Source organism: Haloarcula japonica DSM 6131, from assembly GCF_000336635.1.
Taxonomy (GTDB): domain Archaea; phylum Halobacteriota; class Halobacteria; order Halobacteriales; family Haloarculaceae; genus Haloarcula; species Haloarcula japonica.
On the sequence record NZ_AOLY01000006.1, the window covers coordinates 1 to 54,545 of the forward strand.

Below are 54,545 nucleotides of genomic sequence, written 5' to 3' on the forward strand. Positions count from 1 at the left end.
GGACGCCCGCAGCGATTGCCGCCACCAGCACCATCGCGATGAACACGATCAGGGTGCCGATACCGACCTGCCCGCGGTCGTCGTCGTTCGTTAGTTCCGTTAGCATTGTTGATCCGGGTCTGTCTGACCCTATGCAACCGTTCTTTTCGCCAGTAATAATACCTCCCCCCAAATTATATCACTTGATAATAGGAGGTTGAATGGATGAGGAAGCGTTTTGCCAGAAGAACGCCTATAGTTTGGCCTGAAGAAAACAACCGAGCTACGTCACATCTAAGAATCAGAATTAATTGCGTCTGTAGGTCGCTATCAGCGATAGAAATAACCGATCTGGTGTGTGGCCGAGGGTATCGTGTTGCGTGCGAGCTGGTAGGTGGTGCGGTCTAAACGAAAATAGACATTGAAATCAGAATTGGCAGATAGATGATAGGGGAGAGAAGTCTACTCCAGACAGGAGGTCAGCTGATTCAGTCGAGAAACACACTCACTCGTACGTAACGAGGCTGTACATCACGAACAGGTAACCGAAAGTCGTCAACCCACTGTTGACTAGCAACAACGACCGTACGCCCTCGAAGTCGTTGATGAACGCACTAATCATCGTCGCGGCCGCGCCCGCGATTGCGAGCGAGAATCCCACCGAGAGGTGAAGCATCGCCTGTCGGGATGTCTGGATGTATGCCCGCATGGCCATCCCCACCATTGTCAGTCCAGCGACGACGAACACCAGCGTCGATATGGCATAGAGAAGTTCTATCATCAGCACTGTACAGTGCTACAGCGAACCCGTTATTAAATCCACGCTCGAAAATATCTTTCGTGATAACGCCGAGAAGAGGCGTTCTATCGTTCGGATAGGGTCCGCCACGCCTCGTCGAGTTTGTTAGTCACTTCCGACCGTTCCTCAATGTGAACCGTCAGTTCGTCGTCGAAGTCGACCCTGACTTCGTCCACGTTCCGCCGGTACACCTTGATACGTCGGCGGTCGTCAGAGAGGATATTGTCGTGTAGTTCCAAGAGGTCGTGTTCAGTCAGCTCATCGATCCGTCGGTAACACGTCGCGATGGGGATTCCGAGTTCGTCGCTGAGTTCCTGAGCGGAGACCGGTTCGTCCGTCGCGTCGAGGATTTCGGCACTGTATTTATTGCCAAGCGTCTGAAGAATCTCCCCTGAATCCATCGTTATCAAATCATAAATTCAGTCGATAATAAAGCTATCGCCTGTGATATCGACTGAAAGGAGACAAACACGTACTACAGGACAGTCGTACGAAAACAGCGGCCTGTGCCGCTGTATCCGCTGTTCTACCGAGTAATAATGGCCCTATTGTCTCGTTAAATTGGTGATTCTTCTTCGCTCATCATCGAGAAGGCACTGGCGTTCTGGTGGACATCGATACCGCCGTGGTCGATCTCTATCGGATAGATATCCGTCTCGATATTCTGCTTTCGCATCTTGGCGACCCAGACATATCTGTTCACACCGGTATCAGTCGGTGTCTGGATAAGGTAGATGTTGCCGTCGGTCAGATAGTTCTCCAGTCCGATCTCGGTGTCCGGGAAGACGGCCCCCTGTTCGTTAGTCATCAGCGTCGTGAGGCCGCTGTCGCTGAGGATGTCGGTGAACTTCAGGAGATACGTCCGTTTCTCCTTCTCGTTTTCGAAGAACAGTTCGAACATGGCAAGCGAGTCAAGCACCAGTCGGTCGTAGTCGCCGTCTTCGAGTTCTTCAAGCAGAATATCCAGCGAGGACGTGAAGTCGTTCTCGCGCAGGAGGACCTGCTTGTCGTACACCTTGATATCGCCGTTGTCGACGTGGTCCTGCCAGTTTTCGAAACCGATGGATTCGGCGGCCTCCCGGAGGTCCGACTCGTCTTCCTCGAAGGAGAGATAGATGCCCTTCTCGTCGTACTTTTCGACGCCGTTGTAGATGTACTGGAGACAGAGGATCGATTTCCCGGCACCGGGGTTGCCGCTCACCAGTGTCGTCGAGTTCTTCACAATGCCGCCGTTCAGAATGTCGTCGAGGCCCTCGATCCCCGTTTTGGTTTGCTCAATCATAGTTTCGGAAGGAACTGGAAGTTGATTAGATACTTCTCTGTCGGGAATGTTAAAAAGTCTTGCTGGTGTGTCGCTAAATAAACCGGAATCAGTCACCAGCGTGGACGATCGCGGGGTCCACCCAGATAACAAAACTGTCATCTCGCTTGATGACGCCCCGAATCGAGCCGGCGTCGTTCGCGGGGGACTGGTCGACCTGCTCCGGCGTGACCTGCACGACCTGATACACCTCGTCGACGAGCCAGCCGGCCGCGCCCTGTTCCTCGACGATCTCCGGGTCGAAAACGATAATTCGCTTCTCCGCACCCTCGTCTTCGATACCGAAGACGACCTTTGGGTCGACGATAGACGTCGTACGCCCGCGAAGGTCCATGACGCCGCGGACGTGCGGCGGGGCGTTCGGGACGGACGTGAGTTCACCGATGTCGACGATCTCAGTCACGTAGTCGATACTCACGCAGTACGTTTCCGAGCCGAGCTGGAACTCGAGTACCTGGCCGGTGGTGGCTGACTGTGCTGCCATTGCGGTTCTTATCCAAACTGTCGCGGATAGTGGCGCATAAAGGTGCCTGCTGGGCTATCAACTTTGATTACGTGGGCGGAGTATTTATTTCGGGGCCGGACGGGATTTGGAAGTAGGTATGAGGATGTCTCGTTCGCCGATGTCTCCTGTCCGACGGGAGCGTTGGTGATATGGCAGATGGTGTCCGCGCCGTGGTCGCAGACGACTCTCACTTCATGCGGAGTGTCATCTCTGATATCCTCAGTGATGGCGGTATCACTGTCGTCGCGCAGGCGCGTGACGGCGAGGAGGCAGTGTCAGCCGTTATCGAACACCAACCCGATGTTGTGACAATGGACGTCGAGATGCCGGTAATGAACGGCATCGAGGCAACGGAGCGCATCATGGTCGAGTCTCCGACGCCGGTGTTGATGCTGTCGGCCCACACCGACGAGAACGCCGATGTGACGTTCGAAGCGCTCGATAAGGGTGCGGTCGACTTCTTCACCAAGCCCGGTGGTGAGGTGTCAATGGAGATGTCACGCCTGAAAGACCAGCTGGTCGAGATGGTCAGCTCCGTCGCGGCGGTCGACGTCGGGGCGACGCGCAGCCGCGGCGGGACAAGTAGCGACAGTGGAGCAGTAGCAACGACGGCCGGCGGCTCAGCTACTGGCGGGAGGGAAACGGGGGGCTCGTCAAGTCAGGTGAGCTACGTTGCGAACCCGACGCTCGTCATCGGCTCTTCGACCGGCGGCCCGAAGATGGTAGAACAGGTAATGGAGAATCTCCCAATCGAGGCCGACCTCCGAGTGCTCATCATCCAGCATATGCCGGAGGGGTTCACCGGCCGGTTCGCTGAGCGGATCAATACACGAAGCGATTACGAGGTCCGGGAGGCCACAGACGGGGCACGCATCGGCGGCGGCGAGGGCCTCGTCGCTGCCGGTGACCAACACATGGAGGTCAAGAACTACCGGAACGGGCGACTGCGGACGAAGCTGACACAGGACGAACCGGTCAACAGTGTCCGGCCGGCGGTCGACGTGACGATGCGGACAGCCGCGGAGACGATCGACGACCCGCTCATCGGGCTCATCCTCACCGGGATGGGCGAGGACGGCGCGGACGGGATTCGGCGGATCAAGCAGGCCGGTGGCAAGACCATCGCACAGGACGAGGCCACGTCCGCGGTGTATGGCATGCCAAAGCGCGCCGTCGAGACGGGCTGTGTGGACGCTGTCTTGCCTATCGACGACATTGCGGACGGCATTATCGACACGATTACCACTGAGGTGACCTGACAATGGACGACCAGTATCTAGACGCATTCATCCGTGAAAGCGAAGAAGCGATTACCGAACTCAACAACTCACTGCTCGAACTCGAATCCGACCCCTCCAACACGGAGGCGATGGATTCGATCTTCCGGACAGCCCACACGCTGAAGGGCAACTTCGGCGCGATGGGCTTTGACAACGCAGCAAACCTCGCGCACGCGATGGAGGATCTGCTCGATGAGATGCGCCAGGGCGAGATGGAGGTCACACCGGACCTGATGGACCTCGTCTTCGCCGGCGTCGACCAGATAGAGGTCATCGTCGGGGAGATCGAAGAACACGGCGAATCGGAGACGGAGACCGACGAGGTGGTCGAAGAGCTCCGCGCCGTCCTCGAAGAAGGAGCCGCCGCCGCGGGCGGCAGCGAAACGGTAGACGACGGCGACTCGTCGGACAGCGACGAATCGTTCACCACGGATGCCAGCGTTAGTGATGCCGATATCGACGGTGACACTGTCGACGAGCGGGTCCTGCAGGCCGAAATCAGCGTCGGGGAGTCGGATATGCTCGGGGTCGACTCGATGCTGGCCGTCGAGTCCATCGAGGGGCGGTTCGACATTCTCGATTCGAGTCCGAGCCGTGCCGATATCGAGGACGGCGAGTTCGAGGACACGTTCGTCCTGTATCTCGACGGTCCCGATGCAGCGACCGTCGACGCCGAGCTCGGAACGACAGGAAAGGTCGACAGCTTCGACGTGACCGACGTGACCGATGAACTGGTAAGCGACACAGACTTAGGCTCCGATGCTGCCGAGGATACTGACACGGGTTCGGACACAGGTTCGGAACCCGACCCAGGTGCTGAAGAAGAACACAGCGTCGACGAGATCAAGTCCGTCCGCGTCGATGTGGACCAGCTCGACGACCTCCACGGGCTCGTCGAGCAACTGGTCACGAGCCGAATCAAGCTCCGGCGTGGCGTCGAGAAAGACGACCTCGACTCCACCGGCGAGACGCTGAACGAACTGGACAAGATCACGGCGAACCTCCAGAACACGGTGATGGATATGCGGCTCATCCCGCTGAAGAAGGTCGTCGGGAAGTTCCCGCGGCTCGTCCGGGACCTCGCACGCGAACTCGACAAGGACATCGAGTTCGAGATCGAGGGCGAAGACATCGAACTCGACCGAACCATCCTCACCGAGATTTCGGACCCGCTGATGCACATCCTGCGGAACTCAGTCGACCACGGTATCGAACCGCCCGAGGAGCGCGAACAGGCGGGCAAGCCACGTACCGGCCACATCACGCTCCGGGCCTCCCGCGAGCGCGATCACGTCATCATCGAGGTCGAGGACGACGGGGCCGGGCTCGACGTGGAGGGGATCAGAGAGAAGGCAATCGAGAAGGGCGTCCGCTCACCCGAGGAACTGGACGCGATGGACGACTCCGCGGTGTATGACCTCGTGTTCCATCCCGGCTTCTCGACGGCCGACGAAGTGACCGATACTAGCGGGCGCGGCGTCGGGATGGACGTCGTCCACGACACGGTCTCCCAGCTCGACGGGTCGGTCAGCGTTGACTCCGAACCGGGTGAAGGAACGACTGTTTCACTGCGCCTGCCGGTGACGATGGCTATCGTCAAGGTGCTGTTCGTCAAGGTCGGCGGCGAGGAGTACGGCGTCCCCATCAAGAACGTCGACGAGATTACCGGGACGGAGGAGGCAAAGCAGGTCAACGGCCAAGAGGTCATCAAGCACAACGACGAAATCTACCCGGTCATCCACCTCGACGACACCTTCGACATCGAGGGTGAGACGGCCAACGGCGATGGGATGCTCGTCCGCATCCGCGAGTCCGAGCGCCAGGTCGCGCTCCACTGTGACTCGGTCAACAGCCAGGAAGAGGTCGTCGTCAAGCCCCTGGAAGGTATCCTCTCGGGAACACCTGGTCTCTCGGGTACGGCCGTATTGGGCGACGGGAACATCGTCCACATCCTCGACGTGGTGACCCTATGAACAAAGGCAGCGAGCGCACCTTCGAGGACCTCGTAGAGTTCATCGGCGACGAGATGGACTTCGAATCGGGCTTTTACAACGACTCGTATCTCGACCGTCGCATCACCGCTCGGATGCGTCGGACCGACACTGAGGACTACCAGACCTACCAGCGACTGCTGGAACGCGACGACGGCGAGCGCGAGGAACTGCTCGATTCGCTGTCGATCAACGTCACCGGCTTCTTCCGGAACCCGGACGCGTGGGAGCGACTGCGGCCGGTCCTCCGTGACCTCACGGAGAACAACCGTCGCGTCAGGCTCTGGTCGGCCCCGAGTGCCGACGGCCGCGAGCCGTACTCGGCGGCGATGCTTGCGCTCGACGACCCCGATATCGACGCCCGCCGGGTCGAAATCACGGCGACAGACATCAACGCCGACATCCTCGAAGAGGCTCGCAAGGGGACCTACGCGACCTCCCAGACGACCGACATCGCTGATGAACTGGAGCCGCTGGACGATTACACGAAGTACATCGAGCAGGACGGCAACACGTTTCAGGTGCGAGAGCAGGTCAAAGAGATGGTCACGTTCGAGCAACACGACCTCATCCGGGGCGACCCCAAGCGTGATTTCGATCTGGTGTTCTGCCGGAACCTCCTCATCTACATCGATTCGGAGTTCAAGGTCCCCATCTTCGAGACGATCCGCGGGTCCCTCCGCGAGGGCGGCTACCTGATGATCGGCATGACCGAGACGCTGCCTGCGGAGTGTCGGGATTCCTTCGAAGCGGTCGACAAACGACACCGCATCTACCGGCGTGTGTAGCGACCAATGAGCCTCTACGAACTGGAACGGGACGGCAAGGCACAGGAACTCATCCGCCTCCTCAGAGAGAGCGACAACGAGCGGGTCAAGACCCGTGCCGCGGAGCTCCTGGGGAACTTCGACGACCACGACGACCGGCGCGATGTGGTCAACGCGCTCGTGGACGCGGCACAGAGCGACAGCGACGCGATCACCGGCGCGGCTATCGACTCGCTGGACGAACTCGGCGACGACGCCATCACACAGCTCATCGGGAGTATGGCCGGCGTCGACCTCGAAGACGACGCCGCCGACTGGGTGAAGGCGAAGGCGTACATGCAGGTGCTCGATTCGGACGTGACGGAGCTCCGGATGGCGGCCGCGAACGGCCTCGGCAACTTGGACCAGGCCGACGCGGTCCCGAAGCTTGCAGAGCGCTTCCAGGACCCCGACCCACGGGTGCGGGCACGGGCGGCCCGGTCGGCCGGAAAGATCGGTGACTCGCGAGCGACGAACCCGCTCGAAAACGTCCTGACGGACCCCAAAGCCGCCGTCAGGCGCGAGGCCGCGGACGCGCTGGGAAACATCGGGAACCGGCAGGCGCTCCAGGCGCTGCTCCCGCTGTACGAGGACGACGACGAGCGGGTCCGTCGCATCGCCGTCGGCGCGTTCGGAAACTTCGGCAACGACCGGCCGGTGGACTATCTCATCGAGGCGCTTTCCGATGATTCGGCCGCCGTCCGCCGGACGGCCGTCTACTCGCTCATCGAACTCCTGTCGAACGTCCCGACCGACCAGAGCCACCAGATACGCGATACCGTCGTCGAGAAGCTCTCGAACACGGACGACCGGAGCGTCGTCGTACCGCTGGTCGAGATTCTCGAAGAGAGCACGCAGGCCGCCCAGCGGCGCAACACCGCCTGGATGCTCGGCCGAGTCACCAGCGAGGAGGAGCGTGACCGGGTCATCGAATCGCTCGTCGACGCGCTCGGCGAGGACGACCGGATGCTCCGGCAGTTCGCCGCCACCAGTCTCGCCGAACTCGGCGACGACGACAACATGGTGGAGCGGCGGCTACTCAAAATCGTGCAGGACGACAATGTCGACCCCGAGGTCCGTGGACAGGCAATCTTCACCCTCGGGAAGGTCGGCGGCGAGCGGTCCCGGAAGACGCTGGACAAGCTCATCGACGAAACCGAACACGATGTGGTCAGGAAGAAGGCCTTCTCGGCCATCTCGAAGCTCGGAGGCCGCGGATGAATCGTCCGAGTGGATTAAGACCGGGCGGAGCGTACACGGGAACGATAGCTGGCTAACCGATGAGCGACGGAGAACACCCACTGGTCGATACGAAAGGGAAGTTCGTCCAGGTCGTCTCGGACGGGCGCAAGCGAAACGACATCGAGTGGCTACCCGGCCGGATTCTCCTCTCGAACAAGCGTCTCGTCCTCGCGACCAACGACGGCAAGCGGACCATCCCGCTGTCGAAGGTCAGCAGCGTCACGGCCAGCCAGATGAACCAGCCCCTCGCGCAGGTCGACAACTACATGAAGATACAGGCGGGCCGGGACGTGACACTCATCTCGGCGAAGCAGGCCGAGGAGTTCCAGGAGAAGCTCTACGGCACGCTGCTCGACCAGACCGTCGTCCTCGTCAACCATCCCGCTGTCAAGGGCGGCGTCGTCCAAGACGGCGGCTGGGAGAAGGCACGGCTCAAACTCGACGGGGACTGCATCAATCTGGCCATCACCAGCGGCACGTTCGTCGAACTGGACATCGACGACGTGGGGACGGTCGAATCCAAGGAGAAGACCATCCGCGGGGACGAGCGGCCCCTGTTAGAGGTCGAGCACACCATCGAGGGGACCAGCGTCGAGACCCACATCTCGGGGGCGCCCCGACACGTCTCGCTGATCGAGGGGCTCGTCCGGCAGGGCGAGCAGCGCAACATCGCCGACGACGTGGACCTCTCGGATAAAGAGACGCAGGTGCTGATGGCGCTGTACTCCGGTATCTCGCCGTTCAAGATCCCGGAGTTCGTCGACATGGACATCGAAGAGGTCGAGGACGTGTACGACCGGCTGATGGCGGCCGACATCCTCGAACCGGTCCGGACCCGCCGCGAGGTCCAACTGGAGGCCCGCGGACGATCTATCGCGAGTGACGCGATGGCAGACCAGTAACGAGCCGCTCGGCCCCTGAACTATCGTGGTCTGATAAATAGTTCACCGCAAGAGAGACATACCCCCATCTTGTTAGGGGATGGCATGGAAGGGCCCGATAGCTCCCGGATCTCGGTGCTGCACGTCGACGACGAACCGGGGCTCGCGGAGACGGCAGCCGGGTTTCTCCGGCACGAGAACGAGGGTTTCAGCGTCGCGACGGTGACGAGCGCCAGCGAGGGGCTGGAGCGACTCGCCGAAGCGGCGTTCGATTGTGTCGTTTCCGACTACAACATGCCGGAAATGAACGGCATCGATTTTCTCAGAGCCGTCCGTGCTACGTATCCGGAGCTCCCGTTCGTGCTGTTCACCGGGAAGGGGAGTGAGGACATCGCAAGCGACGCGATTTCGGCGGGCGTGAGCGACTACCTCCAGAAGCGAGGCGGGGCGGAGCGGTACACGCTGCTTGCGAACCGCATCGAGAACCTCGTCGCACAGCACCGCGCCGAGGAGGGGCTCCGAACTCGGGTGCGACAGCAAGCGGCCGTGGCAGACCTGGGCCAGTACGCGCTGAGAGGGTGTGGCCTCGACGCGTTGTTCGAGCGGGCGGTCGAGTCGGTTTCGGAGGGCCTCGACACGGAGTACAGCAAGGTGCTGGAGTACCGGCCGACGAGCGACGACCTGCTGTTGCGGACCGGTGTCGGCTGGCAGCCGGGACTGGTCGGCGAGGCGGCGGTCGGGGCCGGCGACGAGTCACAGGCCGGCTACACGCTCAAGACCGCGGAGCCGGTCGTCGTCGAGGACCTGCGGACGGAAACGCGGTTCAGCGGGCCGCCGTTGCTGGTGGACCACGACGTCGTCAGCGGCATCAGCGTCATCATCGGGACACCCGAGGACCCCTGGGGCGTTCTGGGGACACACACGACGGCACAGCGGCGCTTCACCGAGGACGACATCACGTTCGTCAGAAGCGTCGCGAACGTCCTCACGGACGCCATCGAGCGGGAGCAGCTCGAACAGGACCTGCAACAGGCGGAGCAGCGGTACCGGACGCTACTTGAGAACTTCCCGGCGGGCAGCGTGTTCATGTACGACGACGAACTGCGATATCTCATCGCCCGCGGCGAGCAGTTGAGCGTCCTGGGACTGACGCCTGCCGACATCGAGGGGAAGACCATGGACGAGGTGTTCCCGCCGGACGTGGTCACGGAACAGACGCCCAGGTACCGCGCCGCATTGGAGGGCGAGGAACAGGTCTGGATACAGCAGTACGAGGGCACGTACTACCGGCTGCACGCGCTCCCCGTCGAAACAGATAACGAGAAACATGTCGGCATGGTCGTGTCCTAGGACATCAGTGACCTGTATCCGGCCGAGTGAGTCGAGTGGCGACGGGACGCACACGGGACGACCGGTTCGACGCGTTTTTGAAGCGCGGTTGATTGAGAACATGTATGGCAGAATTCACGGTTGCCGTCTCCGATCCGGAGGACGGCCACACCTACCAGATTGACGTGGACGGACAGGACGCAAACCGCTTTATCGGCCGCGAACTCGGCGACGAGGTCGACGGCAGCGCTGTCGGCCTCGACGGCTACACGCTCGAACTGACGGGCGGTTCGGACACCTCCGGCCGACCGATGCGACCCGACGTTCGCGGCGTCACGACGAAAGAGATCATGTCCGACGGCGGCGTCGGCTTCAAGCCGACCACCGACGGCGAGCGCAAGCGCATCACCGTCCGCGGCCGTGAGGTCAGCGACGACACACGTCAGATCAACGCGAAGATCACGGCCCGCGGCAGCGACGACGTGGCCGACCTCCTCGGCGACGACGACGAGTAAGTCACGTGCCGGACCGCGTTCCCAGTGACCACGAAACCGTCGAGACGCATCGCGTTCCCGTCGAGTCGGTCGGCCGAACAGACCGACCGCGGGTCGTGCTCCCGGATGAACTCGATTTCGACGATGGCGACACCGTCCGCCTCGCGCTGGACGGCGACTGGTACCACGCCGTCGTCGAGACGAATCTCGACGGCGAGCCGGTGATCTCACACGTCGCCGACAACCGCCGACTGGCCCGCGAACGGGACGGAACGAACCGCCTCGCGGAGTGGGTCGCCGACAGCGATGTTTCGCTCGGCGGGTCAGCACATCTCGACGTGGTCACCGACGGAACCGAGTACGGCCTCCGAACGCCGGGCAAGCGTGTCGTTTACACGGCGACCGGCGGACCGGACTCCTCGCTGTCTGATATCGCGAGAAATCTCGATAGCTGACGCCGATAGCCCTTGTTTTCCCGAATAAAGCCGATTTTTGCTGCTGATACTCGCGCGAAACGCTCAATATCAGGGCTGCTGTACAGCAGGTAACGGACGAATGTCGGAATCAGTGATCGCGGATTTCGTCGGCAAATTCAACTCCGAAGTGGCTGGTCGGGGCGACCCTATCAGAGGTCGGATTGTCCTCTCGGAAAAGCGGCTGGTACTGGCCGCGAGCGAGGACGACAAGCTGACGATTCCGCTGGATTCGATTTTCGACATCGCCATCGGGCAGGTCCCGCCCGACCTGGGCGATTTTTTCGACTCGACAGTCACCATTGCCTTCGAACGCAAGGGGAAGCGGCTCGTCGCGGCCATCGAGGCCGGCGACGAAAAGATCGAGAAGTTCGGCACGGTACTGTTCAAAGCGGTTATCAACGGCACCGAAACGACGGTCAAGGAACGCGCCCGCGTCGGTGGTCGCGTCACCGACGAGTCGTTCAAGACTGCAAAGCTGTTTCTCACGCCCGGTAACGTCGAGTTCCGGCGCAGCGACGGATCGTTCAACATCGACCTCAAGACGGTGTCGGACTTCGACCGGAACACGCGGGAAATTAACGGTAAGGGCCGGCCGGTGCTGGCGGTCCGGCACATGAAAGACGGGACGGCCATGACGACACTGGCCGCGATGGCATCGAACCGAAAGATGTCCATCCTCGGGCGCTATCTCCGCCGCGAGTACGCCGAACTCATGGAGGAGCTCAAAGACGTCGAGCTTACGAAGGACAAGAAGGAGGTGCTGGTCGCTATGTACTCGACCGGCGACATGGACGGGATGCCGCTCGCGAGCATTCTCGGCAAGGACTCCTCGCAGGTGTCGATGATTCTTCAGGACCTCTCGGCCGACGGCCTCGTACAAGACGGCTCCGACGGGCCGACGCTCACGCCGACTGGCAAGATCGTCGCCAGCCGCCACCTCGAAGACGTGAACGCCTGACAGGGCGCTGGCGCTCGTCTTACCCCTCGGCCCCGACAATCGTACTAACTCTGGCGTTCTCCTTGAGCTTCAGCCCTGCACCGCCGACCGATAGTGGCACGCGCGGGAGCGCGTCGACATGTAGCGTCGGGTGGGTAGCACCGCGTTCGAGCAGTTCCGTTCGTGGCTGGAGCGTCACCGTCGCCTCGCCGGTCAGCGACTCGTTGTACTCGATGAGGTACTGGCCGTCCCGCAGCGTCCACCACTCGTAGTCGTCGTCCGGGTTCCGCTTTTCGCTTGTATGGGGCACCACTTCGGCCGCGTCGAGTTCGCCGCCGCCGAAATCGATGCGCCCCGGCTCGACGACTTCGTACACCGCAGCGACGGTGAGGTCGAACCCCAGGCTGTCGGTCTGAGTCGGTTCGTGGACGATGTCCGTGACGTACTCGGCGAAGTCGGTCATGTGCGACCGTATGCTGCGAGTGTGCCTAAAAGTGAGGCTAGAACGGGACAGTGACCTCCGGGAGGAACGCGGCACTTTTGCCCGCCGAGTGACTCCCTCCCTGCATGACCAAACACACGGAGTTTCTGGCGGGCGAGCGGCCTGAAGACGTGCTGTTCTTCCTCCATGAGGACGCCGTCTCGAACCCCGGTGCGCTGGCCGAGTACGCCGATGAAGTCGAGGACGGACACATTCTCGTCCTGCCGGGCGACGACGGCCGGAGTGCGTTCCAGTCGGCGACAGGCATCGACCCGATGGGACTGGCCCAGCAGGCGATGGGGACCGAGGGCGACATCCACGATGACCTGACCGACGCGGTCTGTCCGGTCGCCGAGGAGGAACCGGAGAGCGACCACACTACCCGCTTCGTCTTCGCCTTCGCCGAGGAACAGAACGAGGACGTGGGCGGCCTCTACGCCGAGGGTGACGTGGTCCACGCCTACGCGGTGTGTGCCTGTGGCGAGCGCTACAGCGACAAGTGGGTCGTCGGAGAATAGCGTCGAGCCGTCACAGAAACCGCTCCTCGCTGACTCGCAGAGCGTCCGTCTTACCGCTCGGTATCGACGCCTTCCTCTTCTTCCTCGGGTAGCCGTCGGAAGGCATCGACGATGGCTTGTTTCGCAACGGCACCCTGTGTCGTCCAGTGATGGGCGTAGTCCATCATGTCGTCGTAGATGTCGGGCTTGCAGCCCGCGGCTTTCGGGTGGCCGCCGCCGTTGACCTGCTGGGCGACTTCGTGGGCGCGCTCGAAGCTGTCCGTCCCGCGGATCGAGGCGGAGCCGGCGGGTTTGACGATGACAGCGGCGTCCGCGCCCTGTTCGCGGAGAGCTTCGGCGACTTCGTTCTGCGAACAGCGGCCGTACGTGACGCCGACCGTCCACTCGCCCACATCCCGGAGTTCGGCCCGGTCGACGGCCTTCTCGATAAGTGCCTTCTTCTCGACGCGCTTCTCGTCGAGGAACTCATGGAACTCCGGGGAGAGGTCGGGGCCGTGTTCGCGGACCGCCTCGATGTACTCCTCGGGTTCGCTCCAGTAGGACAGGTCAGCGAGGTCGTCGCTTCGGGGGTCGTCGCGGATCCAGAGGTCGTGGTCGCGGGTGACGGCGGCGAGGTCGGCCCACTGCTCGTCGAAGTCGTAGTCGAGTTCCGACAGCGCCACGTCGGCGGTACACACTTCCTCGGAGTTGCCGACGGTGCGCTCGACGCCGGCCGCGTCCACATCGGCGGCGAGGTCGTCGGGCCACTGGTGATGGTCGAACCAGACGACCCGTTCGACGCGCTCGACCAGCGCGTCGAGGGGAGCGATGTCCGACTCGCGGTCGGGACAGAGATCACAGATGAAGACGGACGCGTCGGAGTCGGCGTACTCGGCGGTCCATTCGAGCGCCTCCGTGAGTTCGTGTGGGCCGGCAGGCAGCAGTGCGCCCTCACCGTGGGCTTCACGGATCAGCGCGGTACAGGCCAGCCCGTCTGCGTCCGGGTCGGCGATAACAATGACGCCGGCGTCGTCAAGCGTCTCGGCGGCTTCGGCTTCGGCTTGCTCTTCCTCATAGGAATCCGGAATAAAGAACCCCTCTCCGGGGAGTACGGATTTGCGGCCGATAGAGAGGCGGTCGTCGTCGATGAGCCAATCGTCCATGCTCCAGCAAGCGGGCGGGGCGTCAAGAAGCCGTCGGGTTCCGTTACACGTCCTCGCGCTCGGGGTTGGGTTCGCCTTCGAGCTGGCGGACCGTCAGCACCGGCATCGGGGCCTCCCGGATGAGTTCCTCGGCGACGCTTCCCAGCAGGAATCCATGCTCGCCGTGGCGGCCCCGGGTCCCGCTGACGATGACATCGGCGTCGTGTTCTGTTGCGTACTTGGAGATTTCGTCGGCCGGGTCGCCCTCCCGAACGGCAGTGACGAGCTCTTCGTCTGCCTCGGCGTCGGCGGCCTCCAGAATGAACGAGAGGGCGCGGCCGCCAGTGGTCGCCAGTGCGCGCTCCAGCGCCTCGCGAACCTCTTCGGGAGTCGTCTCAACCTCGCCGGTGTCGACGACGTACAGCCCGTGGACAGTTGCGTCGAAGCGCGCTGCCAGGTCCAGCGCCGCTTCGACGGCCCGCTCTGCACTGCCGGAGCCGTCCGTGGCGATGACCACCGTATCGAACATACACCACGCATCGAAGCCGCGACTAAATACACTGTTGGTCACGGCGAGGGTATCTCCATATGACACCGCATCACCGGCTCGAACCTCGGTGGATTTTTGCCGGCCGGGGCCACACTGGCGAGTGATGGATATCGACCTCGTACTCGCGCCGGTCGACGGCAGCGACCAGTCGGAACGAGCGGCCGAGTACGCAATCGCCGTCGCGGAGCGGTACGACGCCGACCTACACCTGCTGTTCGTCATCGACGAACGGCTCCACCAAGATATTGACAGCGGCGACGTGAGCGCGACCGCGGTTGCCGAGCAGCACCGGGCGTTCACCGAGAGCATCCGAGAACGGTTCCGTGACGTCCACGACGGCACGTTCGAAACGTCGTCCGCGACCGCGTTCTCAGAGACGCGACTGATGCAGACACCGGGCAGCGTCGTCCTCGACGTGGCGGAGGACGTCGACGCGGATTTCATCGTCGTCCCGCGCGAGGAAGGGGGCGAAGAGGCCGTCGGGCGCGCGGCGATCTATGTCATCGAGTACGCAAGCCAACCGGTACTCACCGTTTAGAGACGGATCGCCATCTCTATCTCGAAGCTCTCGGCGCTGCTGATCTCGAACCCGACCTTCTCGTACAGCGATATCGCCGGATCGTTCCACCGCTCGACGGTAAGCCAGACGTGGTCGATGCCCTCGGCCTGGCCGTGACCCAGCAGCGTCTCGACCAGCGCCGTCCCGATACCAGCGCCCTGGTAGGCCTGTAACACGAAGATAGCGAGTTCGTGCTCATCCTCGTTGTCCGGGACCAGCGTCGCGTGGCCGGCGACGGTGTCGTCGTGTTTGGCGACGACGTTGACACAGTCGCCGTCGAGGATCGTTTCGAGCCACTCGCGGATAGCTTCCTCTTTGACCGGCGGGATGCCCTGCGCACGGTCGGCAGGGTCGAAGTCGAGATACATCTCGACGAGGCTCTCCGTGTCGGCGTCGTCGGCGGAGATGACGTCGATGGGACGGTCCTTGCGGTCGGTGATCGTCCGCGGCGGCTGTGGGAACGCTTCGGCGGGTTCGTCTGGGTACGTGCGAGTCATCGGATGAGAGTTACTGGCGTCTGTGCGTTCAGCAGGACGAACTCGACGATGGGGCCGAGCTGTATCTTCCCGAGCGGCGAGCGGCCGCCACCGCCGAGGATGATCCTATCGAACCCCTCGCTTTCGGCGATGTTCACCAGCTCGCTGCCCGGCGAAGTGCCTTCGATGTGTCGGATCGGCGGCTCAAGCCCGCTTTCGTCGATATGCTCCTGTATCCGCTGTTGGATCGTCTCGAGGTCGGCGTCGATGTCGCTGTTTTCGAAGACAGCGACGGTCAACTCGTCGCCTGTTTCCGATACGCGTTCGAGTGTCTCGGTCAGTGCCTGGTAGGACAGTTCGCTGCCCCCGACACCGAGCAGTAGTTTCATAGTCGGGCCATGCATGGGAGCGGTAAAAAAGCCACCCGGCTGAACTGTTGGGAGAAGACAATGATAGCGGGGCGGCGGCGATACCCTTTTTCACCGCGGGCACGCATTCCCGGCTATGACTGAGGGCGCACCGCCGGACGAGACGGATGTCGAGGCGGCAGACGACGGATCAGCCGGACACCAGCCGGACGAGCCGGCGGCCGCGGATGACGGGGCCGGCGACGGCGATACCCCGGAAAGTGGCCCCGCTGACTCGGCCACTGAGCAGACAACACCAGCCGAGCCAGCCAGCGAGACAGCGATGTCCGAAGCCAGTGACATCCCGTCCGACGTACAGAAGTACGACCGCTTCAAGAAGATCGAGGGCGGGACCTACGACCGCGCGAACGACTTCCTCCGGGACCGGACGTACATCACCGCCCGCGAGTGGGCTATCGCCCGCCTCTGTGCCGACTTCCGGACCGAAACAGGCGTCGAGATGACGAAGATCGGGGAGAACCTTCCCGAACTCGTCCCGTTCATGACGGACACGTACACGCCACAGGCGGTCAATCAGGCCCGCGCGGCCTTCGAGGACAAGGTCCGGAAGGCCGGGGCGACGTTCCTCTACGGCGCGATGTGTGACTTCTTCACCGCCGAGGACCTCGACGACGTGATGTACGAGGCCACCGAGGTCGCGAAGTTCCTCCTCGAAGTCGAGGGCGTCGACCTCGCCGTCGAGGACGAGATGGAGGCCGAAGACCGGATCTCCTCGGTGATGCGTGAGGTCCGCGAGCAGTCGGCGGCGCTGCGACACGACGAGGTGTGCTGCCCGGAGTGTGGCAATGAATTCGAGGTTGACGAGTAGCCGCGACTGAGATGGACGACATCGACCACGACACACAGCCGTCGATGTCAGTCCACGAAGCGACGCAGGAAGTGCTACGGACCGACCTGGCCATCGGCATCGGCGGGACGGTGCTTGGCTACGCGGAGGCGGGGACAGCACTGGTGGACGTCCTGGCGGTGGTTGTCGGGTTCGGACTCCTGACGGGTATCACGGTGGCTGTCGTCGAACACGACGCGGTCCCGGGCGTCTACCCGGAGGTCGCCGCACTGGCGGCGTTCATCGTGCTTGCCGGGGTTGTCGCCGGTCTCATGATGCTCTCCGAGGCGTCGGTGACGCTCATACTCGCGGCCGTTCTCTCGGGCTTCGGTGTCGGTGTTATCGGCAACCGACTGCTCTACGGGATCGTTTTCGACGTGCCGGCATACCGACTGAGACGAGTCCGAGAGACTTCGTAGCGAAGCGGTCTGTGACCGATCCGGAATCAGGTTTTACTCCGGGAAGAACGGTTCGGGGTCCTCGTGGGTGACGGTGACCACCTCGTCGTCACTGAGCGGTCGGATGTGTGAGTACAGCCCGTGGTCGGCGGCGACCTGTGAGAGGTCCGCGCGGTCGGTCTGGTCGTAGTACAGCGGGACGAGCACGGCGAGGTCGTCGCCACATTCCAGTGCGACGAGCAGGAACACCATCCCGTCGTCGGTCGCCCGGAACACCTCAGAGCGGTCGACGGTGCGGTCTTCGAGCGCGTCGGCGACCCGCCGGAACTCATCACCCGGAACCACGACATCGAAGCCGAGCCGCCGTGTTTCGGGCTCGTACTCGCCGGTCTGTTCGGCCATCGTCCGCGGTTCGCCGGTCAGCACCGCCACGTCGCCGGGGTGGAGTTCGATAGCCTCGCGCCCGTCGTCGCGGTACTGTGTTGCTGTCGCAGCCATGTCCTCGATGACCTGCTCCCAATGACCGACGACACGGTCGAAGGGGTTAGACTCGGGGTCGACAGGGTCGTTCATACGTCGAGTGTGGCGGCGGCCGGGATAAATTGTTGGTGGGCCAGTGGCACAACAGTTTTACTGGTATTTTGAGAAGAAGGCGACAGATGCGCGATCTCTTAACATTATCTGACCTCCGAACCCAGTTCGAGACGGACCGTGGCACCGTCAAAGCTGTCGACGGCCTCGACCTCACTGTCAGGGAGGGCGAAACCGTCGGTCTGGTCGGCGAGTCGGGATCAGGGAAATCCGTCACAGCGTTATCGGCAATGGATATCGTCGACGAGCCCGGACACATCGCCGGTGGGGAGATCCAGTTCGGCGCACTTGAGACAGTCACACGGCTGTCTCGGCAGTATCCGAAGGACGTACGGACAGCCGACAGTGACAGCGGCTTCATCACCATTGAGGCGGCGACGGTCGACCGAAGCCGGCTCCCCGAATCGGTTTCGACGACGGCTGACGACAGGACGCTCGCCGAGCAGTTCATTCAGGAGGCCCCGAAGAAGGCCCTCCCGGAGAGCGGCGACGCGCCCGTCACGATTACCGACGGCTACGTCGATCTGACGGCAGCCCCGGAGCGGGTGATGCGGGACATCCGCGGCGGCGATATGGGCATGATCTTCCAGGACCCGATGACGTCGCTGAACCCCGCAATAACGGTCGGCGAGCAGGTCGCGGAGAGCCTGCGCCTCCACCGATATGGGGCGAAGCGGAGCGACTCGTGGTTCAACGCCGTCCGGGAGATCACGCCCTCGATCAGCCGGGGCGGCGAGATGGACGAGGAGATCCGGTCAGACGTTATCTCGCTGCTGGAAGAGGTCGGTATCCCGGAGCCGGCCGACCGCGTCGACGAGTACCCCCACGAGTTCTCCGGCGGGATGCGCCAGCGCGTGCTCATCGCCATCGCGCTTGCGTGCCGCCCGAAGCTTCTCGTTGCTGACGAACCGACGACGGCGCTCGACGTGACCATCCAGGCACAGATTCTCGACCTCATCGACGACCTGCAGGCGGACCTCGGGATGTCGGTGCTGTTCATCACGCATGACCTCGGCGTCGTCGCAGAGACCTGCGACCGCGTCGCCGTGATGTACGCCGGGGAAATCGTCGAGGAGGGGCCGGTGGAGGAGATATTCCAGAACCCGTCACATCCCTACACGTACACGCTACTCGAATCGATACCGGGCGAGGGAACGGAGCGGCTGACGCCAATCGAAGGGAACGTTCCCAGCCTCATCGACATGCCCGAAGGGTGCCACTTCGCCGACCGGTGTCCGTGGGCCCAGCCGGAGTGTCGTGAGGGCGAGATTCCATATCTCCAGCACGGGCCGGACGACGTCACCCATCGCTCGAAATGTATCCTCGAATCGTTCGACACAAGCGAGTACGGCACCGGCGACGCCGGCGTCACCGCGACGGAGACGACGCGAACGGACAGACAGCTCATGGAGGTCGACGGGCTGAAAAAACACTTCTCGCGAGCCGATGACCTGCTTGACAAGTACATCGGCCGCGAACCGGAGTCGGTCAAGGCCGTCGACGGCGTCTCGATGGATATCTACGAGGGCGAGACGCTGGGGCTCGTCGGCGAGTCCGGCTGTGGGAAATCGACGACCGGCCGGACCATCCTCCGGCTACTCGAACCGACAGACGGGACCGTGGTCTTCGCCGGCCAAGACCTTTCGGAGCTCGATAAAGGTGGCCTGCGGGAAGTCCGTCGGGACCTGCAGATGATCTTCCAGGACCCGATGTCCAGCCTCGACCCGCGGATGACCGTCGGCCAGACGATCATGGAACCGCTGAAGATCCACGACCTCCCAGAGGACACCGGTGACGGCTCACGCCGCGAACAGCGGGTCGACCGCGTGGCCGACCTCATGGAGGCGGTGGGGCTCGACCCGGACCAGTACGACCGCTACCCGCACGAACTGTCAGGCGGACAGCGCCAGCGGGTCGGCATCGCTCGCGCGCTCGCCGTCGATCCCGATTTCATCGTCTGTGACGAACCTGTTTCGGCGCTGGACGTGAGCGTGCAGGCCCAGATAATCAACCTTCTGGAGGACCTCCAGCATGAGTTCGGCTTGACGTATCTGTTCATCGCCCACGACCTCTCTGTGGTGCGCCACATCTGTGACCGGGTCGCAGTAATGTATCTCGGCGAGGTGGTCGAAGTCGCCGACACGCCGGACCTGTTCGCGGACCCGAAACACCCCTACACGCGAGCACTCATGTCGGCGATCCCGGAACCGGACCCAACCGTGGAAGCAGACCGGATACTGCTGAAAGGCGATGTCCCATCACCGATTGACCCGCCGTCGGGCTGTCACTTCCGGACTCGCTGTCCCGAGGTCATCCCGCCGGATATCGATATCGAGCAGGAGACGTATCGCGAGGTAATGGACTATCGGCAACGGGTCGAAGACGAGGCCATCGCCATCGATGCAGTTCGGAAGCAGGCCGAAAACGCCGACAGTGCCACAGCGGCGACGGACGGCGGTGCGGACCTCACCGAACCGCCGAGCGGCAGGGGAGAGGTCCCGATGGCAGCGTTCAAACAGACGATGTTCGACCGGTTCTTCGAAACGAGCCTGACTGGGGAGAACCACCGTGTCGTCGAAACGTCGATTGAGCATCTCGCGGACGAGGACTGGGACGCCGCCGCGTCGGTGCTACGTGATCGATTCGAGAGCGTCTGTGAGACACAGCACCCCGAACTCCAGCCGGGCTCCCACCCAGCAGCCTGTCATCTTTACGAGCAGGAAGACGGAAACAGCAACTGAATAATATTACTTAGCTGCACATAACTCTCAGGAGATATATGGCAGAATCATTGTTCTATCCGGTACAATTATAATATATCTGTTTGAAGAAAGTCCCATGTCATCCGGTGATTCTCTGGACAGACGGAGCTTCCTTACCGCGGCCGGCAGTGCCGCGGCAGCCGTAACGCTCGCAGGTTGTTCCGGCGACGGTGGCGACGGTGGCGGCACCGAAGGTGGAGACGGTGGCGACAGCACTGGTGGCGACGGTGGCGACGGCGGGGACGGCGGAAGCGACCAAACGCTCGTGTACGCCCGTGGTGACCACCCAGAAAACTACGACCCACAGCAGTCAACCAGCGGCGAGGTGGCGAAGGTCACCAATCAGGTGTTTGATACCCTCATCCAGTTCGCAGCCGGGAGCGGCGGTCAGCTGGAGGACGCGCTCGCGACCGACTACACTCTTGAGGGCACCACCGCGACGCTGACGCTCCGAGAGGGTGTGATGTTCCACAACGGCGAGGAGTTCACCGCGTCGGACTTCAAGGCGACCTGGCAGCGGTTCACCCAGAGCGACTACGAGTACTACCTCGGCGACGATACCCGGTCGGGGTACGGTCCGTTCACGCTTGGCGACTGGATCGAAAGCGTCGACGCGAGTCAGGACTACGAGCTGACAATCGAGCTTACACAGCAGTTCGCGCCGTTCCTGCGGAACCTCGCGATGTTCGCCTCGGCAGTCCTCTCGAAAGCCCAGATCGAATCGCTGGGTGACAGCCAGGCCGACCTCGGAAGCGAACCCGCGGGTACTGGGGCCTTCCAGTTCGACACGCTCGACAACCCGAACGAGCGTATCCGGTTGACGGCCAACAACGACTACTGGGGTGACGGTCCGAACGTCGGAACGGTCATCTTCAAGACGATCACCGAAAACAGCACGCGAGTGCAGGACGTCATCAACGGGGCCTCACACATCACGGATAATCTCGACTCTTCGGGATTCCAGCGCGCCGAGGAAAGCGGAACGGCGACGCTGTTGCGGAAGGACGGCATCAACCACGGCTACATGGCGATGAACATGGCCCGGTTCGAACCGTTCCGGGACCGGCAGGTCCGTCAGGCCATCGCACACGCCGTCAATACCGAGGCCATCGTCAATCAGATCTATCAGGGCTTTGCAACGCAGGCCTCCCAGCCGCTCCCGCCGGACGTGCTCGGGCACAACGACGACCTCGATCCGTATCCGACGGACAAGGAGAAGGCCCAGACGATGCTCGAAGAGGCGGGTTACGGCGACGGCTTCGAGTTCGAACTCGCGACGTTCTCGAACCCCCGCGGATACAACCCCAGTCCGGTCAACACGGCGAACCAGGTGAAATCAGACCTGGAGGAAATCGGTCTGACGGTCAACATCAACCAGTTCTCCAACTTCGGGCCGTATCTGGACTACACGTCGGCCGGGAAACACGACGCCTGTTTCCTCGGCTGGTACACCGACAACGCCGACCCGGACAACTTCCTGTACGTCCTGCTGGACCCGCAGGTCGAGATGGACGCCGTGCCCGACGGGCAGGATTGGGTCAGTTTCGACGCCGACGGGTACAACACACTCAACGTGTCCGGATGGGCCAACGCCGACTACATGGAACTGGTCCGAGAAGCCCAGAAGACCTACACGGAGGGCGATCGCGAGTCAATGTATGAAGAGGCCAGCCAGATAGCCTACGACGAATCTCCGTGGGTGTTCATCGACTACGCCGAGACGCTTCGGGCGGTCAACGAGGCTGTCGTCGAAGACACCTACACGATCAGCTCTGTCGGTGGCCCGTATCTTAACACGGTCGAGCTGCAGTAGCGCTTCAAGTGAATTTTCGAATGAACTGGACACAGTTTCTTTTCAGGCTAGTCGAGCCGGTGGTACCGCCACGGTTCGTGATCAAGCGACTGCTGTTGCTCATCCCGGTGCTGTTCGGCGTGGCGTCGGTCGTCTTCGCGATTCTCCACCTGGCCCCGGGCGACCCGGCTATCATTATCGCTGGCCAGCGAGCGTCAGCCGAACAGCTAGAACAAATACGTGTTGAACTGGGACTTCGGCGGCCGCTCTGGGAGCAGTACCTGAGCTTCCTGTGGGACGCGGCGCGGTTCGATTTCGGCCAGTCCTACAGCATTAGCCGCGGGAACAGCGTCCGCTCGGTCATCTCGGACCGACTCCCGATCACGCTCGAACTCGCGATTTACGGCCAGGCAGCGGGCATCCTGCTCGGCCTGCCACTGGGCATCATCTCCGCAGTCAAGCAGGATTCACTGACCGACCACGTCACTCGGATCGGGGCGCTGACTGGTATCTCGGTCCCGATATTCTGGTCCGGACCGCTACTCATCTTGCTGTTTTCGACGTATCTCGACGTGTTCCCGACCAGTGGCCGAATCAAATCGACGCTGTTCCTGCCCGACACTTGGATGCTGTTCGGCCGTGAGCTGCCCCTGACCGGGATGATAACGCTCGATACGATCCTGCTTGGAAACACTGAGGCGTTCCTCTCGGCAGCCCATCACCTGTTCCTGCCGGCAGTGGTCATCGGCGTCTACTCGACGGCGCTCATCTCGCGGATGATGCGCTCCTCGATGCTCGAAGTCATCCGTCAGGACTACATCCGGACCGCGCGGGCGAAAGGGCAGGGCGCGAAGATCACGCTGATGAAACACGGCTTCCGGAACGCGCTGATTCCGGTCGTCACCGTCATCGGGATCCAGTTCGGCACGTTGCTGGGCGGGGCAGTCCTGACCGAAACCGTGTTCGGTATCAACGGGATGGGGCTGACCATCGTCAACGCTATCGGCGTCTCTGACTACCCGGTGGTTCAGGGAACGGTGCTCACCTTCGCCCTGCTGTTCACGCTTGTGAACCTCCTCGTCGACGTCACCTACAGCTATCTCGACCCACGGATCCAACAATGAGTACGGACACCGAGACACGGGGCACGCTGGGACGCCTGCGGGCGTCCCCGTTCCTCGCCGACCTGCTGACGAACCGCCTCGCCGTCGTCGGGCTGACGATCATCCTCAGCATGGCTGCTGTCGCCATCTACGCCCGCGTGACATACGATCTCGGCGCACTTGCCAGCTCACAGCTCGGGACCGAAATCGCGGACCGTGCGCCACCCGGCTGGATCGGTCCCGCGCCCGCGAACCAGCAGTTGTTCGGCACGGACGCGGCGGCTCGTGATATCTACAAGCGGACTCTGTACGGTGCGTGGCTGGCCCTGAAGTTCGGGACGATTACGGTCGGAACCTCGACGACCGTGGGCGTCGGGCTGGGGATTATTGCGGCGTACTACGGCGACGTGACCGACAACGTCATCATGCGGACGATGGACGTGCTGTTGGCGTTCCCGCCGCTGTTGCTGGCGCTCGCGCTGGTCGCCATTTTCCCGCGAGATCTTGGACTCTGGCGGGCCGTGGTAGCACTTGTGCTGGTGTATACGCCACGGTTCGCCCGGGTCGTCCGCGGAGCCGCGCTCAAAGTGCTCGAAGACGAGTACGTCGATGCCACGGTTGCGCTTGGCGCGACTGACCCGCGAGTTCTCGTCCGGCACATACTGCCGAACACGCTCGCGCCGATTACCGTCCAGTCCACACTGAACTTCGGGCTCGCCATCATCGACCTCGCGGCGCTGTCGTTCCTCGGGTTCGGCGCACAGGCCGGGTCACCATCGTGGGGTCTGATGCTGTCCCGTGGCGTCGAGAACGGCCTGCTGACTGGCGAGTGGTGGCTCTCCTTCTTCCCGGGGCTGTTCCTCGCTATCACCGTGCTGGGGTTCAATCTGCTCGGTGACGGGATGCGCGACGCGCTCGATCCCCGGATGCGCGACGCGATTGACTGATGGCCCAGCGCGGTGACCCACCCCGACTCCGGCAGTACGTCGCGGTCCGGGCGCGACTGGTGGGGAGCGGGCTGGTCGTCGGCCTCCTGCTTGGCGGCCTCGGAATGGCAGGCTGGACGTTCTACACCGGTGATGCGCAGTCGAGTGAAGCGACGGTGTTCGCCCTCGGCGCACTGGTGTTCGGCTTCGGTCTGCTGGGCTGGTCGGGGTCGATACTCGCCGGCCGCGGCATCGAAGCCATGCAGGAACACATGGGCACGCGAAGCAACTGGACTGAACGCGATTCCCGGCGGGCGATGGCCCGGCTCTGTGGCGGTGGCGGCGGAATAATGGTCGGGACGTCAATCGTTGCGGTGCTACTCTAGCCGTTCGCTGTCCGCGCCGCGGACGTTCTCGCCCCGATGGTCGTAGAACACGTCCTCCTGCGGCGTTGCGTCGTCGGCTTCCAGCGCATCTCCGCGCTCGTAGACGACCGTGCCCCGGACCATTGTCCACTCGGGGAACACCGCATCGTGGCCCTCGAACGGCGTCCAGTCGCATTTTGAGTGGAGCGCCTCACCACTGATCTCGCTCGTCTCGGTCGTGTCGACGAGCATGAGGTCGGCATCGTTGCCGGCTTCGATAGCGCCCTTCTGTGGAATATCGAACACGTCGGCAGGGTTGCGCGCGGTGAGGTCCCGGACGCGCTCGTAGGTGAGCCCACTATCCGGGTCACGAGCTTCAGCCAGTAGGAGCGGGAGGACCGTCTCGACACCGGGGACGCCAGACGGCGCGTCCCAGATGCTGGCGTCTTTCTCCTCGCGGGTGTGTGGCGCGTGGTCCGTCGCGATCATGTCGACGGTGCCGTCGACGACGCGCTCGTAGAGCTTCTGGCGGCGCTTCTCGCGGCGCAGAGGCGGGTTCATCCGCCCGAACGTTCCCAGTTCCGAGAGGTCACGCCGGGAGAGCAGCAGGTGATGTGGCGTCACCTCCGTCGTCATCCCGGCCTCACTGGCGATGTCGACGCCCTCGGGCGTAGACGTGTGCGCGATGTGTATCGTCGCGTCGTGTTCTTTCGCGACTTCGCAGGCCCGCTCGACGGCCTTCGCTTCGGCCTTGGCAGTCCGAAACGCGCTCCAAGCGTCGGCGTCATCACGGGCGCGAGCGTCATCGTTGAAATAGTCGGCGTCCTCGGCATGAACCGTGACAGGTACGTCGTTGTCGGTGGCAGCCTCCAGCGCATCCGCGAACAGGTCGGCCTCGATACCCATGTCGCCGGTCGAGTCCGCAAGAAACACCTCGCCGAGCGCGAACAGGCGACGGCGCAGGAGGACGTTCGGAATCCAGTCGGCCGTCACACCGCCGTTGATACCCCAGTCGACAACGGAGTCGGCAGCGAACTCGGCTTTCTGGTCGAACGACTCGCCGTCGATGGTCGGTGGGTCGGTGTTTGGCTGATCGACGACGGTTGTGACGCCGCCGGCTGCCGCGGACCGGGACCCGCTCTCCCACGTCTCCTTGTGGGGGTAGCCGGGCTGGCGGAAGTGAACGTGCGCGTCGATCATCCCCGGAAAGAGTCGTTTGCCGGTCGCTTCGATGACGTGCTGGTCGGTCGCGTCGAGGTCGCGGCCGACCTCGGCGATGGACTCGCCACGCACCCGGACATCTCGTTGGCGGCCGTCCGGCAGCGTCGCGTTACGGATGAGCATACGCCCAGTCGACCGGGCGCACCCCTAAGTCTCTCGGATAGTGCTCACCGACACGTCTCGACCGTCGGCAAGCGACCGCTCCAGCGCCGTGATGACCTGTTCGGGGTCGTCGGTCCCATCGGCGTTGGCGACGCTCCCGACGCTCTGTGGGTCGAAGGGAACGTCGAGCGCCTCGTAAATCGGAGCCAGCACCTCGGCGATAGCCTCGTGGTCCCGAACGACGACGATGCCGCCGACAACAGCGACGGACTGGCGGACGCGCTGGGCGAGTCCGGCGATTTTGCCGTCGACCTGAAGCGAGTGGCTCCCCGGACAGAACGCAGCGTCCGGTTCCCCGGTCCGGGCGGTGATACCACAGTCGTCAAGCGCGCGCTGCACAGCGGCTTTGGCCCACTCGTAGCGGTCGTCGATAGCCCCCCGCGGATCCTCGGTCGGGACAGCGAGGGAAAACGAGACAGTCGACCCGGTGTAGGCGACGGCGCGACCCCCCACGGCGCGCTCGATGATGATGTACCCTCGGTCGCGAGCGGCCCGGCACGCCTGGTCGTAGCCGTCGTTGTTCGCGTCACGGCGGCCGAAGGCGACCTGTCTGTGCGGTCGCCAGACCCGCAGGGCTGGCTCGCGGTCTTCGGCGACCGTCTCGGCCATCTCGCGAGTCCGCTGGAAGTCGGTTTCGGGATCGGCGGCACAGCCCCGTAGCAGACGCATAGTCAGACCGTACGGACTCTCTGGTTAAAACGGTCCGCCAGTTCAGCGGACAGATCCCTCTCAGTGGTGGATAGCGAACAGGCGACACACGGCCGTCGCGGCGGGACGTGTCGCGCACCCGCTGCCCCCGCCGCGGTCGTCGTCAGCGCACACAAAGCCGTGGCCTCAGCATGGGTTTTGAACCCTTGGACGACAGAGCCATACCGGTACACCCCTAATCGCCGCCGATGGCTGTCACGATACCGCGGGACGTGCTCTTCCAGTACTACCGGTTCTCTCTGTACAACTCGCCGTTTGACGCCCACGACGAGGGGTGTGCCATCGACCTCTATCCCGACGGCGAGCGTGCGCCGTCACCGGTCGCCGGCGAGGTGTTGGACACGAAGACGGTTCAGGCTCCACCAAAGGCCTACGCCGCCGAGCACGACCACCTCATCCTGATCGATACCGGCGATACTGTGGCGCGGCTACTACACGTCGACCCCGCTGTCGAGGCCGGCGAAACGGTCGCCGTTGGCGACGACCTCGGAGCGCTGGTCCGGGCAGGATTTTTCGCACCGTGGGTTCCGAACCACATCCACCTCGGCTTCCGGGACCCCGACGCGAACCCCTATCGGGCATCGGGGTCGCTGCCGGTCGACGTGGCCGTCGACGTGACGCCGCTGCCCTGGGACGGGACTGGTACTGTCGTCGCCGGCGGCGAAACGTGGGTCCGACTCGACGAACCTGCGCATCCGGCACCCGGTGAATCCTTCGTCGGCATCGCCAACGCTGTCGACAGCGACGACTCGGGCGTTCTCGACGGCGGTCTCCCTCACTACTCGGGCGGTGGATTGCTGTCCGGTGACCGGACAGCGGCTGCCGCTATCACCGGAACGCGTGTCGGGACAGCCGACGGCCGCACGGTCGCATGGGATGACCTGACCGTACTGGTGAACGGTGAACCGATAACGGGTATCGCACTGTTCTGTGGCCGCGAGCGCTTCGGCGCGAAGCTCGTTGGCGAGGGCATCGACCTCGCCGTCGGCGACGAGGTACAGGTAACCATCGAGCGGGCCGCGGCCGTCGACGACGCCACGTAGCTGTGACTCCCCGTAGCGGTCGGCGTGGGCCTGTTTCGCCTGTTCGTCGGCCGGATCCTCGCCCATCCGTCAGGCGAACGTGAGGTCGTCGCGGTCAGTCAGTTCGCCGAACAGCCAGTCGGCGTGGTCCAGTGCATATTCTCGGTGCTCGTCTTCGATGTAGCCGACGGCGTCCTCGACGAGGACCGGGCGGAAGTCCCGAAGGCCGGCGCTAGAGGCAGTGTGGAGGACACAGACGTTCGCGAGCGTACCACAGATAGCCAGGTCCTTGATGCCGTGGGCGTCGAGCCACCCCTCCAGTTCCGTCTGGTAGAAGGCGTCGTAGGTGTGCTTGACGACGACGAGGTCCTCGTCCTGCGGATCGAGTTCCTCGACGAGTTCGGCTTCCCACGAATCCTCGACGACGTGTTCGCCCCACCGATCGAACTCGTCGTAGTAGTGGGTGTCCTCGAACTGGTCGGGCGGATGCACGTCGCGGGTAAACACGACCTTCGCACCGGCCTCACGGGCGCGGTCGACCAGTTCAGCGCAGGGCTTGATGGCTGCTTCGCTGTCCGGTGCGTAGAGGCTTCCGTCGGGGTGACAGAAGCCGTTCTGCATATCGACGACGACCAGAGCGGTCTGTGCTGGGTCGAGTTCCATACGGGAACCTTGGCAGGGCGCGACTACGAAAGTTACTCCGAAGGTGGGGACCGGGCGGCACAAGCAGACGTGAAAAATTCTTCTGGCCGACGAATACGCTCACGATGAGCGTGTGACTTTTCACTGTGGTAACCTACCGTGAAGGTAGATGCGCCGCCCTTTCGCCCTCGTTGTTCTCTGTGCCGGTGTGCTGTTACTTGCGGGCTGTCAGGCACCCAGCGCGTCGCCCGACCAGACGGAGTCACGCAACGCCGATATGACGCCGAGCGAACCCGCGACCGACTACGGGAGCAACGACTCCGCCCCGGGAGCGCCCGCGACGGACCGGCTGGGCTACGAGAACGGCTACTGGTACAACGAATCGCTGTCAGTAACGACCGAGGACGGACTGAACGAGACGGAGCGGGATGCCGTCGTCGCTCGGACGATGGCCCGCGTCGAGCGGATTCGCGGGCTGGAATTCGAGGAGACAGTACCGGTCTCAGTCGTCTCGCGAGCCGAGTACCGCAACAACACGGGCGGCGGCGAGACCGGCGATTCGCTGCGTCGGTTTGACAACGCGAAGTTCGAGGCGCTGTTTTTCATCGGCGAGGACCGCGACTCCATCGCCGTCCAGAACAGCAACCGCGGGGAGAGCGTGCTGGGCTACTACAGCAGCCAGCGCGGTGAGATCGTCATCGTCAGCGAGTCGGAGACGCCGACGATTAGCCGGGGAACGCTGGCCCACGAACTCGTCCACGCACTGCAGGACCAGCACTTCGGCCTCGAAAGTGACGCGCGGACGCGGGATCAGGTACAAGGTCGGAACGGCATGGTCGAAGGCGATGCCGTTGCTGTCACCCAGACCTACACCGACCGCTGTGGCGAGGAATGGCGCTGTATCGACAGGCCTTCCCGGAGCGGCGGTGGCGGCGGTGACCGCCACTTCGGTATCAACTTCATGCAGTATTTCCCCTACAGCGACGGGCCCGGCCTGATCGGGGATCTCCGAGAACGTGGCGGCTGGAGCGCCGTCAATGACGCCTACGACGACTATCCTGACGGGGCCGCCGAAGTGACCTACCCCGAGCGCTACCCCGAGTGGGAACCGGAGCCAGTCTCGCTTGCGGACCGGTCCAGCGACGACTGGGAGCGGGTCAGACCTTCGACTGACCGCGACCGCCCCGACTACGCCGTCGTCGGCCCGTCAGCCATTGCTGGATCGATGGCGTACACCATCGCCGACGACTACAACGAGTCGAGCGTCGTCCAGACGCGGGATGTCATCAACTACGAGGACGGGTCGCTGGACAGCGACGACCCGTACAACTACGACCTGCCCGCCACCGACGGCTGGGCGGGCGGCCGGATGCACGTCTACGACAACGGCGAGGAGACGGCGTACGTCTGGAAAACGACCTGGGACAGCGAGGCCGACGCCCGCGAGTTCGCCGACGCCTGGGCGGCAGTCATCGCTCACTGGGGCGGCACTCGAACCGCAGAGGGCCACTGGGTTATTGCGGAAGACAGTCCCTACACCGACGCGGTTTCGGTCAAGGTTGACGGGCAGACCGTCACTGTCGTGAACGCACCGACGGCCGACGAACTGAGCGAGGTTCACGATGCGTAAGGAACTGCTCATTGCGCTGGCGGTCGTCTTGGCGGGCTGTACGGTCCCCTCCTTCGGCGGCAATGATCACCCCGAGACGCCGACCGGCGAAGACGCCATCGGCTACGAGAACGGCTACTGGTACGACGACTCGGTGTCGGTGACGACCGACGATGGATTGAACGAGACGGAGCGAGCAGCCGTCGTCGCCCGGACGATGGCTCGCGTCGAGCAGGTCCGCGATTTGGAGTTCAAAGAGTCTGTCCCGGTTTCGGTCATCTCTCGAGCCGAGTACCAGAACCGCTCAGGTAGCAACAACGGCGGCGGTAGCGGCCGGCCACAGGACCCCTGGAACGATCAGGTGTGGGAATCACTCCTGCTCATCGGCGAGGATTCCGGCAGCAGCGACGAAATCGACGATACGCTCTCGACGACAGTCCAGGGCTACTACTCGCCGAGTCAGGACGAGATCGTCATCGTCAGCCCGACGGAAACGCCACAGATCGACCGGCGCACGCTGTCACACGAACTGGTCCACGCCCTGCAGGACCAGCACTTCGGACTGAACGGTTCCGCGAAGACCCAGGACACGCAACTGTCCCGGCAGGGTGTCACCGAGGGCGAGGCCAACTACGTCCGCGTCCTCTACGAGCGACGCTGTGGTGACGGCTGGGGCTGTATCGCGCTCCCAGACCGGACCAGTGACGACGGGGGAAGCAGCGGTGACGGAGACGGCGACAGCCAGGAACCGAGCTACAACGAGGGCTTATTCACCGTTCTCTACCAGCCCTACGTCACCGGGCCGCGGTTCGTCGACCAGATGCGCTCGGACGGTGGCTGGGACGCTGTTGACGCGCTACACGACGATTTCCCCGACAGCACCGAGCAGGTGCTTCACTCGGAGAAATATCCCAACGAAAAGCCCGTAAACGTCAGCGTCACCGACCGCTCGACCGACGAGTGGAGCCGCTTCGACCACGACCCGGTCGGCGATACGGTCGGGGAGACCTCGATTTACGCGATGATGTACCACAACGGACAGACGGAGGGCGACCGCTACAGCTACGAGAGCGAAATCTCGGCCGGCTGGGGCGGTGACCTCGTCGTGCCCTACCGCAACGGCTCGGGCGGGTACGGCTACGTCTGGGAGACTCGCTGGGACACCGAAAAAGACGCGAGGGAGTTCGAACAGGCCTACCGGGCGGCGCTGACCGAAGAACACGACGCCAGCCAGCCCCGCAGTAACGTCTACGTCGTCCCAGCAGACGACCAGTTCAACGACGCGTTCCGCGTGGTCCGGGCGGGGAAGACCGTCCGCATCGTCAACGGACCGACAGTGAGCGACCTGAACAAGGTTCACCGGGCCGAAACGTGAGCGGGCGTCAGACGAAGCGGCGGTACCCAAACCGTCCGAACCCAATGACGGTGACGGCAACCGTCGCGTAGGCGATTGGGTCGTGCGGCGGTTTCGAGACGACGAGGTAGACGCCGACGGTTCCGAGCGCGGCGAGGCTACAGAGCATCCAGAGGACGATTGCCCAGCGGCCACCGACTGGCGCATCTGGGTCCGAGTCGCTACCCTCTGATTCGCCGACTGTGGCGTCGCCGCGGTCGAGAATCTGCGTCGGGTCATCGGGAACCCCGTTGTCGGTGTCGGGTGTGGAGAACGGGGCCCGTTCGGTCTGGTTTAGCGGAATCTTCGACAGGACGAGCCGGAGCCACCGCGTTCGTGGCGTCAGCGCGTCGCCGAGCAGCAACAGCCCGAGCGCGATCAGGACTCCGGCGGGGAAGAAGTCGAAGCGCTGGACGAGATAGGCGTCGCCGGGGGCGTCCGGGTCGTAGCGGACGGTGACCGACGAGCCATCGTCGTAGTTCGACAGCACACGCGCGGCGCGGTCCCGCTGGTTCGTGTCTGTGTCGGTGCCGAACGCGATGTCATGGCCGGTGTAGGTCCGCCCCTCAATGCGGTATGTGTAGGTGACGTTCGGCCGGAAGTACCGATTGCCGCCCAGCGTGGGTCGACTGATCTCGGTGTAACTGTCCATCTGTACGCTCTCGACCGTGCCCGCCGTCGCGGCGTAGCCGGTAGCCGTCGAGTACTGCGAAACACCGAGGACGGTCCCGGAGGCGAGCAACGCGAGCGCGAGCAGGAGGGCGACGGAGCGGCGGGGACTGAGCACGTTCGACGGGTACCGATTACGGCGTGGAAAGCGTTACGAGGTCCCCACCGCTTCAGCGGCGACGGGCGCTGGCAGTGATCGCTTGTGACCGCCGACCGGACCGCTTTTTCCCTCGCCCGGCCGAACACAGGACAATGACCGAGGAGTTCGACATCGTCTCACCAGAGGCGATTCGCGAGGGGCGGGCGACCGACGCCTACTTCGACCGGACGATGGAAGCGCTGGAACACGCGGGCAAGAACCCGGACGTGGTCGCCGAAGTGACGGCGAACCAGTTCGCGACGGGCCAGTGGAAGCTGCTGGCAGGGCTGAAAGACGCCGCCGAGTTGCTCGAAGGACGTGGCGTCGACGTCGATGCGCTCCCCGAAGGCCAACTGTTCGACGGCGGCCCGGTGATGCGAATCGAGGGGCCATACCGGGAGTTCTGTCGTCTGGAGACCGCGCTGCTCGGCTTTCTCTCGCACCCGACAGGCGTCGCGACGCGGGCGCTAGAGGCCCGGTACGCCGCGCTGGAGTCGACGGTGCTGTCCTTCGGTTCGCGGCACGTCCACCCCTCGATAGGCGCGATGGTCGAGCGGTCGGCGCTGCTGGGCGGGCTCGACGGTATCTCGAACGTCGCCGCAGGCGAGGTCATTGGCCGCGAGGCCGGCGGGACGATGCCCCACGCGCTCATGATCTGCTTCGGCCGCGGGAATCAGGAGGCGGCGTGGCGGGCGTTCGACGCCGCTGTCCCCGAGAAAACGCCGCGAATTGCACTGACGGATACCTACAGCGACGAGGCCGACGAGGCGCTCCGCGCGGCGGAGGCCATCGATGACCTTGCCGGCGTCCGTCTGGACACGACCGGGTCCCGCCGCGGGGACTTCCGCCACATCGTTCGGGAGGTGCGCTGGACGCTGGACGCCCACGGCCACGAGGACGTGGACCTGTTCCTCTCTGGCGGTCTCACCCCGACAACCCTGCGAGAACTTCGGGACGTGGCCGACGGCTTCGGAGTCGGGAGCTACGTCGCCAACGCCGATCCGTTGGACTTCGCGCTGGACATCGTCGAAGTAGACGGCGAACCGGCGGCCAAGCGGGGGAAGCTCACCGGCAAGAAATCAGTGTACCGCACCGCAGATGGCGGCCATCACATCGGCCTGGCCGACCGTGATGGGCCGGAAGACGCCGAACCCCTGTTAGAGCCGCTGATTCGGGACGGGGAAATCGTCAGGGAGTTCGACCTCGATGCGGCTATCGACCGCGCGGCGACCGATGCCGAGCGAGTCGACTACGAGGGCGTCACCGACGAGGAGTAACCGGCGTTAAGTCGCCGGCCCGCGAAAACGGAGTATGGTCGACCGCATTATGAAGGTCAACGCGTACACGACCTTCGACCTGCTCGACGGTGAGGTAGAGGGCCATGGCTTCGAGGAGGAGGCCCTGGCCGTGCTGAACGTGACCGCGCCGCGAAAGAACCCGGACCACGTCGAACTCCAGCTAGAGATGGACAACACCGACCTCGACGCGGTGAAGCCACACGCCGACTCGGTGACGCTCTCGGCAGCCCAGGCCCGCGAACTGGCCGCTGAACTGGAGGAGTACGCGGGGAAGGTCGAGGACGCGCAGTCTGAGTGACAGTTAACTTTCAGTGACATTTATTCGCCGCTGCCATTCGATAATTCTATGGTGTGAAGACACATACCACGAAATATGTCAACCGAGACGCCCGGTAATCCAGCCGCACGGGAGTTGGGCTACTGCCCGTGCTGTGGCTACCAGACACTCCCGGAGGGCCGACCCGGGTCATACGAGATGTGTCCGGTGTGCCACTGGCTCGATGACCCTATCCAGTTCGGTGACGCGGAGTTCGTCAGCGATACGAACCACGTGTCGCTGACAGAAGCGCGCGAGAACTTTCGCGAACACGGGGCGTGTTCCCCCGACGAGGCCGGGGACTGCGAAGAGCCGACGGACCTCGACCGCGACCCGAACTGGCCCTACGAGGAGTAAAACTGCTGAGCCGAACTCAGGCCGCAAGCGCGATATCCAGATACAGCATGATGATGACGCCGGCCATCAGACCGAGCGTCGCGACGCGCTCGTAGCCGCGCTGGTGCGTCTCGGGGATTATCTCGTCGGAAACCACGAACAGCATCGCCCCGGCCGCAAAGCCCATCGCATAGGGCAGGAGCGGTTCGACAGTCACGACGGCGACAGCGCCAAACACCGCAAGCGGTATCTCCACGACACCGGAGCGAATCCCGGAGAAGACGGCATACAGTCGCCGGTCCAGCCCCGCGTTGATGGCTGCGACGGAGACGGCCAGCCCCTCTGGGATGTTCTGGATGCCGATAGCGAGCATCAACGAGAGCGCGCCACCGATCTGGAGCGGGTCGCCCGCGGCCGCGCCGAAGCCGACGCCGACGGCCAGCCCTTCAGGGATGTTGTGCAGTGTGATCGCGAGGATGAACAGGATAACGCCAGTCAGTTTCGACTCGTCCACCGAGAGGTCCTGGCTGGGGTTGGCCGCGTCCGACCGGCGGCTCCCGGTCAGCAGGTAGTGTGCGTGTGGAACGAGTCCGTCCGCCCGGTCGAGAAACAACGCCCCCAGTGCGACACCGACGAGCGTCGGAATCGGATTCCCACCCGAGTACTCCTCGATGCCGGGGATGATGAGGCTCGTGAACGCGGCGGCTAGCATCACGCCAGCGGCGAAGCCCAGTGCCGTATCCAGCGCCCGCTCCGAGGGGTCACGCCAGACCAGCACGAGCGATGCGCCAAAGAGATTCATCATCGCGATGATGACCCCGCCGACGAGGCCGTTTATCAGCGGGTCGGTGCCGACGAGGTCGACGAACAGTTCAACGAACCCGGTTTGCATTGTCGAGTAGTGGACGTCGCCCCCTCTTGGGTGTACCGACAGTCAGGAGCGGTCGTCTCTGCACAGAAACGGAAAACCCGGTTCGCTCAGGTTGTCCAGCCGGCTTCAGGTAGGGCCTTCTAGTTGGTAGCGGCCATATTCGAGCGATTAAACGCTGTTTAAAACGGTGTCGGCGAGCCGACGAGCCGCTGCATCTCCATCGCGCTGGAGAAGTCTTCTCGGGAGACCATGCGAGTCCCCTCGGCCCCGTCGACGAAGGCGGCGGAAGCCCGGGCAGTGTCGAGTTCCACGAGCGCATCGAAAGCAGCCATCCCCGCAGGGAATCGCGGCAGATCCGCTTCCATCAGGTCGGCGACGGTGTCGGCTTCGCGTTCGGCCTTCGAGAGTTCCCTGAAATCGCCGACGGTGACGACGCCGACCACGTCGCCGCCGCGCGTGACCGCGAACTCTGTCCGCCGATCAGCGAACATCCGGTCGACCAGGTCCTCGACGCTCGCATCGGCCTCGATAGTCGCGTCGAGCGGGCTGGCCACGTCATCGACGGTCAGCCCCTCAAGCAGCGCTGCCAGCGCGACGGTCCGGGATTCGCTCGACGCAGCACCGTAGACGAACAGCGCAAGTAGCAGCAACATCGGGCTAAACGACATGACGCCGACGACGGCGAACAGCACGGCGAACCCGGTCCCGATGCGGGCGGCGATACGGGTCGCCGTCGCGTAGGGCCGCGTTCGCGCGAGCAGCGCCCGGAGCACGCGGCCGCCATCCATCGGGAACGCCGGCAGCATGTTGAACACGGCGAGAAAGAGGTTCGTGACGGCCAGCCAGCCGACGACGAACAGCGTCACCTGCGCGCTCGCGGGCAGGGCAAACAGCGCGGCGTAGCAGGCGAGCCCAGTCAGGATGCTCACAGCCGGGCCAGCCAGCGCGATGACGAGCTCCCGGTCCCACTCCTTCGGCATGGATTCGAGGCTGGCGAGGCCGCCGAGAATCCAGAGCGTGATCGATTCGACGCGGAGCCCGTAGCGCATCGCCGCACCGGCGTGACCCAGTTCGTGGAGGGCGACGCTGGCGAACAGTCCGACGGCCGCAACCGTCCCGATAAGCCACGGCGTCTGGCCCGCAGTCAGGACCGTGAGATCGAGCGTCACGCCGGAGAGGACGCTCACGATGCCCGCGTACACCTGAATCTGCGTCCCGCTACCGATAATCCAAGCCAGTACCGGCAGGAAAATCAGCAGTGAGATGTTGACCCGTATCGGAATCCCCCAGACTGTCGTGATGTGGAAGTTTCGCACGGGAAGTCCAACGAACAGTGGCCAGGTATACCTTCTGACTGGGGACGACGCCGGCGAGTAGCGGACTTATTCAGGGTGCAGCGCGTACGGGAACCCAATGACCATTCGACACGACGGGCTGACCGTCGACTGGCTGGGGTACGCTACGCTCCGCTTCGCCGGCGACGAAACGGTGGTGTACGTCGACCCGGGCCGGTACGGCGTGCTCACCGGCGAGTGGGAACCTCACACCGACGGCATCGGCCATCCACCGAGCAGCGACTATCGTGCGGAAGACGGCGATATTGTCTGTGTGACCCACGTTCATCACTACGACCCGGACGGTATCGAGCGTGTCGCGAGTGAGGATGCGACTATCGTCGCCTACGAGGGTATCGACGAGCGCGTCGGCGACCGGGACCTCCCGCCGCTGTCCTCGCTGCCCTACGATGTGGTCGAGGTTGGCATGAAATCGCAAACGACGGTCAAGGACGTCCCGATCTGGTCGACGCCGGCGTACAACGAACCGGACGGGCGGCATACGCTGCCCGACGGCACGCCGTATCATCCGGAGGGGTTCGGCTGTGGCTTCATGATCGCCGTCGAGGGAACCAGAGCCTTCTATCCGGGAGATTCGGACGTGCTGCCGGGTCACCGGACACTTGAAGTCTCGCTGCTGTGTCCGCCCATCGGCCCGCGGGCGACGATGGACCGCCACGAGGCCGCCTCCCTGGCCGCGACTATCGATCCAGACCTCGTGATGCCAGTCCACTACAACACCTTCTCCAACCTCGAAGCGGACTCCCGCGAATTCGCCGCCGACGTGGCCGAAGCCGGCGTTCCAGTCGTGTTAGACGAGCAATAAGCGAGTGCCTGCCAGTCTCTGATATCACCGGCGCTCGGTCCATTCGCTCCGGTCCCGGTGGGCGTCAGCTATGTCATTGATCTCCTCCGCCCGTAGCACACCGCGTTCGGTGACGACCGTCACTGCCGACGCCGGCGTCACGTCGAAGGTCGGGTTCGACACGAAGATGTCGTCGTCGCCGGCGTACACCTCTTGAGCGTCGCGTTCCTCCCGGTCCCACTCAGCGCGTGGCGCAATCTTGTCCGTCGCACATACTGCGTAGCAGTCCACGTCTGCGGCGGCCGCCGACAGCGCCGCAGAGCAGGTGCCGGCCTTGTTGACCACGCGACCGTCCGGAAGGACGCGGTCAGCTCCGACGATCAGCGTGTCGGCGTTCCACACAGCCAGTTCGTGGCCGAAGGCCGCATCGGTCGTCAGCGTCACCGCAGCGCTGTCGGCGAACGTCTCGGCGACGCCGACGCCTTCACCGCCGGGCCGGGATTCGGAGACGAGCAGGGCTTCGGGCGCGGCGGCGTCGACCGCCGCCCGGACCGTCCCGGAACGTGACAGCGTTGCGAGGCGGTTCCCGACGTGTTCGGCGGCGACGGCGGCAGCGACCCGATCCGCGGTCACCGCGTGGTTCAGCGACTCGGTCGCGGCCCGCTCAACGGCCGCCGGGGACTCGCCGGTGACGGCGGCCATCGCTCGGTTGATCCGGTTGGCGACGACAACCATCGAGGGGCGCGCCTCGCGGAGTTCGGCGGCAACGGCGGCGAGCGCGTCCCAGCTGTCGCTGTCTCGCTCGGCGGCCTCCAGGCCGTCAGACCGTCCAGCGTCGGCCAGAGCGGCCTCGTCGCGCAACACCTCCAGGGCCCGGAGCGAGAGCCACGCCGAGCCGTGGGTCCGGTCCTCTCGAACCGTTACGATCCGCGGGCGAACCCGGTCCCACGGGGTCCACAGCCGCGGGACCGTCTCGCGAGTCAGTATCTCGGGCGGATGGACCCACGCGGTTTCGGTCGTCTCCGCGTTGGTCGTGACTGTACGCGCGTCACAGTCGAACAGAAACGGGTGGACCCGCCACTGAATTCTCCGGTCGGCGTCCGCGGCCTGAAACGAGTCGCCCCGCCGGACCAGCGTGACCGCGTCGGCCAGCCCGGTCTCCTCGTCTATTTCGGCCCGCGCGGCCGTCTCCGGGTCCCGGTCCCGCCCGGCGTCGTCGTCGACGTATCCCGCGACCCCGCCCCACTGTCCCTGATACGAACCGACCGCATCGCTCCGGCGCAACAGCAACACCTCGCCTTCGCTGCGCAGGAAGCACGTCACGACGGGGCGCGTCTCCATACGAGGCGGAACGACCGGCCGGGGCAAGAAAGTCCGGGCGTGGGGGAGCGGAGCAGTGAGGCCTCGGGAGCGCCGTCGGCGCTACAGTGCGTCGAGCAAGCGGTCGATGTCGTCGGCGGTGTTGAACGCGTGGACCGACGCGCGGACCGCTTCGGGGTGGGGGAGTGACCTGATGACGGTCCCCTCCGCCGCGAGTCGCTCGACGGTCGCCTCGGGGTCGGCTGCGGTGAACGTCACGAGTCCCGACTCGTAGTCGCGGGGACTCAGCAGTCGGTCGCTGAGACCGTCCTTGAGGCGGTCAGTCAGCCGTTCGACACGGGTCTGAATCGTGTCCAGCCCGATCTCCTCAACCGTCTCGATAGCCTTCGCAAGCGCCACGTATGGGACCGGTGAGGTGGTTCCGACTTCGAAGCGGCGCGCGCCTTCGTAGTAGTCATACCCCTCAGCACCGGGGTCTTCGACGCTGCGGTAGCCGATGCGAGTCTGATGCAATCGGTCGTAGGCGTCCGGGTCGACGTAGAGGAATCCGCCGCCCCAGATGCCCAGCAGCCACTTGTGGCCCGCCGCGGCGACGAAATCTGCATCCCATTCGGTCATATCGACGGGGTGTTGGCCGAGGGATTGGACAGCGTCGACGAGTACCTGTGCGCCGGCGTCGTGGGCCACGTCGACGACATCCGCGACCGGGAGTCTGGTCCCGTGCGTCCAGGTGAGCGAGCTCAGTGACACCAGTCTGGCGTCGGCGACGGCGTCTTTCACGTCGGCCATGTCGAGCCGACCGGCGTCGGTTTCCAGCACGCGGACCTCGACGTCGTGGGTGTCGGCCAGCCGGTCCCAAGGAAGCGTTCCGGCGGGGTGTTCGAGGTCGGTCCGGACCACCACGTCGCCGGGCTGCCAGTCGATAGCCCCGGCGACCATGTTGACCCCGTCGGCGGTGCTACGGGTGAACGCGACGTTGGCGGCGTCGGTCCCGATATGGCCGGCGACGACCTCGCGGGCGGCCGCAATGGCGTCCCACGCAACCGTATAGGGTCCCTCATCGGCGGGTGCGTCGAAGGCGTGCCGTTCAAGAAACGCCGTCGCAGCGTCGACCACAGGGCGCGGTGTCGGCCCGCTTGCCCCCGTGTTGAAGTACGTACACCGTTCGAGTGCCGGAATCGACGCCCGGAGTTCGGCTGGGTCCATGTCCGTTCAAATGGCCCCCGATGTCTTCAGCCCTGTGTGACCCAGCAGGCAGCTGCGCCGGCTGATTCCCAGGACGGCAGTACAGTTCCATTTCTGTGTGCGATTGTCGCAACCGAAATTCTGATTTTGTTGCGTCACACAATCGTATTCGGTTGTTTCGATATATTTAACGTATTGTGAGTCCCCCTCGCTACAGTCAGATAGCGCCAGAGCGGCGATTCAATCCTGCTGGCACTCACAGCCGCCCTGGTCGAAGAACTCCGCGACGGCGTACTGGCTGCCACACGACTGGCAAAGCACCTGCGCGTCCAGAAATACCTCGAAATCTTCGATGTCGATACGGCCCGTATCCCGCAGTTTCTCGATGCGCTGGTCAGTGACCGACAGCGTTCGGGTCAGGAGCCGCTGAATGCTTTCGAGATCCTTTTCGATCTTCTCGTCGTCTGATAGCCCCTGATACTCCGCGCCGCGCCATTCCTTCAGATACGACCGGATGGCCTGATAGGTGATGAAATCAGTTTCGAGGCCGTCGACGTCGACGCCGTTGCGTTCGAGTCGGTTGACGGTGTCAGTCCGCACACCGGTACTGATGTCGTCGCCGGTGAGGTTCTCGTAGGTCGACTCCACGTCGCTTTCAAGCGCGCTCAGGCCAGCATCGACCAGCGCGCGTTCGAGGAGGCGTTTGTTGAAAAACTCCGCGAGGTCACGGAGGCTCATGCGCTCCTCGCCGTCGCCGGTCCAGCGAGCCTCCATCTCCGCACCGAGTCCATCGAGTTCGTACTCGTCGATGAGTCGAGCGACCTTGCTCGACGGCCGGCCGTCTGTCGTATTCGCCATCTGTTGTTCCCACGTACGGTAACCGGAACTAAAAGACTACGGGGTTAGATCGAAGTGATGCGGTTGAAGTCGTCGTCCAGTGCCTGGGCGTCCTCCGGCAGAAGGGCGACGACGAGATGCTCGGCGTAGTCGGCGAAGTATTCGACGAGTTCGGCGATCCGTGCCGAGTCGATAGCTTCCAGCGAGTCAAGCAGCATGAACGGAACACTCTCGTGGAGGTCGTGCACCAGATAGCCCGCGAGAGCGAAAATGAGCCCGGTCACTTCGCGCTCACTCTCGCTGAGGTGCTCGATAGTGTCCTCGTACGCCGCGCCGTTCTCGGTGGTCCGGACGATGTGGAGCTCGAACACCGTTCGGTCGACCTTCTGGCGCCCTTCGCGGACAGTCTGCTCGACGCGCTCGATCCAGATGCGTTCGAGGTTCTCGTACTCCAGAATACCGAGGATAGCGTCCATGTGATCGTTGAACTGGTCGACGGCGTTCGCCTCTATCTGATCGATCTTCGTCCGTTTGTCGGTGAGTTCATCGACCAGCGCGTCACGCTCCTCGCGGAGGTCGTCGGCCCGCTGGACCATCTCCTCTATCTCCTCTATCTCGGCGGATACGTCGTCGAGGTCGGACTCCAGGCTGTCGATCTCGAACTCGAGCTGGTTCGCTTCCCGGTGTAGCGAGAGGATTTCGTCGAAGTCCTCGGATTCGAGGTTGTCGACCTCGTCTTCCAGCGACTCGACGTCCGCGGTCAGTTCCTCGCGCCGGTCTTTCAGTGAAGTGATCTGCGCTTCGCGGCGTTCGATCTCCGTTTCGGTTTCCTGTATCTTCCGCTCGACGTTCTCGCGGCGACGCTGCTTCTTTTCGGCCTCGCGCTGGTCGGCCTTGAGATCGTCGAGTTCCGACTTGATGTCGTTGAGGTCCTCGACCTTCTGCCGGCGGAGGTCCTGCAGGCGGTCGACGGTGTCTTCGATCTGCTCGCGGTCGACCGTCGAGCCACACGTCCAACAGACGACGGATTCTTCGTCCTCACCTTCGAGGAGTTGCTCCGTCACCGCCCCGTCAGAGCCTTCGGGCGCGTCTTCGAGTGACTGAATGACGTCGTAATCTTCCTCTTCGAGCCGTTCCTCGTTGTACTGGATGAGGCTCTGGAGGTCGGATATCTCGCTGTTCAGCCGCTGGCGCTGGTCGCGCAGGCTCGCGATCTCGTCTTCGAGGTGCTGCTGGTCGCCCATCGGCGTCTCCGGCAGGTCGTCCAGTTCGTCTTCGAGGTCGGACCGCTCACGTTTCAGCGAGGAGATGCTCTCCTCCTGGGCCTCGATGTCACGCCGGACGGATTCGAGATCCGACCGCGTCGAGCGGAGCTCGTCGAGCTTCTCTTCGAGAACATCCTGTTCCTGACGGCTCTCCTCGATATCTCGGCTGCTATTGTCGATCTCCTCCTCACGCTCGGCCAGCTCCTCACGCTTCTCCTCGATCTGCTCGCGGAGTTCGGTCCGGCGCTGTTCGAGGTCCGGGAGGTCGCGCTGGCGGGACTCGATGGTGGCGAGTTCGTCGTTGATGTCGCCTTTCTCCTCTTCCAGCTGTTCGACCTCCGAACGGATCGCGTCGATGTCGACCGGACGCATGATGATTTCGCGGAGATCGTCGCCGCGAGCCACTGACCGGCGCGCCTCGTTGGTTTCGAGGAGGAACGCGAACAGATCGGCGACCGCAGGGTCGTCAAGGTACCCGTCACCGTCAAACTGAACAGCGTCCCCCGCTCGCGTGAGCGTCCGTTCGTACACCGCATCCCCGTAAGTGAGGGCAACGCTCCCCTCATCGGCGTCGCCTTTCAGCGTGGCCTGCGTACTCCCCATCGCCGCCATAATAGACTGCAGAAACGACGTCCGGTTTGTGGCGTTCTTCCCCGTTAGCACCGTCACGCCCGGTGGAATCTCGACTGAGGTCTCGTCGATCCCACCGATATTGGTGACACTGAAGTGGGCGACACTAGATTCTTGCTTTGATTCTGGCATTGGTCTGCTGTAGTTGGAGAGGATATAAAAATAATTTCATTGCCGAAAACTAAATTACAGATTAGCGTCCATACTACGGGCCGATACATCAGACGCAGCAGCGTATTACACGACAGACAGCGAACAGACCGACAGTTGATTCTGGAATAACACCTGTACCAATATTATTCCGATACGGAGCTATTGGCGATAGGGAGCGGGCTATTTCTTTAATAATTCTTTTTTGTTGTGTATATCAATCTCTACCGGTTGCGGCTCTTATCATATGCCAACTTATAAGTCGGCGTGATTGGAAGCAGGTCGTATGACCCGTTACGAAACGCTGCTCGAGGTCGAACTAGACGAGTGGGACAGTGGGTACGGTGTTTTGCAGATCGTCGATCCGGATGATAGCGACACTGCCGAGCTACGGTTCTGTTACTTCAACGAAAACGGCAAATTCACGAATCGGCCGCTAACGCTACGCCCCGACGAAGAGACACTAGACCGGACGACACGGATGGTGGAGAACCTTGGCTACGTCGCCCGGACCTTCGACCCGGCAGAGATCCGTGAGCTCGTCGATACGCTCGGCGAAGAACGGGTTATCGAACTCGCACAGCTCGTCGACACGCTCGGTGAAGCGCGGCTGGCGGAGATACTCGGGGAGTAAGGATGGCAGACACCCACCCACTGGTAACGGTCGAAACTATCGTCCTCGTGGGTCTGGGGGGCTTCGCCGGTTCGAACCTCAGGTACTTCGTCGGTCTCTTGCTTCCGGGACTGCAGGGGACGCTGGTGGTCAACGTCCTCGGCAGTTTCGCACTCGGCATACTCGTGTACGAAGGGCTGCAGGTCGGTACGCTGGCCAGCGAGACGAAGCTGGCCGCTTCGACCGGCTTTATTTCGTCGTTTACCACCTACAGCACGTTCGCGGTGGAGACGGTGTTAACGCCCGAGTGGGCCGTTGCGAATATCGTCGGAAGCTATGGATTCGGGTTTGCTGGGGTCCTTGTCGGTCGGATGGCTGTTCGTCTGTTCGCCGGAGGTGAGCGCTGATGGTCGCTGTCGAGCCGGCGCATCTGGTCGGCACCGGCGGCGCTATCGGCGCACTCTGTCGCCACTATCTGGCGGGGGCTGTCCAGCGAGAGACGTTCCCGCTCGGGACGCTCACAGTGAACACCATCGGAAGCTTCGTTCTCGGACTGCTGACGTTCGCCGGTGTGACCGGCGACGCGGCACTGCTTATCGGTGTCGGCGCGTGTGGCTCATTCACGACGTTTTCCTCGTTTTCGGTCGAGACAGTGCGGCTATGGGAGGACGGCTATGTGGCGCTGGCCGTGCTCAACGCCGTCGGCAATCTCGCCTGTGCGCTGGCCGGAATCGGGTTGGCTTGGGGAGTCATGCAGGTCGTTTGACTCATACAGCGTCATTATTTTTCAGAACCCACCGCAGAGCAGTCGGACTCTCTGTTCGCTCCGAGGTCGCTTGCACGCGGGGTCTCGCCGCCGTGGGGCGTCCGCCGCTCACGGACGGTCACGTGATGGACTGATTCGGTGCCGTCGTCGACAACGAGTGCGTCACCAGACGTCTCCGGTAGCCGGGCCGCGAAATCACTGTCGAGATACGTCGGCTGGGTGGCCTGTAGTGCCTCAATGTCAGCCGTGCTCGTCAGCCGGTGGGCAACGAGCAGGTCTGTCTGGGAGACGGTTGTCGCTGGCACGGCGCTGGGCCGCTGTGTTGCCAGCACGCAACTTACGCCGGGTTGGCGGCCCCGAGTGACGAGCCGGCGGAGCGGACGGCGGGCGACGCCGTCGGTGAACGCGTGGGCCTCGTCGACCAGCAGCCACGGCAGCCGATTCGTCTGTTCGGCCATCCGAGCGTCGTACAGCGCGGTCGCAACAGCGGCGAGAACCGCACCGGCTGGCCGCGAATCGAGCCCCGACACGTCGAGCACGGTCAGGCAATCGCTGCACAGCGTCTCTGTCTCGATACCCGAAGGCTCGAAGACGCCCCAGGATGCGGCGAGCGCGAGATGGTTCGACGCCGCGCGGACAGTGCTCGCCGCCGCATCCGCATCGGCCACCCACGAGCGCATCCCGTCGAGGGCCGCACGCTCGCTCGCCGCTCGCCACACGAGCGCTCCTGCGCCCCGTTCCGGATCGAGGCCGAGCACCGTACACCACTGACGTGGATCGAGCGCGCCCGCACAAACGCTGGGGTCGATTACCGTGGCAGACACATCGGCAGTAGCCAGCGGCGTGAACGCCCCCATCGGGTCGACAACGACCGGCGCGACCCCCTCGGCAGCCAGCAATCCTTCGGCGAGGACACCGAGCGTGTACGTCTTCCCCGATCCACGTTTGCCGACGATGAGGCCAACGTGTGGCCGGTCGACATCGAGATCGACTGCAGCGCCGCGGCTCCCGTCACGGGCCCGATAGTGACCCAGCCGCGTTGTTGCCCCTGTCGCTGCCTCGCGTCCGATAACGACCATGCCGGCGGTTGCCTCGTTCCGGTATTTGAACGTTCGTCCGAGGATTCAAATACGAGTTCGGAGCCACGCCTGTCCATGTCAGATTCGCTGTGGCACGACGAACGTGCTATCGAGGGACTGCCGATCCGCTTGGTCATCGCGCTGGTGGTCGGCGTTGCCTGCCTTTCCGTGATGATGAGCACTATCTCCGGAATCGAGACGCTGCAAGTAACCGAGGTCGATGTTGAGCCACACCCCGAAGTGGCTAACCCGGGGACACAGGACGTAGTTGTCACTGTCGTCGACTCGAAGGGGTCGCCCGTGTCCGGCGCGACGGTGGTCGCGAAAAGCGGGACGGCAACGCTCTCGTCGGTCACGACTGGCGAGACAGGGAGTGACGGGAACGCGACCCTCTCACTGTCGCCGTCGCTCGGGCCGAATCAACAGGACGGCACCGTCACGTTCGAGGTGAAACCACCGGCTGGCAGTAACTATGAGGACGCCCGCTCGAACACCGACCTGCTCGTCGTCGAGGTGCCCTAGTCGTCCCAGTCGATCCACTCCTGCTCCCAGCCGGCGCGGGACTGGGCTGCCCGCCGGGCGCGCTCGCGGTCTTCACGGTGGGTCCGATTACGCTCGACGGTGTCGGCCTGCTCGCCCTCGACGAGCATCGGCTGGAACGCGACGGTGCCGTGTCGCTGGACCGAGCCATCGGCCTCAACGACGGCCAGCGACTGCTCGCCGGTTCCGAGCGGCATCACCAGTCGGCCGTCCTCGGTCAGTTGCTGGAGGAGCGCCCGTGGCGGGTCGATTGCGGCAGCTTCCAGCAGAATCCGGTCATACGGTGCGTACTCGGGGAGTCCGTCAGCTCCGTCACGGCGGTCCACGAGGACGGCGTCATAGCCTGCTTCTGCCAGGTTCTGGCGCGCTTCGACGACGAGGCGGCGCGTGATATCTATCGCATGCACGTTCGCTGCGCCGACCTGTTCTGCCAGCACGGCGGCCGTGTAGCCGACGCCGGCACCGACCACGAGCACACTGTCGTCTGCTTCTGGTGACAGGGTTTCGAGCACTCGGCCGGCGGTACTGGGCGAGAGCACGCGCGTGCCGAGGCGTTCGAACGGGCGGTCTGAGTAGGCCTGTTGCTCGCCGACAAACGCTTCCCTGGGGACCGCACGCATCGCTGTCGACAGCCACGCGCTCCGGACGACACCCTTGCTCTCGTGTTGCAGGCTGTCGACCATGTCGTCCCGCAGTACCGCCGGGTCCATACCACTACATTCGGCCAGAGCTATATCAATGGCGCGACAACGGCCGTGTCTGTCGAAAACTCCTACTGGAGCGGGACGAATCGAACCCCGCCGTGATCCTCGCTATCGAGCGTGCCGTCAGCCTGTTTCTCCGCCCGAATGAGGCGTTGTTGTCCGTCGCCAATCGGAGCCAGAAGGACGCCACCCTCGCGGGTCTGCTCGACGAGCGGGGCGGGGAAATCCGGCGCAGCACAGGTCAGATATGTCCGGTCGTAGGGGGCGTGGTCGGGCCATCCGTTCTTGCCGTCGCCGACCCGAACAGAGATGTCGCCGTAGCCGGTCGCCTCCAGCGTCTCTCGTGCCTCGTCGGCAAGCGAGGCGTGGTACTCCACGCTGTAGACGTTCTCGGTACCGACCAGTTCGGCAGTCACCGCAGCGTGGTAACCACAGCCGGTTCCCACCTCCAGCACCCGGTCTCCCGGGGATAGGTCGAGTACCTCGGCCATGATTGCGACCATGTGCGGCGCAGAAATCGTCTGGCCCGACCCGATCGGGAGCGGACGGTCGGCGTAGGCGTCGTGTCGCTTGTCGTCCGGAACGAACTGATGGCGTGGAACCGATGCTATCGCCGCGAGAACGTCTTCGTCGGCGACCCGCTCTCGCAGACGGTCAGACAGCCGCGACCGCTGCCGGTCCCAGTCGACCATCCTACCACGCCGACCACGCCGTGGTCGACTCGTCTCTGACGTACAACCGGTTGATGTCCTTCGCGATACCCATGTCGCCGTCGTGGTCCATGTTCTCGTGGTCGTAGCCGTGGGCGTCGTCGCGGACGTGGATCCCCTCGACGGTGAACTCTTCTTCGCCGAATTCCTCGGTCTCGCCGACGACGAACTCGTAGTCGCCGGGAACGTGGAGTTTGAAGCTCTCGGTCTCATCGTGGGTCCCGTCTTTCGGGTGCATCGTGACGTTGACCGAGACGTTGCCGACGGCCCGCGACCAGATTGTCTCGACGTCCTCGGCGGCCGCCTCGTCCTCGCGGCCGTCCGCGGTCTCTAAACTGGTGATGCGCGCGGTCACGACGGCCTCCTCGGTCTCCAGCAGGAATTCCTCGCCAACGGACAGCTCTTCTTCGGCTGGCACGTCGACCTCGGCGGTGAAGGAGTCCCCGTCCTGTGAGACGACGACACTACGCTGTAGCGTCTCGTCCTCCGGGAGTTGTTCCTTGTGGACATGGTCGCAGTCCGTACAGCGAACCGTCACGTGGCCGCCCGGCTTCAGCACCTCGTGAACCGTTTCCAGGTCCGGCGAACAGGCCGGACACGGGAGGGCGATGCGGTCGCCCGGTGTAGCGTCTGTCATATACAGCCGTTGACTGCGCTCCCCTAAATGGTCGTCGCCACGGCGCTGCTCGTGGTTCTCACTCGCACGGCCGCACGTGCTGGAGATGTTCCACGTTCGCGGCGTTGCCGTTCACTCAACATGAGGAAGTTCCACTTCCTCGCCCACCTCGCGGTTCATTTCATTCACTGCTCGGCTTCGGGAGGTCTACGACCTCCCCGTCCGCATACACGGTCGGTTCGGTCAGGATTCCGTCCAGATGAATCGGCGCGTGGACATCGCCGCCCATCGCGTGGTCGTCACCGATAGCGATGTGAACAGTGCCGCCGGCCTTCTCGTCCAAGAGAACGGAGCCGACGAGTTCGGTGACGGCGACGTTCGTGCCGATACCCAACTCTGCGAGATTGTACGCGTCCCGACCGACCTCTTCAGCGGCGTCCTCGACCTGCGCACGGATATCGGGGTCGTCGATGTCCGTGACGTAGCCGTCCTCAACCTCGAAAGTGAGTCGCTTGCCGTCGAGTTTGCCGTGGGGGCGCATCGTCCCGTCGACGACGAACGTGCCGTCGGCCGTCTCCGGAGCGAGGAACACCTCGCCGGCGGGGAGGTTCGACATCTCGCCGGCCTCGTGGACGATACCGGTGTCCATGTGCCACTCGCGCGCACCGATGCCGAACGTGATATCGGTCCCCTGGGGCGACGTGACCCGGATTTCCTCGGCGTCTTCGACCTGTGCCAGCACGTCCTCGCAGTGCTGTTCGATACGGTGGTAGTCGGCGTCTAACCCCATCAGGAACACGCCCTCGCTGATGCCGGGCAGGGTCGCAACGCGAGCGCCGGCCTCGTTGGCGTCGGTGCGGGCCTCGGTGTGGCTCAGGCTCTTGGTCGTCGGTGCGAGCACGACATCAGCGGTTTCCATCGCACCGGCAACCGGTGCGGGCGGCTCCGCGCCGTGTTGCTCGCCCGGTGGGTAGCGCACGAAAACGGAATCATCAGTAATCTCGGCGGCGACACGATACAGCGCCTCGCCGATTGATTTCCGCTGGTCGTCAGTGATGACGGCACATGACTCGTCGGACTGGAGGTTCAGGCACTGTTTGACGGCGGTCTCGGCGGGCGCACGAAGCGACGAGTTGTCCATACAACTGGTTGCGTACTCCGGCTGAATAACTCTTGATAGACTGCCGGCGCACGCCAGCGAAACACGCCATATCTCGGTGTTTTCTGGCAATCCGTGCTAAAAGTTCACAATGTCCAGAGGTACAACTATCTGAGTTAATTTCTCCGTAAATTAATCACAAAGAATATACTCTCCCCGAAGGTATAGGCGTACATGCTCCACGTGGGCATCAACGGCTTCGGCACCATCGGGAAACGCGTCGCTGACGCGGTGCGTGTCCAGCCAGATATGACAGTAGCGGGCGTCGCAAAGCGCTCGCCGAACTTCGAGGCAACTATCGCAGACGACCGCGGCTACGACCTCTACGCCGCGGACGGCCGCGAACCGTTCGATGAAGCCGATCTCGCGACGGCCGGTACGGTCCATGACCTCATTGAAACGAGCGACGTGGTCGTCGACACCACGCCGAGTGGCGTTGGCGCGGCCAACGCGTCGCTATACGCCGAACATGACACGCCGGCCATCTTCCAGGGTGGGGAAGACCCTGACGTGGCAGACGTGAGCTTCAACGCTCGCGCCAACTACGAGAAGGCAGTCGGGGCTGATACAGCTCGCGTCGTCTCCTGTAATACAACAGGCCTTTCACGCTTGCTCGCGCCGCTCAGGGAATCATACGGGGTTGAAAAATCGCGTGTAACACTGGTCCGGCGCGGTGCCGACCCGGGCCAGACTGGTCGTGGCCCGATCAACGACACACTCCCTGACCCCGTCGAAATCCCCTCCCACCACGGTCCCGACGTACAGACGATTTTCCCCGACCTCGACATCGACACGATGGGAATGAAGGTCCCGACCACGCAGATGCACACCCACAGCGTCAACGTCACGCTGGAGAGCGAGCCCACAACGGAGGAGGTCACGTCCCTGCTCGCCGACGAGTCGCGGCTGTTCCTCATCCCGGAGACGCTCGGTATCGACGGCGCGGGGAAGCTCAAGGAGTACACCCGCGACGCCGGTCGCCCGCGCGGTGACGTGTGGGAGAACTGCATCTGGGCCGAATCCATCACGGTCGAGGGGCGGGACCTCTACCTGTTCCAAGCGATCCACCAGGAAGCCGATGTCGTGCCGGAGAACATCGACGCCGTCCGCGCGCTCTCGGAGCGGACCGCGAGCGCCGAGAAGAGTATCCGCCGGACCGACGAAGCACTCGGTGTCGGCCGCGGCCTCGTCGAACACGACGGCAGCCCACAGCGCGTCGACAGTCACGCCGACGACTGATTCTCACCCCAGTTCGTGGAATTCGACCTCGCCGGTCTCCGTCGAGAGCGTCGCGACCGAGAACGGCTCGGGGGCGGGCGGAATCGAGATGCCGCCGGGGTTGATTCGTTCCGTGCCACCGCGCTCCTCGTGACCGCGTTCGTGCGTGTGTCCGTGGAACACGTAGTCGTAGTTTCCGCATTCGACCAGTGCGTCGACGATCTTCCCGCTCGTTCCGTGATACACCGCGATGGCGTTCCCGTCAACCGTCAGCTCGCCCAGCTCGCCGAAGTACGTGCCGAACTCCTCGACGGTAGACTGGACTGCCCACTCGCCGTCGTTGTTGCCGCGGACGGCGTAAAACGACCAGTCACCATCGAACGGCATCACCGAGAACGGGGCGACGAAGTCGCCGCAGTGGATGACCGTCTCACAGCCCGCGTCCGCGAACGTCTCGACCGCGGTCTCGACCTGCGCGGCGTTGTCGTGTGTGTCAGAGACGATGCCGACGTGCATACCGACGATCTTCAGCCGGCAGGGACTTGAACCTATATACCCGGACGCTAGTGAGGACGCGGTCGCCGCGCAGGCGCGATGCTTTTGTTTAGTCACCGCCTACGACGACCGATGGCACGGGGTCTCATCGGGACGATCGAGCTGATGGTCGCGGTCGTACTCGCCGCGCGGGTCACCCTCCTCGGCGTCGACAACCTCGCTCGTGGCCAGACAGTGATCGGTGCGGTCTTTCTCGGGTTAGCTGTCGCCTTACTGGTCATCGAGTGGGTCGCTCCCTCCCCGACGGACATCCCCGGCGCAATCGCCGGCCGGGCACGTAGCGCGCTCCCCGGTGGGAAGCCACCGGACAGTGACGAGGACTAACTCTCGTCGCGCCAGCGGTCCGGATTGCCGGCGGCGAGATACTCCCTGAGCAGCGGCGGGAAGTTCCGCCCCTTGAGATACCGCAGTCCGAAGTCCTCCGCCCAGTTGATGATGCCCTGGTCCTCCGTGACGACGCCGGCGTCCAGTTCCTGAGCCAGTATCAGGAGGTCGAAGTCCTCGCGCGAGTCGAGCACGCCCTGTCGGAGCGTGTCCCGGTACTCATCGCGCAGGTCCGAGATGACCTTGTCCACCTCCGTCATGTGGTCGTGTTCCTCGACCGTTTCGGCCCGCGACTCCTCGGCCTTCCGGACCGCCTTCTCCGAAACGCGAAGGCCGCGGTCGACCCGTTCTGACATCTCGTCGATGAACTCGTACACCAGATCTGCTGGAATCCGCACCTCGTGGTGGGCCGGCGACTTCGTGATGACCCACGTATCCAGTTTCGTCAGCACGTCGTCGCTGATGGTCCGGTCCTCTAACATCGTCGTTAGTTCCGCCTGGATCGACGGCGGCATGTAACAGGAGATGTTGTGGACCAGTTTCGCCTCCGAGATGAGGTCGAGCAGGTCCAGGCAGGCCGCCTCCAAGTCCTCGTCGTCGCCTCTGATCTCCGGGGTGAGAAACAGCGACGTGTCGAGGACGAACCGTTGCTTGAGCGGGCGGTCGACCATACTGGTGCTACGATAGCCTGCCACTAATGCTCTCTGACAGGTACGGTGGTGACGCTCGCCAGCAGCATTTTAGTGTCGTGTCAACAATGAACACACATGTCGAGTGACTGGGGGTCGTTGTTCGACGTCGACACCGATCCCGAGGATCTACTGGAGCACTTCGATACCGAGTGGTTTCGCGGACAGCGGTACCGACACCTCAGCGACGAGCGTCACGGTATCGAACGCGGGACGGCGCTCGTCGGCGACGTGGTCGTTCGCGGCTATCCGTCGATGCCGCGCGCGCTCGTCCTCGAACCGGCAATCCGGAAGACCTTCGACGGCCCCGTCGCTATCGAGGAGAAACTCAACGGCTACAACGTCAGAGTCGCGCGGATCGACGGCGACCTCCTGGCGTTCACCCGGAGCGGATTCATCTGTCCATACACTACGCGAAAGGTCGAAGCGTTACTCGACGCCGAGGCGTTCTTCGACGACCACCCCGAGCAGATGCTGTGTGGCGAACTCGTCGGGCCGGAGAACCCCTACACTGACCACGACTACAGCGAGATCGAGGAGGTCGGGTTCTACGTGTTCGGAATTCACCACCGCGAGAGCGGGACGCCGATGGGCGTGGAACGGCGACTCGACCGGTGTGCGACCTACGGCCTCGACAGCGTCGACCACTACGGGACGTTCACCCCGGCAGCGGCCGTCGACGCCGCCCGTGAACGGATCGATGACCTGAACGCTCGCGGACGGGAGGGCGTGGTCCTGAAGTCGACGGATGGGGAGACGGCGTTGAAATACACGACGAGTGCCATTCACCGGGCCGACCTCGAACACGCGTTCGAACTGCCCTTCGACTACGGTCGGGACTTCGTTTTCACGCGTGTCATGCGGGAGGCCTTTCAGGCCGTCGAGCGCGGCGAATCGCCGGCGGCCGTCCGCGAGCGTGCACAGGCCCTCGGCGAAGCTATCCTCCGGCCCGCAGTCGAAACGATACGGACGGTAGACAGAGGTGACCCGGTCGGCGAAACACACACCGTTCGCGGCGACCCGAAAATCATCGACGACCTGCTGTCGTACTTCCGCGAGCAGGGGCTGGAACTCCACATCGAACGCGACGAGACAGTTGGCGACCAGCGGGTCATCACGTTCACCAAGATCGCGCAGTCGACGCGTGACAAGACGAGGTACTACCTAGAAGGTGGGACCATCGACGAGTGAGAAAATCGCCCGCGTCAGTCGGCCGCGAGGGTCTCGCTGGCGTCGTCGAGCAGTTGCTCGATGGAGCGGTCGCTTGGCTCGTTCTCTAGCAACACGTCGATTGGGAGCGTCGGCGCGCCGTCGACGAGGTTCTCAAGCAGGACAAGCCGTTCGCGGGCCCGGGACATCCCGACGTAGAACACGCGCCGTTCGTTGTCGGTCAGCGTCGGGATGGGACTGGTGTGTTTCGTGAACTCATCCATGCCGGGTACCTCGATACCCTGCTGGTCGACAGTCGCGGCCATCTGCTCGACGACTTTCTCGGTGAGGTCGGTCGCGACGAACACGTGGTCGGCCTCGCGACCTTTGGCGGAGTGGATGGTGCCGACACGGACGCGGTCGGCGTCCATCCCGGTGTAGTCGCCGTTGAAGTAGGCATCGACGGTCCGCTCCTGGAAGTTGGTCACCTTCCGGAGCATGTCACCCGCCGAGGCCGCGTCGGGGAGGAACGGAACGTGCTCCCGGACCACGTCGGGGTCGATCTCGATGTCGGCGATGTCTTCGTCCTCGTGGGACTCGTCGATCTCTTCGAGCGCGTCGAAGAGTTCGTCACGCTCGCCCGTACCGAACGCGGAGTCGACGAGCATGTCGGCGAGCCGGCGCGCTTCGAGCACCGTGAGCGGCTCGTCGGCTTCGACGGCTTCGAGCCCGTTGACGTACTGGGTGAGCCGGTCGGTCCACATCCGCTGGTCGGTGAGACAGGAGAAAGGGATCCCGTTGTCGATGAACTCGTCGATGAACTGGAACATCTGGTAGCGGGCCCGGAACAGCACCATCACCGTCTCGTCGGACTGCTCGATGGTCCGCGTGACGTTCCGGGAGAGGTCGAACATCGAGGGGTTCTGGACCGCCTCAACGCGGCCGCCCTCCTTGCGCGGATTGAGGTCTTTCTCCTGGCGTTTTTCGATGTGGCGGACCTCGCGGTTGACGACGTTCAGGATGCGCGAGGGGAGCCGGTAGGAGTTCGGCAGGACTTCGTCCTGTGTGACGACTTCCTCGAGCAGGAGGTCGGGGTCAGCGCCCTGCCAGGCGTAGACGACTTGGTCGTCGTCGCCGGCGATGAGGACTCGCTCCATGTGGGGTTTCCACTCGTCGTACACGTCGTACTGCAGCGTCGTGATATCCTGAAACTCGTCGATGATGAGATAGTCAACGTTGGGGAGCAGCGAGCGCTGGGCGACCCGTTCGAGCATGTCGGCGAAGCCGGTCAGGTCGTTCTCGCCCTTGTAGGTGCGCCAGCCGCGAATGGCGCTGGGCACGTCGATGCGGTCATCGTCGGTCGGCCAGGTCGGCGTGTACTTGTTGCCGGTCTGTGCGTTGTCGTCGATTTCCGGCGGCAGTCGGACCTCCTCGTCGTCCCACTTGAACGGGACGTCGTACCAGTCGGCCACGTCACGGCGGGTCCGCTGGAGCCACTGGCTCGTCGCGATGATCTTGTTCCCGATGGTAGTCGAACGGGCCGACCGACGCCGGGACCCTTCGTACTCGTCCTCG

Annotated in this window: 61 protein-coding genes (1 of these 61 running past the window's edge); 32 read left to right on the top strand and 29 right to left on the bottom strand. The window is 63.6% G+C overall.

What is annotated here, in order from left to right:
• From C444_RS02645 to C444_RS02665, 5 genes are all read right to left on the bottom strand, one after another.
• On the bottom strand, positions 1-106 hold a 106-nt coding region (locus tag C444_RS02645), incomplete at its 3' end, for an archaellin/type IV pilin N-terminal domain-containing protein (RefSeq protein ID WP_004590760.1).
• A gap of 378 nt (positions 107-484) precedes the next feature.
• Positions 485-760, bottom strand: a complete 276-nt coding sequence (locus C444_RS02650) for a DUF7521 family protein (protein ID WP_004590763.1) — start codon at positions 758-760, stop codon at positions 485-487.
• A gap of 83 nt (positions 761-843) precedes the next feature.
• Positions 844-1,179 (bottom strand): ArsR/SmtB family transcription factor, encoded by a 336-nt coding sequence (locus tag C444_RS02655; RefSeq protein ID WP_004515272.1) that lies wholly within the window; start codon positions 1,177-1,179, stop codon positions 844-846.
• A gap of 155 nt (positions 1,180-1,334) precedes the next feature.
• Complete coding sequence (locus C444_RS02660; RefSeq protein WP_004590765.1) at positions 1,335-2,060, bottom strand: RAD55 family ATPase; 726 nt, start codon at positions 2,058-2,060, stop codon at positions 1,335-1,337.
• A gap of 88 nt (positions 2,061-2,148) precedes the next feature.
• Positions 2,149-2,583 (bottom strand): chemotaxis protein CheW, encoded by a 435-nt coding sequence (locus C444_RS02665; protein ID WP_004590767.1) that lies wholly within the window; start codon positions 2,581-2,583, stop codon positions 2,149-2,151.
• A gap of 170 nt (positions 2,584-2,753) precedes the next feature.
• Between C444_RS02665 and cheB the strand changes: the two genes are divergently transcribed.
• From cheB to C444_RS02710, 9 genes are all read left to right on the top strand, one after another.
• Entirely contained in the window at positions 2,754-3,863 is a 1,110-nt protein-coding gene (gene cheB, locus C444_RS02670) for a chemotaxis-specific protein-glutamate methyltransferase CheB (RefSeq protein WP_004590769.1), read from the top strand.
• A 2-nt stretch (positions 3,864-3,865) separates the two neighbouring features.
• On the top strand, positions 3,866-5,857 hold the full coding sequence (cheA, locus tag C444_RS02675) for a chemotaxis protein CheA (RefSeq protein WP_004590771.1): 1,992 nt from the start codon (positions 3,866-3,868) through the stop codon (positions 5,855-5,857).
• Positions 5,854-6,663, top strand: a complete 810-nt coding sequence (locus C444_RS02680; RefSeq protein WP_004590773.1) for a CheR family methyltransferase — start codon at positions 5,854-5,856, stop codon at positions 6,661-6,663. The genes cheA and C444_RS02680 overlap by 4 nt, the downstream gene beginning before the upstream one ends.
• A 6-nt stretch (positions 6,664-6,669) precedes the next feature.
• Positions 6,670-7,902, top strand: a complete 1,233-nt coding sequence (locus C444_RS02685) for a HEAT repeat domain-containing protein (RefSeq protein WP_004590775.1) — start codon at positions 6,670-6,672, stop codon at positions 7,900-7,902.
• Positions 7,903-7,961: 59 nt separating this feature from the next.
• Positions 7,962-8,825: a CheF family chemotaxis protein gene (locus C444_RS02690; RefSeq protein WP_004590777.1), complete on the top strand. Its 864-nt coding sequence runs from the start codon at positions 7,962-7,964 to the stop codon at positions 8,823-8,825.
• Between the two features lie 84 nt (positions 8,826-8,909).
• Positions 8,910-10,154, top strand: a complete 1,245-nt coding sequence (locus tag C444_RS02695; protein ID WP_004590779.1) for a response regulator — start codon at positions 8,910-8,912, stop codon at positions 10,152-10,154.
• 104 nt (positions 10,155-10,258) lie between these two features.
• Positions 10,259-10,648 (top strand): 30S ribosomal protein S6e, encoded by a 390-nt coding sequence (locus C444_RS02700; protein WP_004590781.1) that lies wholly within the window; start codon positions 10,259-10,261, stop codon positions 10,646-10,648.
• A 5-nt stretch (positions 10,649-10,653) separates the two neighbouring features.
• On the top strand, positions 10,654-11,082 hold the full coding sequence (locus tag C444_RS02705) for a DUF7112 family protein (RefSeq protein WP_004590783.1): 429 nt from the start codon (positions 10,654-10,656) through the stop codon (positions 11,080-11,082).
• 100 nt (positions 11,083-11,182) lie between these two features.
• Positions 11,183-12,061 carry a CheF family chemotaxis protein gene (locus C444_RS02710; RefSeq protein WP_004590785.1) on the top strand — a complete coding sequence of 293 codons (879 nt, stop codon included), beginning with the start codon at positions 11,183-11,185 and terminating at the stop codon, positions 12,059-12,061.
• Between the two features lie 19 nt (positions 12,062-12,080).
• Here C444_RS02710 and C444_RS02715 read toward each other — a convergent pair whose 3' ends face one another.
• Positions 12,081-12,503 carry a dCTP deaminase/dUTPase family protein gene (locus C444_RS02715; protein WP_004590787.1) on the bottom strand — a complete coding sequence of 141 codons (423 nt, stop codon included), beginning with the start codon at positions 12,501-12,503 and terminating at the stop codon, positions 12,081-12,083.
• 104 nt (positions 12,504-12,607) lie between these two features.
• Between C444_RS02715 and C444_RS02720 the strand changes: the two genes are divergently transcribed.
• Positions 12,608-13,039 carry a DUF5807 family protein gene (locus C444_RS02720; RefSeq protein ID WP_004590789.1) on the top strand — a complete coding sequence of 144 codons (432 nt, stop codon included), beginning with the start codon at positions 12,608-12,610 and terminating at the stop codon, positions 13,037-13,039.
• A gap of 50 nt (positions 13,040-13,089) precedes the next feature.
• On the opposite strand, the gene C444_RS02725 is transcribed toward C444_RS02720, so the two are convergent.
• Entirely contained in the window at positions 13,090-14,181 is a 1,092-nt protein-coding gene (locus tag C444_RS02725; RefSeq protein ID WP_004590791.1) for a DHH family phosphoesterase, read from the bottom strand.
• Between the two features lie 43 nt (positions 14,182-14,224).
• Positions 14,225-14,689, bottom strand: a complete 465-nt coding sequence (locus C444_RS02730; protein WP_004590793.1) for a universal stress protein — start codon at positions 14,687-14,689, stop codon at positions 14,225-14,227.
• Positions 14,690-14,813: 124 nt separating this feature from the next.
• Between C444_RS02730 and C444_RS02735 the strand changes: the two genes are divergently transcribed.
• Positions 14,814-15,248: a universal stress protein gene (locus C444_RS02735; protein ID WP_004590795.1), complete on the top strand. Its 435-nt coding sequence runs from the start codon at positions 14,814-14,816 to the stop codon at positions 15,246-15,248.
• Here the strand turns inward: C444_RS02735 and C444_RS02740 are convergent.
• Entirely contained in the window at positions 15,245-15,766 is a 522-nt protein-coding gene (locus C444_RS02740; protein WP_004590798.1) for a GNAT family N-acetyltransferase, read from the bottom strand. The two genes, C444_RS02735 and C444_RS02740, sit on opposite strands and share 4 nt — an antisense overlap.
• Positions 15,763-16,134, bottom strand: coding sequence for a universal stress protein (locus C444_RS02745; protein ID WP_004590800.1), 372 nt, complete (start codon positions 16,132-16,134; stop codon positions 15,763-15,765). Before C444_RS02745 ends, C444_RS02740 begins: the two co-directional genes overlap by 4 nt.
• A 115-nt stretch (positions 16,135-16,249) precedes the next feature.
• Between C444_RS02745 and C444_RS02750 the strand changes: the two genes are divergently transcribed.
• Both C444_RS02750 and C444_RS02755 read left to right on the top strand, forming a co-directional pair.
• A complete protein-coding gene (locus C444_RS02750) occupies positions 16,250-16,981 on the top strand; it encodes a DUF5806 family protein (protein WP_004590802.1) in 732 nt (243 codons plus the stop codon).
• A gap of 11 nt (positions 16,982-16,992) precedes the next feature.
• Positions 16,993-17,418, top strand: coding sequence for a hypothetical protein (locus C444_RS02755; protein WP_004590803.1), 426 nt, complete (start codon positions 16,993-16,995; stop codon positions 17,416-17,418).
• Between the two features lie 33 nt (positions 17,419-17,451).
• Here the strand turns inward: C444_RS02755 and C444_RS02760 are convergent, their stop codons facing one another.
• Positions 17,452-17,970: a DUF7529 family protein gene (locus C444_RS02760; protein ID WP_004590804.1), complete on the bottom strand. Its 519-nt coding sequence runs from the start codon at positions 17,968-17,970 to the stop codon at positions 17,452-17,454.
• Between the two features lie 86 nt (positions 17,971-18,056).
• Here C444_RS02760 and C444_RS02765 point away from each other — a divergent pair, with 86 nt between their 5' ends.
• From C444_RS02765 to C444_RS02785, 5 genes are all read left to right on the top strand, one after another.
• Positions 18,057-20,729, top strand: coding sequence for a dipeptide ABC transporter ATP-binding protein (locus C444_RS02765; RefSeq protein WP_004590805.1), 2,673 nt, complete (start codon positions 18,057-18,059; stop codon positions 20,727-20,729).
• A gap of 97 nt (positions 20,730-20,826) precedes the next feature.
• Entirely contained in the window at positions 20,827-22,563 is a 1,737-nt protein-coding gene (locus C444_RS02770; RefSeq protein ID WP_004590806.1) for an ABC transporter substrate-binding protein, read from the top strand.
• A 20-nt stretch (positions 22,564-22,583) separates the two neighbouring features.
• Positions 22,584-23,666: an ABC transporter permease gene (locus tag C444_RS02775; RefSeq protein WP_004590807.1), complete on the top strand. Its 1,083-nt coding sequence runs from the start codon at positions 22,584-22,586 to the stop codon at positions 23,664-23,666.
• Positions 23,663-24,592, top strand: coding sequence for an ABC transporter permease (locus tag C444_RS02780; RefSeq protein ID WP_004590808.1), 930 nt, complete (start codon positions 23,663-23,665; stop codon positions 24,590-24,592). The genes C444_RS02775 and C444_RS02780 overlap by 4 nt, the downstream gene beginning before the upstream one ends.
• Positions 24,592-24,957 carry a DUF7268 family protein gene (locus tag C444_RS02785; RefSeq protein WP_004590809.1) on the top strand — a complete coding sequence of 122 codons (366 nt, stop codon included), beginning with the start codon at positions 24,592-24,594 and terminating at the stop codon, positions 24,955-24,957. The genes C444_RS02780 and C444_RS02785 overlap by 1 nt, the downstream gene beginning before the upstream one ends.
• Here the strand turns inward: C444_RS02785 and C444_RS02790 are convergent.
• The gene (locus tag C444_RS02790; protein ID WP_004590810.1) at positions 24,949-26,280 is read right to left on the bottom strand and encodes a dihydroorotase; all 1,332 of its coding nucleotides are present in this window, start codon (positions 26,278-26,280) and stop codon (positions 24,949-24,951) included. The two genes, C444_RS02785 and C444_RS02790, sit on opposite strands and share 9 nt — an antisense overlap.
• 24 nt (positions 26,281-26,304) lie before the next feature.
• Entirely contained in the window at positions 26,305-26,988 is a 684-nt protein-coding gene (locus C444_RS02795) for a lipoate--protein ligase family protein (protein ID WP_004590811.1), read from the bottom strand.
• A gap of 227 nt (positions 26,989-27,215) precedes the next feature.
• On the opposite strand from C444_RS02795, the gene C444_RS02800 reads away from it, so the two are divergent.
• The gene (locus tag C444_RS02800; RefSeq protein WP_004590812.1) at positions 27,216-28,070 is read left to right on the top strand and encodes a hypothetical protein; all 855 of its coding nucleotides are present in this window, start codon (positions 27,216-27,218) and stop codon (positions 28,068-28,070) included.
• Between the two features lie 69 nt (positions 28,071-28,139).
• On the opposite strand, the gene C444_RS02805 is transcribed toward C444_RS02800, so the two are convergent.
• A complete protein-coding gene (locus tag C444_RS02805; protein WP_004590813.1) occupies positions 28,140-28,712 on the bottom strand; it encodes a cysteine hydrolase family protein in 573 nt (190 codons plus the stop codon).
• Positions 28,713-28,860: 148 nt separating this feature from the next.
• Here C444_RS02805 and C444_RS02810 point away from each other — a divergent pair, with 148 nt between their 5' ends.
• The gene (locus C444_RS02810; protein ID WP_004590814.1) at positions 28,861-30,321 is read left to right on the top strand and encodes an Hvo_1808 family surface protein; all 1,461 of its coding nucleotides are present in this window, start codon (positions 28,861-28,863) and stop codon (positions 30,319-30,321) included.
• The gene (locus C444_RS02815) at positions 30,314-31,675 is read left to right on the top strand and encodes an Hvo_1808 family surface protein (RefSeq protein WP_004590815.1); all 1,362 of its coding nucleotides are present in this window, start codon (positions 30,314-30,316) and stop codon (positions 31,673-31,675) included. Before C444_RS02810 ends, C444_RS02815 begins: the two co-directional genes overlap by 8 nt.
• Positions 31,676-31,682: 7 nt before the next feature.
• On the opposite strand, the gene C444_RS02820 is transcribed toward C444_RS02815, so the two are convergent.
• Positions 31,683-32,480: a DUF3592 domain-containing protein gene (locus C444_RS02820; protein ID WP_004590816.1), complete on the bottom strand. Its 798-nt coding sequence runs from the start codon at positions 32,478-32,480 to the stop codon at positions 31,683-31,685.
• A gap of 134 nt (positions 32,481-32,614) precedes the next feature.
• Between C444_RS02820 and C444_RS02825 the strand changes: the two genes are divergently transcribed.
• The 3 genes from C444_RS02825 to C444_RS02835 all read left to right on the top strand — a co-directional run bounded on the left by C444_RS02825 (position 32,615) and on the right by C444_RS02835 (position 34,472).
• Positions 32,615-33,778: a nicotinate phosphoribosyltransferase gene (locus tag C444_RS02825; protein ID WP_004590817.1), complete on the top strand. Its 1,164-nt coding sequence runs from the start codon at positions 32,615-32,617 to the stop codon at positions 33,776-33,778.
• A gap of 34 nt (positions 33,779-33,812) precedes the next feature.
• The gene (locus tag C444_RS02830; protein ID WP_004590818.1) at positions 33,813-34,097 is read left to right on the top strand and encodes a DUF6360 family protein; all 285 of its coding nucleotides are present in this window, start codon (positions 33,813-33,815) and stop codon (positions 34,095-34,097) included.
• 75 nt (positions 34,098-34,172) lie between these two features.
• Entirely contained in the window at positions 34,173-34,472 is a 300-nt protein-coding gene (locus C444_RS02835; RefSeq protein ID WP_004590819.1) for a CPCC family cysteine-rich protein, read from the top strand.
• Between the two features lie 16 nt (positions 34,473-34,488).
• On the opposite strand, the gene C444_RS02840 is transcribed toward C444_RS02835, so the two are convergent.
• On the bottom strand, positions 34,489-35,343 hold the full coding sequence (locus tag C444_RS02840; protein WP_004590820.1) for a ZIP family metal transporter: 855 nt from the start codon (positions 35,341-35,343) through the stop codon (positions 34,489-34,491).
• A gap of 158 nt (positions 35,344-35,501) precedes the next feature.
• A complete protein-coding gene (locus C444_RS02845; protein WP_004590821.1) occupies positions 35,502-36,638 on the bottom strand; it encodes a site-2 protease family protein in 1,137 nt (378 codons plus the stop codon).
• 97 nt (positions 36,639-36,735) lie between these two features.
• Here C444_RS02845 and C444_RS02850 point away from each other — a divergent pair, with 97 nt between their 5' ends.
• The gene (locus tag C444_RS02850; protein WP_004590822.1) at positions 36,736-37,482 is read left to right on the top strand and encodes an MBL fold metallo-hydrolase; all 747 of its coding nucleotides are present in this window, start codon (positions 36,736-36,738) and stop codon (positions 37,480-37,482) included.
• A 24-nt stretch (positions 37,483-37,506) separates the two neighbouring features.
• Here the strand turns inward: C444_RS02850 and C444_RS02855 are convergent, their stop codons facing one another.
• The 4 genes from C444_RS02855 to C444_RS02870 all read right to left on the bottom strand — a co-directional run bounded on the left by C444_RS02855 (position 37,507) and on the right by C444_RS02870 (position 42,830).
• Positions 37,507-38,802, bottom strand: coding sequence for an NUDIX domain-containing protein (locus tag C444_RS02855; RefSeq protein ID WP_004590823.1), 1,296 nt, complete (start codon positions 38,800-38,802; stop codon positions 37,507-37,509).
• Between the two features lie 81 nt (positions 38,803-38,883).
• Positions 38,884-39,987, bottom strand: a complete 1,104-nt coding sequence (locus tag C444_RS02860) for an aminotransferase class V-fold PLP-dependent enzyme (RefSeq protein ID WP_004590824.1) — start codon at positions 39,985-39,987, stop codon at positions 38,884-38,886.
• Positions 39,988-40,206: 219 nt separating this feature from the next.
• On the bottom strand, positions 40,207-40,824 hold the full coding sequence (gene rdfA, locus C444_RS02865) for a rod-determining factor RdfA (protein WP_004590825.1): 618 nt from the start codon (positions 40,822-40,824) through the stop codon (positions 40,207-40,209).
• 44 nt (positions 40,825-40,868) lie between these two features.
• Positions 40,869-42,830, bottom strand: a complete 1,962-nt coding sequence (locus C444_RS02870; RefSeq protein WP_004590826.1) for an archaea-specific SMC-related protein — start codon at positions 42,828-42,830, stop codon at positions 40,869-40,871.
• 304 nt (positions 42,831-43,134) lie between these two features.
• Between C444_RS02870 and C444_RS02875 the strand changes: the two genes are divergently transcribed.
• Genes C444_RS02875 through crcB form a run of 3 tightly spaced genes read left to right on the top strand, consistent with a single transcriptional unit; the run spans position 43,135 to position 44,227 of the window.
• A complete protein-coding gene (locus C444_RS02875) occupies positions 43,135-43,482 on the top strand; it encodes a hypothetical protein (RefSeq protein WP_004590827.1) in 348 nt (115 codons plus the stop codon).
• Between the two features lie 2 nt (positions 43,483-43,484).
• Positions 43,485-43,868, top strand: coding sequence for a fluoride efflux transporter FluC (locus C444_RS02880; protein ID WP_004590828.1), 384 nt, complete (start codon positions 43,485-43,487; stop codon positions 43,866-43,868).
• On the top strand, positions 43,868-44,227 hold the full coding sequence (gene crcB / locus C444_RS02885; protein ID WP_004590829.1) for a fluoride efflux transporter CrcB: 360 nt from the start codon (positions 43,868-43,870) through the stop codon (positions 44,225-44,227). The genes C444_RS02880 and crcB overlap by 1 nt, the downstream gene beginning before the upstream one ends.
• A 14-nt stretch (positions 44,228-44,241) precedes the next feature.
• Here crcB and C444_RS02890 read toward each other — a convergent pair whose 3' ends face one another.
• Entirely contained in the window at positions 44,242-45,306 is a 1,065-nt protein-coding gene (locus C444_RS02890; protein WP_004590830.1) for an ATP-binding protein, read from the bottom strand.
• A 75-nt stretch (positions 45,307-45,381) separates the two neighbouring features.
• On the opposite strand from C444_RS02890, the gene C444_RS02895 reads away from it, so the two are divergent.
• Entirely contained in the window at positions 45,382-45,828 is a 447-nt protein-coding gene (locus C444_RS02895) for a DUF7382 domain-containing protein (protein WP_004590831.1), read from the top strand.
• Here the strand turns inward: C444_RS02895 and C444_RS02900 are convergent.
• The 4 genes from C444_RS02900 to C444_RS02915 form a co-directional block, all read right to left on the bottom strand.
• Positions 45,825-46,556: a protein-L-isoaspartate O-methyltransferase family protein gene (locus C444_RS02900; protein WP_004590832.1), complete on the bottom strand. Its 732-nt coding sequence runs from the start codon at positions 46,554-46,556 to the stop codon at positions 45,825-45,827. The two genes, C444_RS02895 and C444_RS02900, sit on opposite strands and share 4 nt — an antisense overlap.
• 62 nt (positions 46,557-46,618) lie before the next feature.
• Complete coding sequence (locus C444_RS02905; protein WP_004590833.1) at positions 46,619-47,242, bottom strand: protein-L-isoaspartate(D-aspartate) O-methyltransferase; 624 nt, start codon at positions 47,240-47,242, stop codon at positions 46,619-46,621.
• A 1-nt stretch (position 47,243) separates the two neighbouring features.
• The gene (locus C444_RS02910; protein ID WP_004590834.1) at positions 47,244-47,897 is read right to left on the bottom strand and encodes an HVO_0476 family zinc finger protein; all 654 of its coding nucleotides are present in this window, start codon (positions 47,895-47,897) and stop codon (positions 47,244-47,246) included.
• A 160-nt stretch (positions 47,898-48,057) separates the two neighbouring features.
• Positions 48,058-49,017 (bottom strand): aminopeptidase, encoded by a 960-nt coding sequence (locus C444_RS02915; RefSeq protein ID WP_004590835.1) that lies wholly within the window; start codon positions 49,015-49,017, stop codon positions 48,058-48,060.
• Positions 49,018-49,209: 192 nt separating this feature from the next.
• Here C444_RS02915 and C444_RS02920 point away from each other — a divergent pair, with 192 nt between their 5' ends.
• Complete coding sequence (locus tag C444_RS02920; RefSeq protein WP_004590836.1) at positions 49,210-50,274, top strand: type II glyceraldehyde-3-phosphate dehydrogenase; 1,065 nt, start codon at positions 49,210-49,212, stop codon at positions 50,272-50,274.
• A gap of 3 nt (positions 50,275-50,277) precedes the next feature.
• Here C444_RS02920 and C444_RS02925 read toward each other — a convergent pair whose 3' ends face one another.
• Positions 50,278-50,769 (bottom strand): metallophosphoesterase, encoded by a 492-nt coding sequence (locus tag C444_RS02925; RefSeq protein ID WP_004590837.1) that lies wholly within the window; start codon positions 50,767-50,769, stop codon positions 50,278-50,280.
• A gap of 111 nt (positions 50,770-50,880) precedes the next feature.
• Here C444_RS02925 and C444_RS02930 point away from each other — a divergent pair, with 111 nt between their 5' ends.
• Positions 50,881-51,132: a DUF7533 family protein gene (locus C444_RS02930; protein WP_004590838.1), complete on the top strand. Its 252-nt coding sequence runs from the start codon at positions 50,881-50,883 to the stop codon at positions 51,130-51,132.
• Here the strand turns inward: C444_RS02930 and C444_RS02935 are convergent.
• Complete coding sequence (locus tag C444_RS02935; protein ID WP_004590839.1) at positions 51,129-51,803, bottom strand: RNA ligase partner protein; 675 nt, start codon at positions 51,801-51,803, stop codon at positions 51,129-51,131. The two genes, C444_RS02930 and C444_RS02935, sit on opposite strands and share 4 nt — an antisense overlap.
• Before the next feature lie 96 nt (positions 51,804-51,899).
• On the opposite strand from C444_RS02935, the gene C444_RS02940 reads away from it, so the two are divergent.
• Positions 51,900-53,012, top strand: a complete 1,113-nt coding sequence (locus C444_RS02940) for an RNA ligase (RefSeq protein ID WP_004590840.1) — start codon at positions 51,900-51,902, stop codon at positions 53,010-53,012.
• Positions 53,013-53,026: 14 nt separating this feature from the next.
• Here the strand turns inward: C444_RS02940 and C444_RS02945 are convergent, their stop codons facing one another.
• On the bottom strand, positions 53,027-54,545 hold the 3' portion of the coding sequence (locus C444_RS02945) for a UvrD-helicase domain-containing protein (protein ID WP_004590841.1). Its footprint extends 323 nt past the window's final position; only the last 1,519 of its 1,842 coding nucleotides appear in the window; the start codon falls outside the window, past its right edge; it ends in the stop codon at positions 53,027-53,029.

Bases quoted from the DNA above. Each gene is read 5' to 3' on its own strand.
- C444_RS02890 (WP_004590830.1), bottom strand. From the start codon at position 45,306: ATGGTCGTTATCGGACGCGAGGCAGCGACAGGGGCAACAACGCGGCTG.
- C444_RS02750 (WP_004590802.1), top strand. From the start codon at position 16,250: ATGACTGAGGGCGCACCGCCGGACGAGACGGATGTCGAGGCGGCAGAC.
- C444_RS02815 (WP_004590815.1), top strand. From the start codon at position 30,314: ATGCGTAAGGAACTGCTCATTGCGCTGGCGGTCGTCTTGGCGGGCTGT.
- C444_RS02715 (WP_004590787.1), bottom strand. From the start codon at position 12,503: ATGACCGACTTCGCCGAGTACGTCACGGACATCGTCCACGAACCGACT.
- C444_RS02700 (WP_004590781.1), top strand. From the start codon at position 10,259: ATGGCAGAATTCACGGTTGCCGTCTCCGATCCGGAGGACGGCCACACC.
- C444_RS02855 (WP_004590823.1), bottom strand. From the start codon at position 38,802: ATGGAGACGCGCCCCGTCGTGACGTGCTTCCTGCGCAGCGAAGGCGAG.
- C444_RS02780 (WP_004590808.1), top strand. From the start codon at position 23,663: ATGAGTACGGACACCGAGACACGGGGCACGCTGGGACGCCTGCGGGCG.
- C444_RS02775 (WP_004590807.1), top strand. From the start codon at position 22,584: ATGAACTGGACACAGTTTCTTTTCAGGCTAGTCGAGCCGGTGGTACCG.
- cheB (WP_004590769.1), top strand. From the start codon at position 2,754: ATGGCAGATGGTGTCCGCGCCGTGGTCGCAGACGACTCTCACTTCATG.
- C444_RS02835 (WP_004590819.1), top strand. From the start codon at position 34,173: ATGTCAACCGAGACGCCCGGTAATCCAGCCGCACGGGAGTTGGGCTAC.
- C444_RS02695 (WP_004590779.1), top strand. From the start codon at position 8,910: ATGGAAGGGCCCGATAGCTCCCGGATCTCGGTGCTGCACGTCGACGAC.
- C444_RS02875 (WP_004590827.1), top strand. From the start codon at position 43,135: ATGACCCGTTACGAAACGCTGCTCGAGGTCGAACTAGACGAGTGGGAC.
- C444_RS02930 (WP_004590838.1), top strand. From the start codon at position 50,881: ATGGCACGGGGTCTCATCGGGACGATCGAGCTGATGGTCGCGGTCGTA.
- C444_RS02735 (WP_004590795.1), top strand. From the start codon at position 14,814: ATGGATATCGACCTCGTACTCGCGCCGGTCGACGGCAGCGACCAGTCG.
- crcB (WP_004590829.1), top strand. From the start codon at position 43,868: ATGGTCGCTGTCGAGCCGGCGCATCTGGTCGGCACCGGCGGCGCTATC.
- C444_RS02665 (WP_004590767.1), bottom strand. From the start codon at position 2,583: ATGGCAGCACAGTCAGCCACCACCGGCCAGGTACTCGAGTTCCAGCTC.
- C444_RS02795 (WP_004590811.1), bottom strand. From the start codon at position 26,988: ATGCGTCTGCTACGGGGCTGTGCCGCCGATCCCGAAACCGACTTCCAG.
- C444_RS02745 (WP_004590800.1), bottom strand. From the start codon at position 16,134: ATGAAACTACTGCTCGGTGTCGGGGGCAGCGAACTGTCCTACCAGGCA.
- C444_RS02905 (WP_004590833.1), bottom strand. From the start codon at position 47,242: ATGGTCGACTGGGACCGGCAGCGGTCGCGGCTGTCTGACCGTCTGCGA.
- C444_RS02880 (WP_004590828.1), top strand. From the start codon at position 43,485: ATGGCAGACACCCACCCACTGGTAACGGTCGAAACTATCGTCCTCGTG.
- C444_RS02910 (WP_004590834.1), bottom strand. From the start codon at position 47,897: ATGACAGACGCTACACCGGGCGACCGCATCGCCCTCCCGTGTCCGGCC.
- C444_RS02895 (WP_004590831.1), top strand. From the start codon at position 45,382: ATGTCAGATTCGCTGTGGCACGACGAACGTGCTATCGAGGGACTGCCG.
- C444_RS02920 (WP_004590836.1), top strand. From the start codon at position 49,210: ATGCTCCACGTGGGCATCAACGGCTTCGGCACCATCGGGAAACGCGTC.
- C444_RS02725 (WP_004590791.1), bottom strand. From the start codon at position 14,181: ATGGACGATTGGCTCATCGACGACGACCGCCTCTCTATCGGCCGCAAA.
- C444_RS02660 (WP_004590765.1), bottom strand. From the start codon at position 2,060: ATGATTGAGCAAACCAAAACGGGGATCGAGGGCCTCGACGACATTCTG.
- C444_RS02760 (WP_004590804.1), bottom strand. From the start codon at position 17,970: ATGAACGACCCTGTCGACCCCGAGTCTAACCCCTTCGACCGTGTCGTC.
- C444_RS02720 (WP_004590789.1), top strand. From the start codon at position 12,608: ATGACCAAACACACGGAGTTTCTGGCGGGCGAGCGGCCTGAAGACGTG.
- rdfA (WP_004590825.1), bottom strand. From the start codon at position 40,824: ATGGCGAATACGACAGACGGCCGGCCGTCGAGCAAGGTCGCTCGACTC.
- C444_RS02935 (WP_004590839.1), bottom strand. From the start codon at position 51,803: ATGGTCGACCGCCCGCTCAAGCAACGGTTCGTCCTCGACACGTCGCTG.
- C444_RS02730 (WP_004590793.1), bottom strand. From the start codon at position 14,689: ATGTTCGATACGGTGGTCATCGCCACGGACGGCTCCGGCAGTGCAGAG.
- C444_RS02710 (WP_004590785.1), top strand. From the start codon at position 11,183: ATGTCGGAATCAGTGATCGCGGATTTCGTCGGCAAATTCAACTCCGAA.
- C444_RS02940 (WP_004590840.1), top strand. From the start codon at position 51,900: ATGTCGAGTGACTGGGGGTCGTTGTTCGACGTCGACACCGATCCCGAG.
- C444_RS02925 (WP_004590837.1), bottom strand. From the start codon at position 50,769: ATGCACGTCGGCATCGTCTCTGACACACACGACAACGCCGCGCAGGTC.
- C444_RS02805 (WP_004590813.1), bottom strand. From the start codon at position 28,712: ATGGAACTCGACCCAGCACAGACCGCTCTGGTCGTCGTCGATATGCAG.
- C444_RS02655 (WP_004515272.1), bottom strand. From the start codon at position 1,179: ATGGATTCAGGGGAGATTCTTCAGACGCTTGGCAATAAATACAGTGCC.
- cheA (WP_004590771.1), top strand. From the start codon at position 3,866: ATGGACGACCAGTATCTAGACGCATTCATCCGTGAAAGCGAAGAAGCG.
- C444_RS02860 (WP_004590824.1), bottom strand. From the start codon at position 39,987: ATGGACCCAGCCGAACTCCGGGCGTCGATTCCGGCACTCGAACGGTGT.
- C444_RS02800 (WP_004590812.1), top strand. From the start codon at position 27,216: ATGGCTGTCACGATACCGCGGGACGTGCTCTTCCAGTACTACCGGTTC.
- C444_RS02770 (WP_004590806.1), top strand. From the start codon at position 20,827: ATGTCATCCGGTGATTCTCTGGACAGACGGAGCTTCCTTACCGCGGCC.
- C444_RS02740 (WP_004590798.1), bottom strand. From the start codon at position 15,766: ATGACTCGCACGTACCCAGACGAACCCGCCGAAGCGTTCCCACAGCCG.
- C444_RS02785 (WP_004590809.1), top strand. From the start codon at position 24,592: ATGGCCCAGCGCGGTGACCCACCCCGACTCCGGCAGTACGTCGCGGTC.
- C444_RS02690 (WP_004590777.1), top strand. From the start codon at position 7,962: ATGAGCGACGGAGAACACCCACTGGTCGATACGAAAGGGAAGTTCGTC.
- C444_RS02915 (WP_004590835.1), bottom strand. From the start codon at position 49,017: ATGGACAACTCGTCGCTTCGTGCGCCCGCCGAGACCGCCGTCAAACAG.
- C444_RS02685 (WP_004590775.1), top strand. From the start codon at position 6,670: ATGAGCCTCTACGAACTGGAACGGGACGGCAAGGCACAGGAACTCATC.
- C444_RS02755 (WP_004590803.1), top strand. From the start codon at position 16,993: ATGGACGACATCGACCACGACACACAGCCGTCGATGTCAGTCCACGAA.
- C444_RS02810 (WP_004590814.1), top strand. From the start codon at position 28,861: ATGCGCCGCCCTTTCGCCCTCGTTGTTCTCTGTGCCGGTGTGCTGTTA.
- C444_RS02650 (WP_004590763.1), bottom strand. From the start codon at position 760: ATGATAGAACTTCTCTATGCCATATCGACGCTGGTGTTCGTCGTCGCT.
- C444_RS02825 (WP_004590817.1), top strand. From the start codon at position 32,615: ATGACCGAGGAGTTCGACATCGTCTCACCAGAGGCGATTCGCGAGGGG.
- C444_RS02900 (WP_004590832.1), bottom strand. From the start codon at position 46,556: ATGGACCCGGCGGTACTGCGGGACGACATGGTCGACAGCCTGCAACAC.
- C444_RS02870 (WP_004590826.1), bottom strand. From the start codon at position 42,830: ATGCCAGAATCAAAGCAAGAATCTAGTGTCGCCCACTTCAGTGTCACC.
- C444_RS02840 (WP_004590820.1), bottom strand. From the start codon at position 35,343: ATGCAAACCGGGTTCGTTGAACTGTTCGTCGACCTCGTCGGCACCGAC.
- C444_RS02830 (WP_004590818.1), top strand. From the start codon at position 33,813: ATGGTCGACCGCATTATGAAGGTCAACGCGTACACGACCTTCGACCTG.
- C444_RS02850 (WP_004590822.1), top strand. From the start codon at position 36,736: ATGACCATTCGACACGACGGGCTGACCGTCGACTGGCTGGGGTACGCT.
- C444_RS02680 (WP_004590773.1), top strand. From the start codon at position 5,854: ATGAACAAAGGCAGCGAGCGCACCTTCGAGGACCTCGTAGAGTTCATC.
- C444_RS02790 (WP_004590810.1), bottom strand. From the start codon at position 26,280: ATGCTCATCCGTAACGCGACGCTGCCGGACGGCCGCCAACGAGATGTC.
- C444_RS02765 (WP_004590805.1), top strand. From the start codon at position 18,057: ATGCGCGATCTCTTAACATTATCTGACCTCCGAACCCAGTTCGAGACG.